At 64.1% G+C, this 56,290-nt stretch carries 52 protein-coding genes and 1 tRNA gene (1 of these 53 cut by a window edge); 27 read left to right on the top strand and 26 right to left on the bottom strand.

Annotated elements, in window-relative coordinates:
• Nucleotides 1-1,490, top strand: the 3' portion of a protein-coding gene (locus tag LB526_RS23515; protein ID WP_095767433.1) for a SpoVR family protein. 58 nt of this gene lie to the left of the window's left edge; 1,490 of the gene's 1,548 nt are visible here — the last part of the coding sequence; its start codon lies beyond the left edge, outside the window; it ends in the stop codon at nt 1,488-1,490.
• Between the two features lie 25 nt (nt 1,491-1,515).
• On the opposite strand, the gene LB526_RS23510 is transcribed toward LB526_RS23515, so the two are convergent.
• From LB526_RS23510 to LB526_RS23500, 3 genes are read right to left on the bottom strand one after another with little or no spacing between them, the layout of a single operon-like run.
• Nucleotides 1,516-2,409: an HlyC/CorC family transporter gene (locus LB526_RS23510; protein WP_224545652.1), complete on the bottom strand. Its 894-nt coding sequence runs from the start codon at nt 2,407-2,409 to the stop codon at nt 1,516-1,518.
• Complete coding sequence (gene aroB, locus LB526_RS23505) at nt 2,406-3,551, bottom strand: 3-dehydroquinate synthase (RefSeq protein WP_224629991.1); 1,146 nt, start codon at nt 3,549-3,551, stop codon at nt 2,406-2,408. The genes LB526_RS23510 and aroB overlap by 4 nt, the downstream gene beginning before the upstream one ends.
• Complete coding sequence (locus LB526_RS23500) at nt 3,548-4,177, bottom strand: shikimate kinase (RefSeq protein ID WP_224545650.1); 630 nt, start codon at nt 4,175-4,177, stop codon at nt 3,548-3,550. Before LB526_RS23500 ends, aroB begins: the two co-directional genes overlap by 4 nt.
• A gap of 190 nt (nt 4,178-4,367) precedes the next feature.
• On the opposite strand from LB526_RS23500, the gene LB526_RS23495 reads away from it, so the two are divergent.
• The 5 genes from LB526_RS23495 to LB526_RS23475 all read left to right on the top strand — a co-directional run bounded on the left by LB526_RS23495 (nt 4,368) and on the right by LB526_RS23475 (nt 8,307).
• A complete protein-coding gene (locus LB526_RS23495; RefSeq protein ID WP_042643428.1) occupies nt 4,368-4,520 on the top strand; it encodes a hypothetical protein in 153 nt (50 codons plus the stop codon).
• 35 nt (nt 4,521-4,555) lie between these two features.
• Nucleotides 4,556-5,470 carry a site-specific tyrosine recombinase XerD gene (locus LB526_RS23490; protein WP_224629990.1) on the top strand — a complete coding sequence of 305 codons (915 nt, stop codon included), beginning with the start codon at nt 4,556-4,558 and terminating at the stop codon, nt 5,468-5,470.
• 100 nt (nt 5,471-5,570) lie between these two features.
• The gene (locus tag LB526_RS23485; protein WP_140843171.1) at nt 5,571-6,521 is read left to right on the top strand and encodes an acetyl-CoA carboxylase carboxyltransferase subunit alpha; all 951 of its coding nucleotides are present in this window, start codon (nt 5,571-5,573) and stop codon (nt 6,519-6,521) included.
• A gap of 220 nt (nt 6,522-6,741) precedes the next feature.
• Entirely contained in the window at nt 6,742-8,040 is a 1,299-nt protein-coding gene (locus LB526_RS23480) for a murein L,D-transpeptidase family protein (RefSeq protein WP_224629989.1), read from the top strand.
• A gap of 9 nt (nt 8,041-8,049) precedes the next feature.
• A complete protein-coding gene (locus tag LB526_RS23475; RefSeq protein ID WP_095767426.1) occupies nt 8,050-8,307 on the top strand; it encodes a sulfurtransferase TusA family protein in 258 nt (85 codons plus the stop codon).
• Here the strand turns inward: LB526_RS23475 and LB526_RS23470 are convergent.
• The gene (locus tag LB526_RS23470) at nt 8,304-9,410 is read right to left on the bottom strand and encodes a CobW family GTP-binding protein (RefSeq protein WP_224629988.1); all 1,107 of its coding nucleotides are present in this window, start codon (nt 9,408-9,410) and stop codon (nt 8,304-8,306) included. The genes LB526_RS23475 and LB526_RS23470 overlap by 4 nt on opposite strands.
• An 8-nt stretch (nt 9,411-9,418) precedes the next feature.
• Nucleotides 9,419-10,585: a D-alanyl-D-alanine carboxypeptidase family protein gene (locus LB526_RS23465; protein WP_224629987.1), complete on the bottom strand. Its 1,167-nt coding sequence runs from the start codon at nt 10,583-10,585 to the stop codon at nt 9,419-9,421.
• Nucleotides 10,586-10,805: 220 nt separating this feature from the next.
• Between LB526_RS23465 and LB526_RS23460 the strand changes: the two genes are divergently transcribed.
• Complete coding sequence (locus LB526_RS23460) at nt 10,806-11,969, top strand: M20 aminoacylase family protein (protein WP_140692803.1); 1,164 nt, start codon at nt 10,806-10,808, stop codon at nt 11,967-11,969.
• Between the two features lie 133 nt (nt 11,970-12,102).
• Nucleotides 12,103-12,179 (top strand) — tRNA-Arg (locus tag LB526_RS23455).
• A gap of 29 nt (nt 12,180-12,208) precedes the next feature.
• Here the strand turns inward: LB526_RS23455 and LB526_RS23450 are convergent.
• The gene (locus LB526_RS23450; RefSeq protein WP_411968033.1) at nt 12,209-13,438 is read right to left on the bottom strand and encodes an NAD(P)-dependent oxidoreductase; all 1,230 of its coding nucleotides are present in this window, start codon (nt 13,436-13,438) and stop codon (nt 12,209-12,211) included.
• Between the two features lie 18 nt (nt 13,439-13,456).
• Here LB526_RS23450 and LB526_RS29845 point away from each other — a divergent pair, with 18 nt between their 5' ends.
• Nucleotides 13,457-13,615, top strand: coding sequence for a hypothetical protein (locus tag LB526_RS29845; protein ID WP_411968031.1), 159 nt, complete (start codon nt 13,457-13,459; stop codon nt 13,613-13,615).
• A gap of 139 nt (nt 13,616-13,754) precedes the next feature.
• Here LB526_RS29845 and LB526_RS23445 read toward each other — a convergent pair whose 3' ends face one another.
• From LB526_RS23445 to LB526_RS23420, 6 genes are all read right to left on the bottom strand, one after another.
• Nucleotides 13,755-14,645, bottom strand: a complete 891-nt coding sequence (locus tag LB526_RS23445; protein WP_224629986.1) for an adenylate/guanylate cyclase domain-containing protein — start codon at nt 14,643-14,645, stop codon at nt 13,755-13,757.
• 200 nt (nt 14,646-14,845) lie between these two features.
• Nucleotides 14,846-15,760, bottom strand: a complete 915-nt coding sequence (locus LB526_RS23440; protein ID WP_224629985.1) for an anti-sigma factor family protein — start codon at nt 15,758-15,760, stop codon at nt 14,846-14,848.
• Nucleotides 15,747-16,319, bottom strand: a complete 573-nt coding sequence (locus LB526_RS23435) for a sigma-70 family RNA polymerase sigma factor (protein ID WP_224629984.1) — start codon at nt 16,317-16,319, stop codon at nt 15,747-15,749. Before LB526_RS23435 ends, LB526_RS23440 begins: the two co-directional genes overlap by 14 nt.
• A 471-nt stretch (nt 16,320-16,790) precedes the next feature.
• Nucleotides 16,791-18,176: a chromate efflux transporter gene (chrA, locus tag LB526_RS23430; RefSeq protein ID WP_224629983.1), complete on the bottom strand. Its 1,386-nt coding sequence runs from the start codon at nt 18,174-18,176 to the stop codon at nt 16,791-16,793.
• Complete coding sequence (locus tag LB526_RS23425; protein ID WP_224629982.1) at nt 18,176-18,991, bottom strand: chromate resistance protein ChrB domain-containing protein; 816 nt, start codon at nt 18,989-18,991, stop codon at nt 18,176-18,178. The genes chrA and LB526_RS23425 overlap by 1 nt, the downstream gene beginning before the upstream one ends.
• 161 nt (nt 18,992-19,152) lie before the next feature.
• A complete protein-coding gene (locus LB526_RS23420; protein ID WP_224629981.1) occupies nt 19,153-19,941 on the bottom strand; it encodes a 3-hydroxybutyrate dehydrogenase in 789 nt (262 codons plus the stop codon).
• A 242-nt stretch (nt 19,942-20,183) separates the two neighbouring features.
• Here LB526_RS23420 and LB526_RS23415 point away from each other — a divergent pair, with 242 nt between their 5' ends.
• The 3 genes from LB526_RS23415 to LB526_RS23405 all read left to right on the top strand — a co-directional run bounded on the left by LB526_RS23415 (nt 20,184) and on the right by LB526_RS23405 (nt 23,152).
• Nucleotides 20,184-20,972, top strand: coding sequence for an acetoacetate decarboxylase (locus LB526_RS23415; RefSeq protein ID WP_224629980.1), 789 nt, complete (start codon nt 20,184-20,186; stop codon nt 20,970-20,972).
• Nucleotides 20,965-22,125, top strand: a complete 1,161-nt coding sequence (locus LB526_RS23410) for a patatin-like phospholipase family protein (RefSeq protein WP_224629979.1) — start codon at nt 20,965-20,967, stop codon at nt 22,123-22,125. Before LB526_RS23415 ends, LB526_RS23410 begins: the two co-directional genes overlap by 8 nt.
• 466 nt (nt 22,126-22,591) lie before the next feature.
• A complete protein-coding gene (locus LB526_RS23405; RefSeq protein WP_224629978.1) occupies nt 22,592-23,152 on the top strand; it encodes a hypothetical protein in 561 nt (186 codons plus the stop codon).
• 48 nt (nt 23,153-23,200) lie between these two features.
• Here LB526_RS23405 and LB526_RS23400 read toward each other — a convergent pair whose 3' ends face one another.
• Both LB526_RS23400 and LB526_RS23395 read right to left on the bottom strand, forming a co-directional pair.
• A complete protein-coding gene (locus LB526_RS23400) occupies nt 23,201-24,802 on the bottom strand; it encodes an inorganic phosphate transporter (RefSeq protein ID WP_224629977.1) in 1,602 nt (533 codons plus the stop codon).
• Nucleotides 24,803-24,937: 135 nt separating this feature from the next.
• Nucleotides 24,938-25,471: a TetR/AcrR family transcriptional regulator gene (locus tag LB526_RS23395; RefSeq protein ID WP_224602348.1), complete on the bottom strand. Its 534-nt coding sequence runs from the start codon at nt 25,469-25,471 to the stop codon at nt 24,938-24,940.
• 146 nt (nt 25,472-25,617) lie between these two features.
• On the opposite strand from LB526_RS23395, the gene LB526_RS23390 reads away from it, so the two are divergent.
• Both LB526_RS23390 and LB526_RS23385 read left to right on the top strand, forming a co-directional pair.
• Nucleotides 25,618-26,913 carry an efflux RND transporter periplasmic adaptor subunit gene (locus tag LB526_RS23390; protein ID WP_224629976.1) on the top strand — a complete coding sequence of 432 codons (1,296 nt, stop codon included), beginning with the start codon at nt 25,618-25,620 and terminating at the stop codon, nt 26,911-26,913.
• Nucleotides 26,910-29,993, top strand: coding sequence for an efflux RND transporter permease subunit (locus tag LB526_RS23385; protein ID WP_224545634.1), 3,084 nt, complete (start codon nt 26,910-26,912; stop codon nt 29,991-29,993). Before LB526_RS23390 ends, LB526_RS23385 begins: the two co-directional genes overlap by 4 nt.
• 137 nt (nt 29,994-30,130) lie before the next feature.
• On the opposite strand, the gene LB526_RS23380 is transcribed toward LB526_RS23385, so the two are convergent.
• Nucleotides 30,131-30,586, bottom strand: a complete 456-nt coding sequence (locus tag LB526_RS23380) for a L,D-transpeptidase (protein WP_095767557.1) — start codon at nt 30,584-30,586, stop codon at nt 30,131-30,133.
• 347 nt (nt 30,587-30,933) lie between these two features.
• On the opposite strand from LB526_RS23380, the gene LB526_RS23375 reads away from it, so the two are divergent.
• Both LB526_RS23375 and LB526_RS23370 read left to right on the top strand, forming a co-directional pair.
• A complete protein-coding gene (locus tag LB526_RS23375) occupies nt 30,934-31,266 on the top strand; it encodes a hypothetical protein (protein ID WP_140544285.1) in 333 nt (110 codons plus the stop codon).
• 30 nt (nt 31,267-31,296) lie between these two features.
• Nucleotides 31,297-31,461 (top strand): hypothetical protein, encoded by a 165-nt coding sequence (locus LB526_RS23370; protein ID WP_224545633.1) that lies wholly within the window; start codon nt 31,297-31,299, stop codon nt 31,459-31,461.
• Between the two features lie 75 nt (nt 31,462-31,536).
• Here the strand turns inward: LB526_RS23370 and LB526_RS23365 are convergent, their stop codons facing one another.
• Entirely contained in the window at nt 31,537-32,238 is a 702-nt protein-coding gene (locus LB526_RS23365; RefSeq protein WP_224545632.1) for a response regulator transcription factor, read from the bottom strand.
• Nucleotides 32,239-32,331: 93 nt separating this feature from the next.
• Between LB526_RS23365 and LB526_RS23360 the strand changes: the two genes are divergently transcribed.
• Nucleotides 32,332-33,060, top strand: coding sequence for a response regulator (locus LB526_RS23360; protein ID WP_224545631.1), 729 nt, complete (start codon nt 32,332-32,334; stop codon nt 33,058-33,060).
• 152 nt (nt 33,061-33,212) lie between these two features.
• Nucleotides 33,213-35,315 (top strand): ATP-binding protein, encoded by a 2,103-nt coding sequence (locus LB526_RS23355; RefSeq protein ID WP_224629975.1) that lies wholly within the window; start codon nt 33,213-33,215, stop codon nt 35,313-35,315.
• A gap of 273 nt (nt 35,316-35,588) precedes the next feature.
• Here LB526_RS23355 and LB526_RS23350 read toward each other — a convergent pair whose 3' ends face one another.
• The gene (locus LB526_RS23350; RefSeq protein WP_224602332.1) at nt 35,589-35,999 is read right to left on the bottom strand and encodes a hypothetical protein; all 411 of its coding nucleotides are present in this window, start codon (nt 35,997-35,999) and stop codon (nt 35,589-35,591) included.
• Nucleotides 36,000-36,476: 477 nt separating this feature from the next.
• Here LB526_RS23350 and LB526_RS23345 point away from each other — a divergent pair, with 477 nt between their 5' ends.
• The gene (locus LB526_RS23345; protein ID WP_224629974.1) at nt 36,477-37,679 is read left to right on the top strand and encodes an aromatic ring-hydroxylating oxygenase subunit alpha; all 1,203 of its coding nucleotides are present in this window, start codon (nt 36,477-36,479) and stop codon (nt 37,677-37,679) included.
• Between the two features lie 42 nt (nt 37,680-37,721).
• Here the strand turns inward: LB526_RS23345 and LB526_RS23340 are convergent, their stop codons facing one another.
• Nucleotides 37,722-39,140, bottom strand: a complete 1,419-nt coding sequence (locus LB526_RS23340; protein ID WP_224629973.1) for an aminotransferase — start codon at nt 39,138-39,140, stop codon at nt 37,722-37,724.
• Between the two features lie 290 nt (nt 39,141-39,430).
• Here LB526_RS23340 and LB526_RS23335 point away from each other — a divergent pair, with 290 nt between their 5' ends.
• From LB526_RS23335 to LB526_RS23325, 3 genes are read left to right on the top strand one after another with little or no spacing between them, the layout of a single operon-like run.
• On the top strand, nt 39,431-40,348 hold the full coding sequence (locus LB526_RS23335; RefSeq protein WP_224629972.1) for an ABC transporter permease: 918 nt from the start codon (nt 39,431-39,433) through the stop codon (nt 40,346-40,348).
• Nucleotides 40,345-41,166, top strand: a complete 822-nt coding sequence (locus tag LB526_RS23330) for an ABC transporter permease (RefSeq protein ID WP_224629971.1) — start codon at nt 40,345-40,347, stop codon at nt 41,164-41,166. The genes LB526_RS23335 and LB526_RS23330 overlap by 4 nt, the downstream gene beginning before the upstream one ends.
• Before the next feature lie 37 nt (nt 41,167-41,203).
• A complete protein-coding gene (locus LB526_RS23325; protein ID WP_224630024.1) occupies nt 41,204-42,277 on the top strand; it encodes an ABC transporter ATP-binding protein in 1,074 nt (357 codons plus the stop codon).
• Here the strand turns inward: LB526_RS23325 and LB526_RS23320 are convergent.
• From LB526_RS23320 to LB526_RS23305, 4 genes are all read right to left on the bottom strand, one after another.
• Nucleotides 42,241-43,539 carry a flavin monoamine oxidase family protein gene (locus LB526_RS23320; RefSeq protein ID WP_224629970.1) on the bottom strand — a complete coding sequence of 433 codons (1,299 nt, stop codon included), beginning with the start codon at nt 43,537-43,539 and terminating at the stop codon, nt 42,241-42,243. The two genes, LB526_RS23325 and LB526_RS23320, sit on opposite strands and share 37 nt — an antisense overlap.
• Nucleotides 43,536-44,618: an ABC transporter substrate-binding protein gene (locus LB526_RS23315; protein WP_140842942.1), complete on the bottom strand. Its 1,083-nt coding sequence runs from the start codon at nt 44,616-44,618 to the stop codon at nt 43,536-43,538. Before LB526_RS23315 ends, LB526_RS23320 begins: the two co-directional genes overlap by 4 nt.
• A gap of 73 nt (nt 44,619-44,691) precedes the next feature.
• Nucleotides 44,692-45,378 carry a transcriptional regulator BetI gene (gene betI, locus LB526_RS23310; RefSeq protein WP_140842940.1) on the bottom strand — a complete coding sequence of 229 codons (687 nt, stop codon included), beginning with the start codon at nt 45,376-45,378 and terminating at the stop codon, nt 44,692-44,694.
• 6 nt (nt 45,379-45,384) lie between these two features.
• On the bottom strand, nt 45,385-46,179 hold the full coding sequence (locus tag LB526_RS23305; protein ID WP_140842938.1) for a methyltransferase domain-containing protein: 795 nt from the start codon (nt 46,177-46,179) through the stop codon (nt 45,385-45,387).
• A gap of 200 nt (nt 46,180-46,379) precedes the next feature.
• On the opposite strand from LB526_RS23305, the gene LB526_RS23300 reads away from it, so the two are divergent.
• The 4 genes from LB526_RS23300 (at nt 46,380) to LB526_RS23285 (ending at nt 51,260) form a co-directional block, all read left to right on the top strand.
• Nucleotides 46,380-47,999: a phytoene desaturase family protein gene (locus LB526_RS23300; protein ID WP_140842936.1), complete on the top strand. Its 1,620-nt coding sequence runs from the start codon at nt 46,380-46,382 to the stop codon at nt 47,997-47,999.
• Nucleotides 47,986-49,560, top strand: coding sequence for a phytoene desaturase family protein (locus tag LB526_RS23295; RefSeq protein ID WP_224629969.1), 1,575 nt, complete (start codon nt 47,986-47,988; stop codon nt 49,558-49,560). The genes LB526_RS23300 and LB526_RS23295 overlap by 14 nt, the downstream gene beginning before the upstream one ends.
• A gap of 211 nt (nt 49,561-49,771) precedes the next feature.
• Entirely contained in the window at nt 49,772-51,001 is a 1,230-nt protein-coding gene (locus LB526_RS23290; protein ID WP_224629968.1) for an aminomethyltransferase family protein, read from the top strand.
• 1 nt (nt 51,002) lies between these two features.
• Complete coding sequence (locus tag LB526_RS23285) at nt 51,003-51,260, top strand: hypothetical protein (protein WP_224629967.1); 258 nt, start codon at nt 51,003-51,005, stop codon at nt 51,258-51,260.
• Between the two features lie 7 nt (nt 51,261-51,267).
• On the opposite strand, the gene LB526_RS23280 is transcribed toward LB526_RS23285, so the two are convergent.
• The 4 genes from LB526_RS23280 to LB526_RS23265 all read right to left on the bottom strand — a co-directional run bounded on the left by LB526_RS23280 (nt 51,268) and on the right by LB526_RS23265 (nt 54,457).
• Nucleotides 51,268-52,326 (bottom strand): dipeptidase, encoded by a 1,059-nt coding sequence (locus tag LB526_RS23280; protein WP_224629966.1) that lies wholly within the window; start codon nt 52,324-52,326, stop codon nt 51,268-51,270.
• A gap of 263 nt (nt 52,327-52,589) precedes the next feature.
• Nucleotides 52,590-52,889 (bottom strand): GNAT family N-acetyltransferase, encoded by a 300-nt coding sequence (locus LB526_RS23275; protein WP_095767389.1) that lies wholly within the window; start codon nt 52,887-52,889, stop codon nt 52,590-52,592.
• 1 nt (nt 52,890) lies between these two features.
• Entirely contained in the window at nt 52,891-53,520 is a 630-nt protein-coding gene (locus LB526_RS23270) for an alpha/beta hydrolase (RefSeq protein ID WP_224629965.1), read from the bottom strand.
• Between the two features lie 4 nt (nt 53,521-53,524).
• Nucleotides 53,525-54,457: a VOC family protein gene (locus LB526_RS23265; RefSeq protein WP_224629964.1), complete on the bottom strand. Its 933-nt coding sequence runs from the start codon at nt 54,455-54,457 to the stop codon at nt 53,525-53,527.
• Nucleotides 54,458-54,671: 214 nt separating this feature from the next.
• Here LB526_RS23265 and LB526_RS23260 point away from each other — a divergent pair, with 214 nt between their 5' ends.
• Nucleotides 54,672-56,225 (top strand): alkaline phosphatase family protein, encoded by a 1,554-nt coding sequence (locus LB526_RS23260; RefSeq protein ID WP_224629963.1) that lies wholly within the window; start codon nt 54,672-54,674, stop codon nt 56,223-56,225.
• The last annotated feature ends 65 nt before the right edge of the window (nt 56,226-56,290 follow it).

Raw genomic sequence — 56,290 nt, 5'->3', positions numbered from 1 at the left:
ACAAGCTGTCCCGGGTCTATGACGAGATCGAAGCGATCGGCCTCGAAGAGCTTCGCCTCGACATCTACCCGGTGCAGATGGAGATCATTTCTTCCGAGCAGATGCTCGACGCCTATTCGTCGGTGGGCATGCCGCTGATGTACCGGCATTGGTCATTCGGCAAGCACTTCCTCTATAACGAACTGCTCTACCGCAAGGGCGCACGCGGTCTGGCCTACGAACTGGTCATCAACTCCAATCCCTGCATCGTCTACCTCATGGAAGAAAACACCATGGCCCTGCAGGCTTTGGTGACGGCGCATGCCGCGCTGGGACACAACCATTTCTTCAAGAACAATCACCTTTTCCGGCAATGGACGGACGCCGGCGGCATCCTGAGCTATCTGGATTTTGCCAAGAGCTACATAGCCCGATGCGAGGAACGGCATGGCATGGCGGCCGTGGAGGCAATCCTGGATTCGGCCCACGCGCTGATGGAGCAGGGTGTGTTCCGCTATCATCGGCCGCCGAGACTGTCGTCCGAGCAGCAGCGCGAAGGGCTGCGCGAGCGCCTGGAATACGAGGAGCGTTCGTTCAACGATCTCTGGCGGACACTGCCGCCTTCGCAAGAGAGTGGCGATACCAAAACAGCCGGTGACGACGACGCGGCCGAGCGGAAGAAATCGCTCAATCTGCCAGAGGAGAATCTGCTCTATTTCCTCGAAAAGAACAGTCTCGTCCTCGAGCCCTGGCAGCGCGAGATCGTCAGGATCGTGCGCGTCATCGCGCAATATTTTTATCCGCAGCGGCAAACCCAGGTGATGAACGAAGGTTGCGCGACCTTCGTGCATTACACGCTCATGAACATGCTGTTCGACCGTGGCCGCATCAGCGAAGGCGCCATGCTCGAAATCCTGCGCAACCACTCGAACGTGGTCTTCCAGCCGGCCTATGACGACCCCCGCTTTTCCGGCATCAATCCTTATGCGCTGGGTCTCGACATGATGCAGGACATCCAGCGCATCTCGACCGCGCCGACCGCCGAGGACCGCGACTGGTTTCCCGACATCGCCGGCCGCGGCGACTGGCGCGACACCTTGCTCGACGCCTGGGCCAACCATCGCGACGAATCCTTCATCCGGCAGTATCTGAGCCCAAGGCTGATCCGCAAATGGCGGCTCTTCGTGCTGGCCGACGGTGCCGACGAGCCGCACTATGAGGTGGCCTCGATTCACAATGAGCGCGGCTATGGCAAGATAAGGTCGGCGTTGGCGCAAAGCTACGATATCGGCGCCAACCGTCCCGACATCCAGGTGGTTGACGTCGACCTGCTCGGCGACCGGCATCTGCGGCTCCAGCACACGGTCAAGGATGGCGTCATGCTCGAGGGCCAGAGCCGCGACGCGACGCTGCGCCATATCCGCAACCTCTGGGGCTATGATGTCAGCCTGGCGGCAATCGATGCCGGTACCGGCGCGATACTCAGCGAGCGTTGGACCAAGGAACTTTGAGGGCATCGCCGGACATCGGCACGCCTTAGCCCTCGCTGGCGGGACGTATCCTCAATCTGGCGATGCGGTTCTTCTCGCGCTTCATCACCACGAAACGCTTGCCGTGGAAGGTGAAGGCCTGCTTCTCCTCAGGGATCGACTGCGTCTCATGGATGACGAGGCCGGCGATCGTCGTGGCTTCCTCGTCGGGCAGGTCCCAGTCGAGCGCGCGGTTCAAATCGCGGATCGGCACCGTGCCGTCGACGACGACCGAGCCGTCGGCCTCTTTCTTGACACCCTGCATGTCGATGTCGTGCTCGTCGGCGATCTCGCCGACGATCTCCTCGATGATGTCTTCCAGCGTCACCAGCCCTTCGACCTCGCCATACTCGTCGACGACGATGGCGAAATGCGCCTTGCGCCGCAGGAAGGCGTTGAGCTGCTCCTGCAAGGTGGTGGTGTCCGGCACGAACCACGGCTTGGCCGCGATCTTCATGACGTCGATCCGCGAAAAATCGTTGCCGACCTCGTTGAGGGCCCTCAGCAGATCCTTCGCATGCAACACGCCGACGATGTTGTCGAGCGAGCCCTTCCACAGCGGCATGCGGGTGTGCGGGCTCTGCAGGATCTCGCGCACCACCGCTTCCGGCGCATTGTCGGCATTGACCGAGCGCATATTGGTGCGGTGGACCATGACATCCGACACTTCGAGCTCGTCGAGGTCGAACAGGCCCTCAAGCCGATTGCGCTCCTCGGCCGCCGTGCCCTCGCGCCGGGGTTCGTCGCCGTCTTCATCCTTGCCGTTGCGCTCGGACCGCTGCGGCGGCTCGATCGGCCGCAGCGCATAGCCGCAAGCGGCAAGCAACCGGGCGCGGAAGAAAATCGCCAAAAGCACGATGGCGGCAAGGACGGCGGCGACGATCCAGCCGGCGCCGTTCATCCGGGATGGCTCACCTCGAGCCACCCGGGATGGCTCGATTTGAGGAAGGAGAGCACTTCCGAGGACGGCACGTCCTTGGCGATGAAAGCCTGGCCGATGCCGCGCGTCAGGATGAAGGTCAGTGCGCCGCGCGAGACCTTCTTGTCCTGGGTAATGAAGCCGAGCAAGGCCTCGGCATCCGGCAGCTCGCCTGGAATGTCGGCCATTCGCCAGGGCAGGCCGACGGCGCGCAGATGCGCTTCGACGCGCTCCGCGTCGTCCGGGCTCGCCAGGTTGAGACGCGCCGAGAAGCGGTGCGCCAGCGCCATGCCGATGGCGACGCCCTCGCCATGGACGAGCCGGCTCCCGTCATACTGCGTGGCGGCTTCGAGCGCATGACCGAAAGTGTGGCCGAGATTGAGCAAGGCGCGGTCGCCGGTCTCGAACTCGTCGCGGGCAACGACGTCGGCCTTGGCGCGGCAGGCCTCGGCGATCGCCTCGACCCGCGCCGGACCGCCGGCAAAGACTTGCCCCCAGTTCTGTTCAAGCCAAGCGAAGAAGGCCGGGCGGTCGATCAGCCCGTATTTGGCAAGCTCGGCATAGCCGGCGCGGAACTCGCGGATCGGCAGCGTGTCGAGCACCTGGGTGTCGGCAAGCACCAGCCTGGGCTGGTGGAAGACGCCGACGAGGTTCTTGCCGCGCGCGCTATTGATGCCGGTCTTGCCGCCGACGGAAGAATCGACCTGCGCCAGCAGCGAGGTCGGTATCTGCACGAAATTCATACCGCGGCGCACAATGCCGGAAGCAAAGCCGGCAAGGTCGCCGATGACGCCGCCGCCGAGCGCGATCACCACGTCGCGGCGTTCGAGCCTTGCCGCGAGCACGCCGTCGACCACTTCCTCCAGATGGACGAAACTCTTGGTCTTCTCGCCCGCAGGCAGCGTGATGACGGCGGACTGGATGCCGCCTTTGTCCAACCCAGCCTTCAGCGTGTCGAGATGTGCGGCGGCGACATTTTCGTCGGTGACGATGGCCGCGCGGGTACCGGGAAGCCGGCGCGCGATCTCCTCGCCGGAGCGCGCCAGCAATCCTGAACCGATCAATATGTCATAGGCGCGGTCGCCGAGTCCGACCTCGACCTTCACCGGTTCGGCATTGCTCACGACTGAATCTCGCCAGTTGTGGCGCTTGTAGCGCCGGTTGCGATCGCGTCGATGCCAAGATGGGCGCAGAGCGCGGCGACGACTTCGCCGGCGATGATCTCCTTGCGGTCGTCGCGCGTCGGCACAGTCAGGTCGGCGATGGCATATACCGGATAGCGCTCGCCCATCAGCTTCTCCAGCACGCCACGCGGGTCGGGATTCTTCAAGAGCGGCCGGTTCTGCTTCTTCGAAACGCGCTCCATCAACAGGTCCAGATCGGCCTTCAGCCAGACCGATATGCCATGCGCGGAAATCGCCTCGCGCGTCTGCGCGTTCATGAAGGCGCCGCCGCCGGTCGACAGCACCTGCGGTCCGTTCTCCAGCAGACGCAGGATCACCCGCTGCTCCAGCGCGCGGAATTCCGGCTCGCCATAGCGCTCGAACAACTCCGGCACCGTCATGCGCGAGACGCTTTCGATCTCCTGGTCGCTGTCCATGAAGGGCAACGACAGCATCGCCGCCACCTTGCGGCCGATCGCGGTCTTGCCGGCGCCCATCAGTCCGACGAAGACGATCGACCGGCTTCCGAGCCGTTCGATCAGCGCGGCGCGGCCTTCGTCCGTCGGATTTGGTGGCAGAGCGTTCATCGGGGCCTCTTTGCGCCGTATCGACATCAAAAGCCTGTTTGCGTCAAGCACGGCCGGACAAACGGCCGCGAAGCTTCCCCGGCAAAACCTCCTGTTCACCAGAATCCTTCCTGCTTGAATTGGCCGGATCGGCGTCCCATAAGGGCACAGGGCTTTGGAAAAGCAGAACAACAAGACGGGCGAAAATTGAATGCCGACTTTGTTTCGCTTCGTCGTGACGCTGGCGGTTCTTGCTGGCATTGCCTATGGCGCGATGTTCGCGCTGGCGATGTTCGTGGAGCCGAAAAAGGCCGAAATGAGCATCCGCATTCCGGCTGAAAAGCTCAACCCGAAGAAAAACTGACCCACGAACACCGACAAAGAGCTGATCCCGGCCGAATGAACAGCGCCGCCCGCATCGAAGCCTTCCTCGAGATGATGAGCGCCGAGCGAGGCGCGGCCGAGAACACGCTCTCGTCCTATCGCCGCGACCTGGAGGATGCTTCCGAGGCGATCAAGGGCGGACTGGCGGGCGCGGGATCGGCCGACATCCGCGCCTATCTCGACGACATCGCCGCGCGCGGCTTCGCGCCGACCTCGCAGGCGCGCAAATTGTCGGCGATCCGCCAGTTCTTCAAATTCCTCTATGCCGAAGGGCTGCGCGGCGACGACCCGACCGGCACGCTGGACAGCCCGCGCAAGGGCCGGCCGCTGCCGAAGACGATGAGCGAAGCCGAGACCGGGCGCCTGCTCGACCGGGCAGCGCAGGAAGCCGGAGAATCCGGGCCGGACGGCGACAGGTTGGCCGCGTTGCGCCTGCACGCGCTGGTCGAAGTGCTCTACGCAACGGGCTTGCGCGTGTCGGAACTGGTCGGCCTGCCGGTCACGGTGGCGTTGCGCGACGATCGCTTCTTCATGGTGCACGGCAAGGGCGACAAGGAACGCATGGTGCCGCTCTCGACCAAGGCGCGCGCCGCCATGCGCGCCTGGCTCGCCGCAAGGGCCGAGCGGCCGGCCTTTGCCGAGAGCCCGTTCCTGTTTCCGGCCTCTTCCGACAGCGGCCATCTCTCCCGGCAGGTTTTCGCCCGCGATCTCAAGGGGTTGGCCGCTCGGTCCGGCATAGCGTCGGCGAAGATCTCGCCGCATGTGCTTCGCCATGCTTTTGCCAGCCATCTCCTGCAGAACGGCGCCGATCTCAGAGCCGTTCAGCAACTTCTTGGCCATGCCGACATCTCGACCACGCAGATCTACACCCATGTGCTGGAGGAGCGGCTGGTGCGGCTGGTCAACGATCATCACCCGCTTGCCGACTAGGCCTCATATCGCTATGTGAGGGCGACGTTCCACCGCCCGGAGCCGGCATTTCAGCGGTTCCGCCAGCCATTTGCCTTCCGACGGATCGGTCCGCTCAAGCATGTACAACTACCTCGACTTTGAAAAGCCGGTGCAGGATCTGGAGCTCAAGATCCTTGAGCTGAAGAAGCTTGCCGAGAACGGAGAGGCGGTCGATGTCGGCGAAGAGATCAGCAGGCTGGAAAAGCGCTCGCGCGACGCGTTGCGCGACCTCTACAAGGCGCTCACGCCCTGGCAGAAGGTGCAGGTAGCGCGCCATCCCGACCGTCCGCATTGTGTCGACTACATCAAAGGGCTGTTCACCGATTTCACGCCTTTAGCCGGCGACCGCAATTTCGGTGACGACCAGGCGATCGTCGGCGGCTTCGCGCGTTTTCGCGGCGAGCCGGTAGCGATCATCGGCCAGGAAAAGGGTTCGGACACCGCAAGCCGCATCAAGCACAATTTCGGCTCGGTCCGGCCGGAAGGCTATCGCAAGGCGGTGCGCCTGATGGAATTGGCCGACCGCTTCCAGATCCCGCTTTTGACGCTGGTAGACACCGCTGGCGCCTATCCCGGCGTCGGCGCCGAGGAGCGCGGCCAGGCCGAAGCGATCGCGCGTTCGACCTCGGCCTGTCTTTCGCTGAAGGTGCCGTCGATCTCGGTGGTCATCGGCGAAGGCGGCTCCGGCGGCGCCATCGCGATCGCCACCGCCAATCGCGTCTACATGCTGGAGCATGCCATCTACTCGGTGATCTCGCCCGAAGGCGCCGCCTCGATCCTGTGGCGCGACACCACGCGCTCGAAGGACGCGGCGACCAACATGAAGATCACCGCGCAGGATCTTCTCGAGATGAAGATCATCGACGCCATCATTCCCGAGCCGATGGGCGGCGCCCAGCGCGCGCCGGAAACGGTGATTGCCTCGACCGGCGACCTCATCGCCAGGACGATGAAGGATTTCGCCGGCGCCAACACCGATTTCCGCGAGCAGCGCCGCGAGAAATACCTGGCGATGGGCCGCAGCCTCTGACCTCTCAAGTCCGGCAAGATGTTCAACTGTGGCCGGAATAAGCAATTCCGCCACAAAAATGCCGCCGGATTCGGCTCAATGGAAATCGCCGTGAGGGGTTTGCCAAGGCTTGCGGTAAGGAATTTTCAAGGTTAACGGGCTTACGGTCCACTGGTGTTCAGCCTATGGGCCCGGCCATGCCGACGGCCGTTGGCCCGAGAGAAGAGACGTAGCCGTATCGATGTTTGCCAAGCTTGCCCGCACCGGAATCCTGATCGCCGCTATCGGCATCGCCGGCTGCAACGATTCGTCGATGAAGGACTTCGCGCCGGAGGCCAACAAGCCGTTGCCCGACAAGATCCTTGCCGACATGAAGGCCAAGGGCATGGTACGCACCTCCTCGGTGATGGCGCGCATCTTCAAGGAGGAGGGCAAGCTCGAGATCTGGAAGGCCAAGACCAATGGCCGTTACGATCTTGTCGCCACCTACGACATCTGCAAATGGTCGGGAAAGCTCGGCCCCAAATACACCGAGGGCGACCGCCAGGCGCCGGAAGGCTTCTACACGGTGCGTCCCTCGCAGATGAATCCGCGCTCGAACTACCATCTGTCCTTCAACATCGGCTTTCCCAACGCCTATGACCGCGCCAACGGCCGCACCGGCCAGAACCTGATGGTTCATGGCGCCTGCTCGTCGTCCGGCTGCTATTCGATGACCGATGCCCAGATCGAGCAGATCTATGCCTTCGGCCGCGACGCCTTCCAGGGCGGCCAGACCGAGTTCCAAATCCAGGCCTTTCCGTTCCGCATGACCGCCGCCAACATGGCGCGCTACCGCAACGACCCGAACTACGAGTTCTGGAAGATGCTGAAGGTCGGCTACGACAATTTCGAGATCACCAAGGTGCCGCCGAAGGTCGACGTCTGCGAGAAGCGCTACGTCTTCAACCAGGTGGCGCCGGAAGGCACGACCTTCGACCCGACCGGCCCCTGCCCCGCGACCATGCAGCCTGACTCGTTGAAAACGGCCTACGCCGACTACGAGAAGCGTTATGACGCGGCCTTCAAAGCAGCCGTCAATTCCAGCACGCCGCCGCCGAAGCCGACGATTGCCGGCATCAAGGAAGCGAGCATCGTTTCCGACTGGTCGAAGCGCCGCGCCCGCGGCGAGCGCGTGCCGATCGACCCGCCGTCGCTGAATTCCGACGGCTCGGTGACCGAAACGACCCGCATGGGCCGCATCGATTCCCCGCTCGGCCGCAAGATGGCGGCAGCCGACGCGGAAAAGGAAGCCAAGCGCAAGGCCGAAGAGCAGCGCCTGGCCGCGATCGAGGCGGCCAAGGCCGCCAAGGTAGAGGCAAGGGCGCAGGCGCTGGCCGAGAAGGAGGCCGCCAAGCAGGCGGCGCAGCAGCCGGTCGTCACCGCTGGCGTCGAGGCCGCGCCCGCCCAGCCAGCGCAGGAAACGCAGGCCGCCGCCGACGCCGACCAGGGCACCGTGTCGAAGCTGAAGAAGAAGCTTCTCGGCATGTTCGGCGGCTGAGACTTCCGCTTGGCAAAGCCGCCCGCCATCTACGATCTCAAGGGACTGAACTGTCCGTTGCCGGTGCTGAAGGCTCGCAAGCGGCTGGCTGCGATGCGACCCGGCGCCCGGCTGTGGCTCGAAACTACCGATCCGCTGGCGGTGATCGACATCCCGGCCTTCTGCGCCGATGCCGGCCATCAGCTGCTCGAGACGGCGGCCGTCACTGGCGGCCACCGCTTCCTGGTCGAACGCGGCAACGCGGCTGACCTGCTTGCTTCAGCTTAAAGCCCGGCAATCGCGAGCGGATTGGCTTCCAGCGCCGCGCGGTCCGGCGTGTCGATCGACGGCTTGTTGGTGAAGGCCGCGAACAGCCGCTGGATATAGTCATCCGGCATGTCGAGCGTGATCAGCACCAGCCTGGTTCCGCGCTGGCCGTCGGGCCAGGCCGGCAGTCTCGCCGGCGGATGCAGGATCTTCTGCACGCCGTGGATGACCAGCGGCCGCGAGGGATCCTCCGCGAGTTCGATGACGCCCTTCATGCGCAGGAGTTTCTCGCCATGCGTCGAGCGCAGGAGATCGAGGAACATCTCGATCGCCGAGAACGGCACCGGGCCGTCATGGACAAGCGAGTGCGAGCGCACGCGCGTGTCGTGGCGATGCTCATGATGGTGGTGGGGACCATGGTCGCCGTCATGGTGGTGATGGTCGTGATCATGGTCGTGCGCCGCCTCCTCGCCAAGCCAGCGCCGCACGTCGGCGGACTTGGACTGAGGGTCGTAGAGCCCGCAATTGAACAGCGCCGCGGCGCCGGCCTCCTCGACATCGAGCACGACGGCGCCCGGATTGATCTGCTTGAGCCTTGCCCGCAACGCCTCGACTGCGGCCGCGTCCACAAGATCGGTCTTGGTCAGCACGACGCGGTCGGCCACCGCGGCCTGTTTCACCGCCTCGACATGGGTGTCGAGCGTCGCCTCGCCGTTGACGGCGTCGACCAGCGTGATGACGCCGTCAAGCCGGAACGCCTGCACCAGCGCCGGATGCGCCATGATCGACTGCAGCACCGGTGCCGGATCGGCCAGGCCCGTCGTCTCGACGACGACACGGGCCAATTTCGCGATACGGCCGGTCTGCAGCCGGTCGACCAGATCGGCGAGCGTATCGACCAGGTCGCCGCGCACCGTGCAGCAGAGGCAGCCGTCGGAAAGCTGGATGATGCCGTCCGAAGCCTGCTCCACCAGCAGATGGTCGATCGCCACCTCGCCGAACTCGTTGATGATCACCGCCGTATCGGCAAGCGCCGGATCCTTGAGCAGCCGATTGAGCAGCGTCGTCTTGCCGGCGCCGAGAAAGCCGGTGAGCACCGAAACAGGGATGGGAAAGCCACTCATTGGTTTGCCTAGTTGGCAGCTTTGACGGGCTGGTCGCCCTGCGCTCCGGCAGCGGCGGTCGCCAGCGGCTCGGCGCCAGGCGGCGCCGGCCTGTCCGGCCGCCAGACCGGCAGCGGCACATCAGCATAGTTCTGGTCGGTCTGGTCGACGAACGCCTTGGGCGCAGGTCCCGTGGCGCCGCCGAGGCCGACTGCGATGAGCGTGGGATGGGCAAGCTTCACCTGATAGGGCGATTTCGGTTTATTCTTGGCGGCAACCTCGGGCACCGCCTCCGACTGCTCCGCCTTCGGCTTTTTCGCGCAGATCTCGTCATGCATGTCGTTGGGTGACAGCGTGTCGCCATAGGGCTTGAGAGCGGCCAGCGTGGTCGAACCCGCCGCCGGCTTCTCAAAACCCTGGTCGAGCAGCTTTGCCGCCGCTTCGGCGCGGCTGACCGCCGATTTTTCGCCCAGCACCACGGCGACCAGCGTGCGCCCGTTGCGCGTCGCCGAGCCGATCATGTTGAAGCCAGAAGAGCAGACGAAGCCTGTCTTCATGCCGTCGGCGCCGGGATAGCGGCCGATCAGGAGATTGTAGTTCGGGAGCGCCTTCTTGCCGACGGCAAGGCCTTCGATCGAGAACCACGGGGCATATTGCGGAAAATCATTGCGCAACGCCGTCACCAGCACGGCAAGGTCGCGCGCGGTCGTATACTGGTCCGGCGAATAGAGCCCGTTCGGATTGACGAAATGCGTGCCCACCATGCCGAGCCGGGCCGCCTCGGCGTTCATGCGATCGGCGAACGCGGCCTGCGACCCGCCGATATTCTCGCCGACTGCCATGGCTATGTCGTTGGCCGACTTGACCAGCATCATCTTCAGCGCATTGTCGAGCCGCATCACCGAACCCGGCTTGAAGCCCATCTTGCTCGGCGGCTCGCCGGCCGAATGCTTCGTCACCTTGATCGGCGAATCGAGCGCCACCTCGCCGGCCTGGATCGCGCGGAAGGCGACATAGGCGGTCATCAGCTTGCTGAGCGAGGCCGGATACCAGCGCTTGAACGCGTCCTGGTGCTCCAGCACAGTGCCGCTCTTCAAGTCGAAAAGCACGACCGGATTGGCGCGCGCCGTGCCGGCAAGCACCGGAAGCGCCAGCGCGCCTGCCAGCAACAGGTTGAGGAAATGCCTTTGCCGCATGATCAAATCCGAAATCGCCTCTTGCCGTGATCGCCGCTGGCTCCGTAAGATTTCGTTACCCATCGCCAGCATAATGCGACCCGACCCTCGATCCCGGGCCGCATTGTTGCGGTGCTATTTACCCTATGTGACGCCAAAATGGCAAAGTGCCATATATTCACAATTGCTGAGCAGTGGCCCTGAACCGACTGCCGCCAGTCAACCAAGAGATGGACCGACCATGCCGATTCTGAACCGCGCCGCGCAAATGCAGGAAGAAGTTGCCGGCTGGCGACGACATCTGCACCAGACACCGGAGTTGAATTTCGACGTCTTCCAGACCGCCGGTTTCGTCACCGAGAAGCTGACGGCCTTCGGCTGCGACGAGGTGGTGACGGGACTGGGCAAGACCGGCGTCGTCGGCATCATCCGCGGCCGCAAGGGCGATGGCCCGACCATCGGGCTGCGCGCCGATATGGACGCGCTGCCGATCGACGAGATCACCGGCAAGCCGTGGGCCTCGACCGTGCGCGGCAAGATGCATGCCTGCGGCCATGACGGCCACACCGCCATGCTCTTGGGCGCCGCCAAATATCTGGCCGAGACGCGCAATTTCGCTGGCACCGTGGCGGTGATCTTCCAGCCGGCCGAGGAAGGCGGCGGCGGCGGCAACGAAATGGTCAAGGACGGCATGATGGAGCGCTTCGACATCGAAAAGGTATTCGGCATGCACAATATGCCGGGCCTGCCGGTCGGCCAGTTCGCCATCAAGCCCGGCCCGATCATGGCCGCGACCGCCGAATTCACCATCACCGTCAAGGGCCGCGGCGGCCATGCCGCGATGCCGCACGGCACGATCGACCCGATCGTCATCGCCAGCCAGTTGGTCGGCGCGCTGCAAACCATTGCCTCGCGCAGCACCGATCCGGTCGAATCCGTGGTGGTGTCGGTGACGAAGTTCCACGCCGGCGACGCCTATAACGTCATCCCCGAAAGCGCCGAGATCGCCGGCACCGTGCGCACGCTGAAGAAAGAAGTGGCCAAGAAATCGGAAGAGCGCATTCGCGCACTCTGCGCCGGCCTCGCCTCCGCCTTCGGCGCCACCATCGAGGTCGATTACGACGCCAACTACCCTGTCACCTTCAACCATGCGGAGGAAACCGTGTTTGCGGGCGATATCGCCGCCGACATCGCCGGCGACAGCCATGTCCACCGCGCCATCCAGCCGGTGATGGGCGGCGAGGATTTCTCCTATATGCTGGAAGCGCGCCCCGGCGCCTTCATCTTCATCGGCAACGGCGACTCGGCCGGCCTGCATCACCCGGCCTACGACTTCAACGACGAGGTCATCCCGCACGGCATGAGCTATTGGGTGAAGCTGGCCGAGACCGCGCTCGCCGCCTGAGCGCACGCAGGCGAAGGCGACGTTCCGCCATACGGCTTGGCTGGCGCGGCCCACCGAGATGAGTTACAGCCAAAGGGGAGGTCTCCATGCCCCTTGGCGAACCGGCCCGAAGCGTTTATGTGTCGGGCCGCGTGGTCCCGTAGCTCAGTAGGATAGAGCGGCAGATTCCTAATCTGTAGGTCACAGGTTCGATTCCTGTCGGGATCACCAAGTTTTTCAATGGCTTGGCGAGCAGGTCGCTACATCGTGGGCGTCAGGACGATCCTGAAGTGAACGGCCCCGAAAGATGGTGCCTGCGCAAAAGCGTGGAGAGGTGGTTCGCGGCCTCGGCGAATGCTTCGCCTCCAGAAGCGATCAGCGCCGGTCGTTCCTGCTCGGGCGCTGCCAGAACGCGTTCCCAGAATGCGGCTATGAGTGCGCTCGACCGCGCGAGGTCGGCGGCCATGGCCTGATCGGCGGCCAGCGCCGCCAAATGCCGAGATGTAATGCCGCCGATGCCGGGCGGCACTTTCGCTCCCATGTCGAGAAAGCCCGGAGGCAGCGATCCTTTCAGATTGTGGACGCGATGCTCGACGATGGCGGCGTAGATCTGGTCGACGGCCTGCTTGGCGCCGGCGACACGGGAGGGTGTCGGCCGCGGCGTGAGGGAGGAGTTCCAGACGCTGGCCATAGGCCTCGACCAGTCTGAGATAGGGCAGCATTGGTCCCGAAAGCCTGCTGCCGTCCTTGAACAGGTCCGCATCGATCGCCGCATGGGAAACGCGCCCTGACGCCAGCGCGCGCTCCAGTGCTGCCACATCGACCAGCTCGCCGCGATCGTAGTTGATGAGCACCGCGCCGTGGTTGAGGAGGGAGAGGACTTCATCTCCGATCAGTCCGGCATTGGCGTATCGCTGCTGGCCGGCATCGAAGGGACCGAGGCCTAGGTGGACCGAAAGCGCGTCGGCGCCGCGCGCGGCGTCTTCCATGGTCTCGGCATAGTCGAAGCCTTCCGCCTCGATCCATTTATGGTGACGGGACCGCGCATGGATGGTGACCCGCATGCCGAAGGCCTGGCCGAGCCTGGCGAATTCCCGGCCGATATTGCCGTAGCCGATCACCGCCAGCCTTTTGCCTTCGAGCTTCTCGGTCGGATAATGCCGCAGATCTTTTCCGGTATCGAACTGCCCGCCGGCGACCAGGATGTTGAGCTTGTCCACGGGGAGATCCGGCCTGACTTTCAGCAGCGCCTTCATGGCCATTTGCGCGGTGGCGCGGCTGTTGATGCCGGGCGTGTTCATCAACGGCGCTTCGCCGCCTTCCCCGCTGCCTCCGCCCCAGGATGCCGAGCCCATATTGCCGGTGCCGGCGCCGATACGCACGCCGCCAAGGCGGAACCTGGTCTCCGCCGGAATGAAGGTCGCGGCGGCGATGACGGCGTCGTAGCGGCCGTCACCGGCCTCTGCCAGCAATTCGTCACGCGTGCTCAATTGCGGCAGGTAGAAGAAATGCAGCCTGTCGGGGTCAAGGGCGCCGGCCTTGGCGATGCCTGTCTGGTGGAACACGCCGCCCTTGGCTTCGATATAGGCCTTGACCTCGCTGTGGTCGGGATTGCCGTCCGCGCCAAAGCGCAGCCCGACAAAATCGCAAATCAGAATATTGGCTGATGTCATGGAGCGTGGTTTCCCTGCAGCTCCCTCCAGCTACTCCAATCCGTCATCCGATAGACCGACGCGAAGCGGCATATCCGGGTCGCAACCGAGAAATCTGCCTTCAGGAAGCTAGAACCTGTCGGCGCCGGCCGGGTCAGCCTGAGATAATTTCGTAGTGAAGGATCTGGGCGTCGCCGAGGGACGATCTGCGTCCGGGCGAGATGACGCCGGAGCCGAAGAGAAGAATATCTTCGCGGCGTATGAACACTTCATGGCCGGGTCCCATCGACACAAATGTGCCCGACGAGCTTCGCTCGACAAGGCGCGCTTTACCGTTCGAAATGGTGAAGGTCGCGTGGTGCCTTGAAACCCAGGGCCGCTGGACGACGATATCGCATTCCGGAGATCGGCCGATCGTCACCAGTTCGTTGTTTCGGCAGGATCGCGACTGATCTCCATAATGGATGATCAGATTGACCTGCGGCGGCGGGGCAGAGCGCCTATCGACAAAGGTACCTCGGTTGGCGATGTGCGTGCTGAGGGCCTCATTGTCGCTTCGCAGCGTATAGACATCGAAGAGTTCTTGCTTGCCCTTGAAGGCCATCTTGTCGAGGAGCCGCAAGGTACTGCGGCTGCCCGCGGAAAGGGCTTCGAAGAAGCTCTGGCTGATCAGGACCTCCCCGGGGTTGGCCGTGGAGGACAACCTTGCGGTGACATTGACAACGTCGCCGAATACCGCGTCCCGCGCACGAATGACCGCCCCGAAATGCAATCCGATCCGGGCGATCAAGGGCTTTTTCGACAGTTGATGGCTGATTTGGCAGACCGCCATCAGCGCCGCCTCCGAGCTCTCGAACAGGCTGAGCACATCATCACCCTTCGAGTAAATGAAGTCGCCGCCGTGTTGGGCGACGATCTCGCGTATCGCGTCGAGGCAATCCGAGACCTGCCGCAAAGCGGCATCGTCGCCGATGCGCTCATAGAGCGGCGTGCTGCCCACGACATCAGCCAAGAGGACCGCGGCTAGAAGTCTTTCCTGATCCATCGACTCGTATCCGCCCGAGAATGCAGCGTGTATAACATACCAAAGTCGACTTTGATTTATCTACGTGCGCGCCAAAGGGCCGGCGCAACTGGGCAAGTGCTTTGGCGCGATTATCTCGCACGGACAGGCATCTGCCTTCGCTCATCCCGCCAAACGGGTTATCGGCCTCAAAAAAATAGCGGCGAAAGAAGTTTGGTTCACTAACCCGGGCTACCGGCCGCCGGATTGGCGATGATCGCCGCCCGGAAGCGGGCGACGAAATCGTCCAGCGCCGGGCGTTCGGCATCCGAGATCGCCCAGTAGGAGAAGGCATCGTCGGTCCAGTGGACCAGAAGGAAGCCACCTGCCGACAGATCGTCCGCCACCGGCACCGATTTGGCCTCGTTCTGCCGGGGTTCGGCCACCAGCGTGATCAGATGCTCGTGGTGACGGTAGACCAGCGCCGGCATCGGCCTGTCGCCGATCACCTCGACGCGTCCGCCGAGCAGGGCGTAGCCGTCCTTGGCCATATCGGGCGCCGGCGGCGACACGCCGATGCGGCCGTCGAGCCACGGCTTCACCGTATGGCGGTCGGACGAGACGATGTCGACTGGAGTCGCCGCAAGCAGGCTGCGTCGATGGCCGTTGGCGACGGCCACGGCGAAGCTGTCGGACCCATTGCCCGCCGTCGCCAGCCACTGCGTCGCGCCGCTGGCCAGAAACGCCGTCAGCACGATCGAGGCCGCCATCTGGCGCCAGTCGAAGGAATTGAACCAGCGTGCCGCGCGCGGCCGCAACTCGACGACATTGCCTTGCTGCTGTTGCGGCTGTGACTGCGCCTTCACGGCCGTGGATTGGACGACTTCGCCGGCCCCCCTCACCTCGGCGATGGCCGCAATGCGGGCCAGGAAATCGTCGCTGACGGTCGGACGCGGCACATTGGCGACAGCGCCGCGCAGCGCCACCAGGCGCGCATGTTCGGCGGCAAGCTCCGGATCGGCGGCCATCCGCCGCTCGACCGCCAAAGCGGCTGCGGCATCGAGCTCGCCATCGACAAGGGCGTGGATCATCAGCTTCATGTCCTGCGGGTCTTGCGGCAATCCGTCCTCACGCGGGCGATTTTCATGCGGGCTCATGGTGGCGCCCTCCAAGTTCCGTCATCAAGAGGCCGCGGGCTCTCGCCAGCCGCGACATCACCGTGCCCTGCGGCACGCCCAGCATGGCGGCGATCTCGCGGTAGCTGAGACCGTTGATGTCGCGCAGCACAAGTGTTTCGCGGAAGGCTTGCGGCAGCCTGGCGATCGCCGCTTCCACCGCCGCCGAATTGGCCTTGGCGATCAGCGCCGCCTCCGGGCTGTCGGTGTCAGTGTCGGGCGGCGGCGACACGTCGGCGAGATCGGCGAGGTCGCCGACGGCGACCACGCTGCGCGGGCGGTTGCGCGCCATCCATGTGTAGGAAGCGTTGCGCACGATGGTGAGCAGCCATGCGCGGGGGTTTCCCCCAGCGAACCCGGCAATGCCCGCATGCGCCTTGAGGCAGGCCTCCTGCACCACATCCTCGGCGTCGGCTTGATTGCCGGTCAGCCAGCGGGCAAGCGACAGCGCATCGCTAAGATGCGGCAGCACCACTTCGGCAAAACGCGCTGCCAGCATCTTTTCGCTCAACACCGTTCCGCCGTCGGGCGCTCCCGCCATGGGTTTGCCGCCCTCAGCGGGAGGCGACGATCTGTCCCTGCTCGTGTGGGTGAAGATCGCGACCGCAGGCGATGGCGCCTGCTTCGAGGGAGGAGAAGGCATTGGTGTCACCGGAGTCAAGTGTCTCGGAAGCAAGGCGTGCCTCGGAAGAGGACGGCGCATCGCTGGCTGCAACGGGGCGGTCGCCGTCATGGTCGTGGATCTCGATGGTTGCGATCGGCAGGGATCACGGCCGGCGTCGGGGCGGTATCGCCCGGACCGGATGCGCCCGGCTCATCCGCTCCAGGGGACGCCGGCGGCTGACGCCTTCGCCCTCTTCAGCCCGTGCGTATTGGTCTTCTCGCCGCTTCATGATGGTCTCCTGCTGTTGCGCACAAATGGCGCATGCTCTGGAGACCCGCAGACCGGGCGGTTTATTCCCGGCCGGTCGGCTTTTTCGTTAACGCCAACTTGATCGAACGGCGTGCGGGCCTACAGCGCCTGCAGCGCAAGCCCCGCCAGCGCCGATCCCGCCAGCGTCGGCAGCATGCCGAGTTTCAGCCTGAACATGGCGACCATCGCCGCCGCCGACAGCAGCGCGGCGCGCCAGTCGAGCGAGGACAGGACCGGCACCTCCACACCCCAGCCGACGCTTGCGACCTTGCCGAAGACGACATGCAGCGCGAACCACAATGCAAGGTTCATGATCACGCCGACGACTGCCGCTGTGATCGCGCCCAGCGCCGCTGCCAGCGCCTTGTTCTGCCTGAGCTGCTCGATGTAGGGCGCGCCCAAAAATATCCAGAAGAAGCACGGGACGAAAGTAGCCCAGAGCGTCAGCGCCGACCCGAGCGATCCGGCAAGCAAAGGATTGATTGCACCGGCATGGCGATAGGCGGCGGCGAAGCCGACGAATTGCAGCACCAGGATCAGCGGCCCGGGCGTCGTTTCGGCAAGCCCCAGCCCGTCGACCATCTGTCCAGGCGAAAGCCAGCCGAACGAGGTCACCGCCGCCTGTGCCACATAGGCGAGAACCGCATAGGCGCCGCCGAAGGTGACCACGGCCATCAGGCTGAAGAAGCCGCCGACCTGCGTCCACACGCTGCCCGGCCCCGCCAGCAAGGCGACCAGTGCTACAGGCCCCAGCCAGAGCGGCAGCCAGATGGCGATGGTGCGGGCCGCATGCCATCTGGTCGGCACGGTATGGCCGAGCTCACCGCGCTCGAACATCAGGTCGACCACGCCTTTGATGTCGGCGACGCTGCCCTTGCCATGTGCCGAGCCGGAAAACAGCCGTGGCGCAAACCGATTGCCGATCCAGCCGATGAGGCCTGCCGCAAGCACGATCAGCGGGAACGGCACTCTGGCGACATAGATGGCGAGGAAGGCCGCCACCGCGATCACGATCATGGCCCGGTTCTTCAGCGCCCGCTTGCCAATGCGGATCACGGCTTCGACGACGACGGCAAGCACCGCCGCCTTGACGCCGAAGAACAGCGCCTCGACGACCGGTGTATCGTTGTAGATCATGTAGAAGCTGCTCAAGCCCAGCATGACCAGCGCGCCCGGCAGCACGAACAGGCTGCCGGCGACGAGGCCGCCTGCCGTCCGATGCAGCAGCCAGCCGATATAGACGGCAAGCTGCTGGGCCTCGGGCCCAGGCAGGAGCATGCAGTAGTTGAGCGCGTGCAGGAAACGCTCCTCGCCGATCCAGCGGCGCTCCTCGACCAGTTCCTTGTGCATCAGCGCGATCTGCCCGGCCGGCCCGCCAAAGGACAGCAGGCCGATCTTTGCCCACAGCCGTGTCGCCTCGCGAAAACTCGGCACGGTCGGGACATCGACCAACGGTGCGGCGTCGTTCTTGGCGAGCGCTGTCACTACGCCTTGCCTCCTGTCGGCCAGTTGTGCGTCTCGTCCGCGGCATCGCGGCACCAGCGAAAGAAGGCGTCATAGAGGAGCATGCCGGCTTCGAGCTGCTCGAGGTCGTCGCGGAACATGCGCGACAGGCCGAGCGAGGCGGCGAGGAACCCGGCCGCCTGCGGCACGAGGTCGAGGCGCGCCGTATCGGCGCCGCGCACGATCAGCGCCAGGCGATCGAGAGCTTCGACGCGCAGGCCGAATTCCTCGATCATCGTGTCGAAAGTGCAGCGATCGCCACGATGGCTCCAGAACACGCCTTCTATGTCGAAGGGAACCGCTGCGAAGCGGTCCGCCACAAGAGGCACCTCGGCTGGATCGACGAACAGGAAAACCGCCTTGGGATCGATGAAGCGGCGGATCAGCCAGGGGCAGGCGATGCGGTCGACCTTCGGCCGCGAACGCGTGACCCATACGGTGCGGCCCTTCTCGTCACGGAGCGGGATCGCGCCGGCGCTGACCAACGGCGCCCTGGCGGCGACCCAGGCCTCGAAGCCGCCTTCCAGCGATTCCGCCGGAATATCTTCGTGGCGCAGCCACGCGGCAACGCCTTGCGAGAGTTTCTGCCCCCTCTGGCAGATCACGACGACTTTGCGTCCCGAAAATTCCGACGCCCAGCTTGAGACAGTCCTGAAATCGCGCCGGCATGAAGCCGGCAACAGGCGCGGATCGGCTTCATAGTCCTCGTCGATGCGCACATCGACCAGGCAAGGCGCATCGGGCAAGCCGACGAGACGGGAAAGCTGCGGAACGGTGATTGCGGTTGTTGACGGCATAGCGTCCACCTCCTGAGCAAAGAGAGTTTGGACGCGATCGTTGGGCTGACGCCTCACGGGGTCGTCGCGGAGAACCCCTTGCCGGAATGCTGGAACGATCGCCGCCGATTGTCAAGGAAGGTGTTGCCTCCGACCGCCTCGTTTTGCGATCGCCGTTGCGCTTACTGCGCCGTCCAGCCGCCATCCATCGGCAGGGTCGTGCCGGTCATCTGCCTGGCGGCGTCCGAGCACAGGAACAAAGTCAGCGCCGCCAGCTCCTCGACGGTGACGAATTCCTTGGTCGGCTGCGCCGCAAGCAGCACGTCGTGCTTGACCTGCTCCTCGGTCATGCCGCGCGCCTTCATCGTGTCGGGAATCTGCTTCTCGACCAGCGGCGTCCAGACATAGCCAGGCGCGATCGCATTTACGGTGATGCCGTCCTGCGCCACTTCCAGCGCCACCGTCTTGGTCAGGCCGGCGATGCCGTGCTTGGCCGAGACATAGGCCGACTTGAACGGCGAGGCGACCAGCGCATGGGCCGAAGCCGTGTTGATGATGCGGCCCCATTTGCGGCTCTTCATGCCGGGCACCGCCGCCTTGATGGCGTAGAAGGCGGCCAGAAGGTTGATGCGGATGATGGCTTCCCACTTGTCGTCGGGAAATTCCTCGATCGGCGCGACATGCTGGATGCCGGCATTGTTGACCAGGATGTCGAGGCTGCCGAACGCCGCCTCGGCCTCGTGGATCATGGCGGTGACGGCGGCGCCGTCCATCATGTTGGCGTCCGAATAGCGGCACTTGACGCCGAAATCCTTTTCGATGCCGGCCCGCTCCTGCTCGATCGCCGCCGCGTCGCCCAAGCCGTTGATGGTGATGTTGGCGCCCTCTGCGGCGAAGGCACGGGCGATTGCAAGGCCGATGCCGCTGGTCGAGCCGGTGACGAGCGCATTCTTCGAAGACAGGGAACCCATGGGAGATCTCGCAAGAGGTGGGAGGGACTTATCAATGCAACGAGTCAGGAGAGCAGATAGTTGGTGCAGTGCAGCACGACAATGGCACGGCCATGTGTCGGCTCGATTACAGCGCGGCAGCGCCATTTTGCCGGCTCCGTGGCGGCGTGTCGCCGGGCTGACACGGCACTGTCATGCTGCCATGCAACATATTTGCCAGCGCATTCGCGCGGGTCATTTCAAACCTTACTGGGGCACCAGCCATGGAAATCGCCGATGTTGTGAAGCGCGCCTATGCCATGCCGCTCACCAACCCGTCCTTCCCGCCCGGCCCTTATCGTTTCTTCGACCGCGAATACATCATCATCACCTACCGCACGACGCGCGAGGCGCTGGAAGCCGTCGTGCCGGCGCCGCTCGAGATCGACGAGCCGCTGGTCAAATACGAATTCATCCGCATGCCGGACTCGACCGGTTTCGGCGACTACACCGAGACCGGCCAGGTCATCCCGGTGCGCTACAAGGGCCAGCACGGCGGCTACGTGCATTCCATGTACCTCGACGACGACGCGCCGATCGCCGGCGGCCGCGAGCTCTGGGGTTTTCCGAAAAAGCTCGCCAATCCCAAGATCGTGCATGAGGGCGAGGTGGTGGTCGGCACGCTGCATTATGGCACCGTTCTGTGCGCCACCGGAACCATGGGCTACAAGCACCGCGAAGCCGACCACGACCAGGTGCTCGCCTCGCTCGCCGCGCCCAACTTCCTTATCAAGATCATCCCGCATGTCGACGGCAGCCCACGCATCTGCGAGCTGGTCCGTTACTACCTCACCGACATCACGCTGAAGGAAGCCTGGACGGCGCCCGCCGCGCTCGACCTTCGGCCACATGTCATGGCCGATGTCGCCAAGTTGCCGGTGCTCGACATCGTCTCGGCCGTTCACTTCACCGCCGATCTGACGCTGGGTCTCGGCGAAGTCGTGCATGATTATCTCGCGGACCGCGGCCGATCGGCTGCCGGCGCGAAGGAACTGGAGAAAGCCGGTGCTTGAGCGTGCCCGCAACAAGGCGGCCGCCGCCACCATCCAGGAAATCACTGCGCAATATGACCGCATCGCCCTGGTCTTCCAGGGCGGCGGTGCGCTCGGCGCCTATCAGGCAGGGGTCTATCAGGCGCTTGCCGATGCCGGCTGCGAGCCGACCTGGCTTTCCGGCGTCTCGATCGGCGCCATCAACGCCTCGATCATCGCCGGCAACGAGCCGAGCCGCCGCCTGCAGCGGCTGGAGCAGTTCTGGCAGACGATCTCGGGTCGTAAGATCTGGGCCTATACGCCGGAAGGCGACATCTATCGGGACATCCGCAACCAGACCTCGTCATTGATGACCATGACGATGGGCCAGCCCGGCTTCTTCAAGCCGCGCAATCCCAACCCCTGGTTCCAACTGGCGGGAGCGGAAGGCGCCACAAGCTTCTACGACACCGCCGAGCTCAAGGACACGCTGGAAAGCCTGATCGACTTCGACGTGCTGAACGACGGCAGGAAGCGCTTGAGCGTCGGCGCGGTCAATGTCAGGACCGGCAACTTCGTCTATTTCGACACCGACAAGGTGCGCATCGGGCCGGAGCACATCATGGCGAGCGGCGCGCTGCCGCCGGCCTTCCCCTCGATCCGCATCGAAGGCGAGTATTACTGGGACGGCGGCATCGTTTCCAACACGCCGCTGCAATATCTGCTCGACCAGGAGGAGGACCGCTCCTCGCTGGTGTTCCAGGTCGATCTGTTCAGCGCCCGCGGCGTGCTGCCGCGCGGCTTGGCCGACGTCCTGTCGCGCCACAAGGACATCATGTATTCCAGCCGCACGCGCCAGAATACGGACAACTTCCAGCGCATCCATGCGCTCAAGATGAAGCTGCTCGACGCGCTGAAGCGCGTGCCGCCGGACCAGCTCAAAGACGGCGAGAAGGAACTGATGGCCGACTATTCCGACGCCGGCGTGGTCAACATCGTCCACCTGATCTATCAGCACAAAGGCTATGAAGGCCACGCCAAGGACTACGAGTTTTCCGGTACCTCGATGCGCGAGCATTGGGAGATGGGCCTGGAAGACACCGAGCGCACGTTGCGGCACAAGAAGTGGCTGATGCTGCCCGACAATGCCGACGGCGTCACCATCCACGACCTGCATCGCGAAGACCCGACCTGATATTTGCATCCGCCACAAGCGGAGCAATCTCGGGAAAAAGTCACGACGGTCGCTCGCCTGGGAGCCCGTAAAACTGTGAAGCACTGCTTCATAGCCCATCAACATTGTCGCGGATAGCCGCTTGCGGAGAGCGGGCTTACATCTGGGCGTCAGCAAAATGCGCTGGGCTCAATGGAGTACCGCCGATGACCGCAGAAGCTGTTCCCCCTGCCGTCGTTCCATTGCGTGACGCCTGGCGAGGCCTGCTGTGGTTTGTGCCGCTCACAACGCTCTGGCTACTCTTGATCTATCGTTGGCCGGCGATCCCGGAGAGCGGCGTTCCGACCACGTTCCACCAGCTCGCGGCCCATGGGCTCATCGCCCTGGGATTGTGGCTCGGCCTCGAACATACGAGCCTGACACCGGGTCAACGTCGCGCGACTTGGTTGGCGATCATGATCCCGGATACGCTGTGGTTCGCCGTCGCTTGGAGCGCCGCGATCAATGGCATCTTCCATCCGGATGCCACGGCTTTACCGGCGTTGCCATCGGCTATCTTCCTGCCGGTGTCATCGGTGCGCCGCTGTTGCTGTTCTCCAGGCGGGTCGGGCAGGTGCTCGATGCAATGCCGGCGAGCTGGCTCGTCGCGGTTCAGCTCTACCGCGTATTCGGCAGTTGGGCGCTCGCGGCGTGGCTGCATGGTGCGCTGCCCGGCGTATTCGCGGTGCCGGCAGGCGTCGGCGACGTGCTGACAGGGCTGTTCGCATTGCCTGCGGCGATCGCGGTGGCTACCGGCACAGCCGGGGGCTGGAGGGCAGCAATTCTCTGGAATATCCTCGGCCTTGCCGATTTCGCTGTCGCGATCACCATGGGCATAATCACCTCGCCCGGCCCGTGGCAGTTGATCGTTCCGGATGTGCTGAGCATCGGCGCTGGCGATTATCCGGGTGTGCTGACCCCTGCTTTCGTGGTGCCAAGCTCAATCCTGCTGCATGTTTTGTCGCTGCGCCAGTTGCGCCGCCGCAGCAGGGAAATTGCGCGACGATAGAAAGAAACGGCGCCGCCAGCCGCGCCGTTTCTTTGAGGGCCTTCCCGCTCAGAAAACGTGGCGGAGGATCACGAACAGCGCGAAGGCCAGCGCGATCGAGCAGGGCAGCGTGAGCACCCAGGCCAGCAGCAGGTTGCGCACGGTCGACCACTGCAGGCCGGAGCCGTTGGCTGCCATGGTGCCGGCGACGCCGGACGACAGCACGTGCGTCGTCGACACCGGCAGGCCGAAACGGTCGGCCATGCCGATGGTGATCATCGCGACCAGCTCGGCGGCGGCGCCCTGGCCATAAGTCAGGTGGCTCTTGCCGATCTTCTCGCCGACGGTGACGACGATGCGCTTCCAGCCGACCATGGTGCCGAGGCCGAGCGCCAGCGCCACGGCGATCTTCACCCAGAGCGGAATGAACTTCGTCGCGTTATCGACCGCCTTGTGATAATCGGTCACCGCCTTGAGATCGGCGTCCTGCATCGGCAGCAGCTTCTTCTTGTCGATCAGCTTCAGCGCTTCGCCGATCAGGTAGATGTCGTTGCGCGCGTTGCCGACAAGGTCGGTCGGCACGTTATCGACCGAGGCGTAAGGCTGCAGCCCGGCGGTGGTGTTGTGGATATAGGTCTGCAGCGCGATCGTGGTCTGATCGTTCCAGCTCTTGCTGCGCACGGCCTCCTGCACGGCAGCATTGGCATCGGCGACAGCAACGCCAGGCTTGACGTACTTGCCCAGAGCCTGCTCGACAGACACCGAGGCCGCCTTGTAGGCGTCGAGATAGTTGATGTCGGGCGTGCGGTTGAGCGCGTAAGCCGTCGGCACCACACCGATCAGGATCAGCATGATCAGTCCCATGCCCTTCTGGCCGTCATTGGAGCCATGCGCGAAGCTGACGCCGGTGCAGGTGAAGATCAGCAGCGCGCGGATCCACCATGGCGGCGGCGCATTGCCCTTCGGCGCTTCGTAGAGCGCCGGATTGCGCACCAGGAGCTTCATGGCATAGAGCAGGATGGCGGCGGCGAAGAAGCCGACGATCGGCGAAACCAGCAAGGTGATGCCGACATTGGTCGCCTGCCCCCAGTCGACACCGCTGGTGGCGCTTCCGGCCGGGGCCATGAACTGGTTGGCGAGGCCGACGCCGATGATCGAGCCGACCATCGTGTGCGAGCTCGAAGCCGGCAGGCCGAGGAACCAGGTGCCGAGGTTCCACAGGATGGCGGCGACCAGAAGGGCGAACACCATGGCGAAGCCGGATGACGAGCCGACCTGCAGGATGAGCTCGACCGGCAGCAGCGACAGGATGCCGAAGGCCACCGCGCCGCTCGAGGTCAGCACCCCGAGGAAATTGAAGACGCCCGACCACATGACGGCGAATTCGGCCGGCAGCGAGCGCGTGTAGATGACGGTGGCGACCGCGTTGGCGGTATCGTGGAAGCCGTTGACGAATTCGAAGCCCAGCGCGATCAGAAGCGCGATGCCAAGCAGGATCCAGGGCACCGTCTTGGCGATGGCCAGATCCTGGCTGAGCGCATAGCCGACATAGACGATGCCGACGAGCACCAGCACGCCGAAGGTCGGCAGGAACCATTTGGCACCGCCCGATTGTTCCAGGGGATGATCCGGTCTCGGGATCCCCGCCTCACTCGAAACTACGTCCACCATTGTCCCACTCCTTCTGCATTGCAGCAAAGAACCGGGAAGGACGCTATGTCCCTAGAATGAAGCTGGTGTGACGCTCTTAACCGTTTGGTCACCACCACTACCAAGCCGTTTGGTCACCACCAAACCGTTGGTGACCTATCCGGCTATCTTCAGGAGCGAGGACACCAGAAGCTTGCGCTCGTCTTCTGAGAGCACGTCTGAATCAAACAGATTCATGCTGCGCATCCCTTCGATGGCGAGAAAGCAGACCAGCAGCGAGCCGAGGTCGTCCGTCTCCCCCTTCAGCCTTTCGAACAGCTGGCGCTTGAAGGCCTTGATCGGTGTCAGAAAATCGGGATCCTCCGCAATCGCGGAGAACATCCAGGACGCCGACGGTTTCGGCCGCTCGCAGTCGTCGGCCGACAGCTTGATATAGGCTGAGAGGACGCTCTCGTGGCCGGCCTCGGTGGCTCGTGTTTCCAGCGCCTTCTGGAAGTCGCTGAGATAGCTTTCGACCAGGCCCTGCATCAGCTTGGCCTTGGTTGGGAAATTGTAGAGCAGGCCGCCTTTCGACACTCCGGCGCGGCTGGCGACCGCCTCGAGCGACAGGCTTCCCGGACCAGCCTCGCGCGCCACGTCGGCGGCGGCGGCAAGTATCTTTTCGCGTGAGTTCGCCCTAGGTACTCTCATCGCGCTCCCCGTACATTAGCTTAGGCGGAATTGACAAGACCGTCCAGCCGGTACAGTAAAGCGCGCCGATTTGAAATCGGGACTTATCGTCGATATGTGTCCCGGCATCGATTGTTTTGCCGGTTGCCGGCTCGAGGGGACTGTCCGTGAAGCGCTTTTTCATCATCGCCGGATTCTTGCTGCTGCTTGCCCTGGTATGCGTCGGCATTGTTGGCTTCAACTTCATGCGCGATGCCGGCATCAAGCAGTATTTCGCCACCATGAAGCCGCCGGCCGCGACGGTCTCGACAGTGATGGTCAAGCCTTCGGTATGGACCCCCGGCATCGAGGCCATCGGCACCGTCAACGCCGTGCGCGGCGTCGATCTCACCCTTGAGACGAGCGGCATCGTCAGGGACATCCTTTTCCACGCCAACCAGAAGGTTGCCGCCGACGCGGTGCTGGTGCAGCTCGACGATGCCGTCGAGAAAGCCGATCTGGTGGCGCAGAAGGCGCAGGCCGCCTCGGACCAGGCGGCGCTGACCCGCGCGATCGAATTGCAGCGGCGCGGCGTCGGCACCGACGCGACGCTGGACGCCGCGCGTGCCGCGGCGGACGCCTCGGCCGCGCAGGTCAACAAGCTGCAGGCGGTGCTCGACCAGAAGCAATTATCCGCGCCATTCGGCGGCACGGTCGGTATCCCGAAGATCGACATCGGCCAGTATCTGGCGCCCGGCAACGCGGTGGTGACGATCCAGGACCTGGACACGATGCGGGTCGACTTCACGGTACCCGAACAGCAGCTGCCGCTGCTCAAGATCGGCCAGACCATCAAGCTCGGCACCAATCTCGCCGATATGTCCTTTGCCGGCTCCATTCGCGGCATCGACCCCAAGATCGATCCCGCCAGCCGGCTGGTCTCGATTCGCGGCGAGGTCGCCAATCCGGAAGGCAAGCTGACGCCTGGCCAGTTCGTCCAGATCCGTGTCGAGCTGCCGCAGGAAAACAATGTCATTTCCGTGCCGCAGACGGCGGTGACGACCAGCCTCTATGGCGATTATGTCTTCGTGGTCGAGCCGGCGAAGCCCGCTGCCGCGCCGGCGAAGCCGGATGAGCAGAAGGCCAGCGCCGATAAGGCGGCCGGCGATGCCGCCAAGCCGCAGGCGGACGCCACCAAGCCAGCCGACAAGGCCGCAAAGCCGGCGGACGCGAAGCCGGCCGACAAAGCGGCCGGCGACGCCGCCAAGCCGGCCGAGGCCGCGCAGCAGCCTGCGCTCACCATCTCGCAGGTCTTCGTCAAGCTCGGCCGCCGCAACAACGGCATGGTTGAGATCGTCGAGGGCCTCAAGGACGGCGACCAGGTCGTCACGGCCGGCCAGAACCGGCTCTTCAACGGCATGTCGGTTGCCGTCGACAACACCATCGATCCCAGCAAATCGGCGAACAAACAGGTTCAGCAATGAGCTTTTCCGACCTTTTCATCCGCCGGCCCGTGCTGTCGACGGTGCTGGCCTGCCTGATCCTGCTGCTCGGTTTCCAGGGCATCTTCGGCCTGTCGATCCGTCAATATCCTAAGGTTGACGAGACGGCGATCACCATCACCACGGCCTATCCCGGCGCCAGTGCCGACCTGATCCAGGGCTTCATATCGGCCCCGATCGCGCGCGCCGTCGCCTCGACCGAAAACATCGATTACGTCACCTCGTCCAGCCGTCCGTCCTCGAGCACGGTCACGGTGCAGATGAAGCTCGGCTCCAATCCGGACGTCGCGCTGGCAGAGGTGCTGTCCAAGGTCCAGGGCGTGCGCGGCACCTTGCCGGACGCCTCCAAGGATCCGGTCATCGTCAAGGGCACCGGCCAGCAGTTCGCGATGATGTACATCTCGATGCAGAACCCGAACATGACGAAGGAGCAGCTCACCGAATATATCGAGCGCGTCATCCGGCCTCGCATCTCGACCGTGGAAGGTGTCGCCGACGTCCAGATCTTCGGCGCCCAGGAATATTCCATGCGCGTCTGGATCGACCCGATCAGGCTTGCCGCCCGCGGCGCCACCGCCGTGGACGTGCTGACCGCGATCAACAACTCGAACTTCCTGTCGGCGCCCGGCAACACCGAGAACGAATATGTGGTCTCCTCGATCACCGTGCATTCGACCCTGCAGACGCCTGAGGCCTTCGCCCAGCTCCCGATACGCTCGACGGATGGCCAGGTGGTGCGCCTGCGCGACGTCGCGCATGTCGAGCTCGGCGCGAAAAACACCGACACCAGGGTGAGCTTCAACGGCAAGCCGGGAACCTTCCTGGCCATATTCCCGACGCCTGCGGCCAACCCGCTGACGACCGCCGCCGCGGTCACCCGGCTCGTGCCGCAGATCCAGGAGACGCTGCCGAAAGGCATGACGATCGAGGTCGTCTACGACGCCACTGGCCAGATCAGCGCCTCGATCGAGGAAGTGTTCAAGACCATCGGCGAAGCCGTCGCCATCGTCATCGTGGTCATCCTCCTGTTCCTGGGCTCGTTCCGCTCGGTGATGATGCCGATCGTGACGATCCCGCTATCGCTGATCGGCGTCTGCTTCATCCTGTTTGCGGTCGGCTATTCGATCAACCTTCTGTCGCTGCTGGCCATGGTGCTGGCGATCGGCCTTGTCGTCGACGACGCCATCGTGGTGGTGGAGAACATCCACCGCCACATGGAGGAAGACGGCATGTCGCCGATGCAGGCGGCCTTCAACGGCATGCGCGAGATCGCGACGGCCATCGTGGCGATGACCATCACGCTGGCCGCCGTGTTCGCCCCGCTTGCCTTCACCGGCGGCCTGACCGGCGCGCTGTTCCGCGAATTCGCGGTGACACTGGCCGGCTCGGTGGTGTTGTCGGGCGTGATCGCCATGACCATCACGCCGATGATGTCCGCTCGCCTGCTGAAGCCGGGCCAGCACGGCCGCTTCCAGCGGATCGTCGACGGAACCTTCAGCCGCGTCGAGCGTGTCTACGAACGGGCGGTCACCGCTTCGCTCAGGAACCGCCCGGTGACGCTGATCATTGTCGTCGCTCTAGTGGCGCTGACCGGCTTCATGTTCACCAAGACCTCGACGGAGCTGGCGCCGGAAGAAGATCAGGGCTTCCTGCTCTCGATCGTCACCGCGCCGCGCTATGCGACATCGGATTACACCGAGGCCTACGTCAACCAGATGCTTGGCCTGGTGAAGGACATTCCCGAGACCAGGGCGCAATTCTCCGCCGTCGCCTTCGGCGGCGCGACCAACGGCGCCTTCGTCGGCTTCGCCTTCAAGGACTGGGCAGAGCGCAAGCGCAGTTCGAAGGAGCTCCAGGCCGACATTCAGGGCCGCCTCGCCAAGGTCGCCGGCGTCGAAGCCTTCGTCTTCGCGCCGCCGACGCTGCCCGGCTCCGGCGGCGGCCTGCCGATTTCCATGGTGGTGCGCTCCACCGGAGCTCCCTCGGAGGTCTTCGAGCAGGCGGAGAAGATCAAGAGCAAGGCGCAGGGTTCCGGCCGCTTCATCGTCGTGCAGAACTCGATGTCTTACGACGCGCCGCAGGTGACCGTGACCATCGACCGCGAGCGCGCAGCAGCATTGAACCTGCCGATCGCCGATATCGGCAATACGCTGACGCTGCTTGTGGGCGGCTCCGAAGTGGCGCAGTTCGACCGCGACTCCAACAGCTACGACATCATCCCGCAGGTGCCGCAGGAATTCCGCGACAATCCCGACAAGCTCGGCGAGTATTTCGTGCGCAGTGTCGACGGCAAGATGGTGCCGCTGTCGGCGGTCGTGAAGATCTCGACCAATGCCTCGCCGGCGGCCATCGAGCAGTTCAACCAGCTGAACTCCTCGACGATCTCGGCCTTGCCTCTGCCTGGCGTGACCACCGGCGACGGACTGAAGGTGCTGGAGGATCTCGCTAAGGAGACCCTGCCCGACACCTTCTTCGTCGACTATTCCGGCCAGTCGCGGCAGGAGAAGGAGCAGGGCAACACCATCCTGATCGCCTTCGCGGCGGCGGTGATCGTCATCTACCTGGTGCTGGCGGCCCAGTTCGAGAGCTTCCGCGATCCGCTTATCATCATGATGGCGGTGCCGCTGTCGATCTTCGGCGCGATCGTGCCGCTCAACATCGGCCTGGGGACGCTGAACATCTACACCCAGGTCGGCCTGATCACGCTCATCGGCCTGATTACCAAGCACGGCATTCTGCTGGTGGAATTCGCCAACCAGCAGCGTGAAATACATGGCATGCGGCGCCGCGACGCCATCATCGCTTCGGCCAAGGTGCGCCTGCGGCCGATCCTGATGACCACGGCGGCCATGGCGCTCGGCGTCGTGCCGCTGATCGTCTCCAGCGGCGCCGGTGCAGCCGCGCGCTATTCAATGGGCCTGGTCATCTTCACCGGCATCCTGGTCGGCACCATGTTCACGCTCTTCGTCGTGCCGATGTTCTACACCTTCATCGCCAGCAAGGACCTGCCGCATCTCGCCGAGAAGCCCGATCCGAATCTGATGCCGGCGCTGCCGAGCTGAGACGACAACCGAAGCGAAAAACAAAAGAGGCCGGAATTTTCCGGCCTCTTTTTTTGGCGGCTGCCTCACAGCTTCGCGATCGGTGGAAGGCGGCAACCTGCCTGCTACTCTTACCCAGCCGGTTACTTGGCCAAGCCTTATTTGACAATGACGATGCTGGTGTTGCCGGGGCCGAAGGCCTCGACCAACTGATAGAAATCGGCCGCAGCATCGGGATGCAGCCGCACGCAGCCATGCGAAGCGGGGCGGCCGAGACGGCTGACGGCATAGGTGGCGTGGACCGCGTAGCCGCCGCTGAAAAACACCGAATGCGGCATCGGCGCGTTGTCGTATTTTTTCGAATACCACATCTCATGCAGGCGGGTCGGCTTGAACGAGCCGGTCGGCGTGATGTGCCTTTTGTCGCCGGTCGACACCTTCCAGATATAGGTCGGGCGGCCATCGACCGTGACTTCCATGATCTGCTGCGACAGCGAAACCTTGGCGACGATCTGGTTGGCATGGGCGGCGTTGCCGGCGCCGAAGAGCAGCGCCGCGCCGGTGAGCGCGGCGGCGGTGATGTTGATGAGCTTGGCGGAATTGGCGGAGTGCATGACGATCCCTCTGTTTTTTGCCGTTGTGTCCGGCTTCAATTTCGATGGGGCCTTATCGTGCTCGTCCGTTTCAGACCTATTTCGCTTGATGCTCGTTTCTGTTTCGAAATCGTTTCTGCAAATTAACAACCAGGCCAGTAGAGCAATACTGCGGACTTATTCGAGAGGTGGCGGTCCGGCGTCGCACAATCAGCTTATGCCAGAAACGAAAGTTCATTTTATCCGTATATGAAAGACCAGGGCCCATTTTCGAAACCGATTTGCAACAAAGTGCGTCTCCGGCGGCATGATCTGGATACAGGCCGGCATCAAATTTGACGCAACGGGAACAGACATCCACAAACGAAATGGGCAGGAAATCGAAACTCCGCTCCTGGCTTCCCAGGATCAGCGTCGCGGCGATCGTGCTCGGCGGCGCCGGCTCGGTAGCCGGCAAGCCGGCGACGACGCTGGCGGCGATGACTTCCGGCGAGGTTTCGACGCTGCACATGGCTCTGTTCATCGCCACGGTCTGGATTTTGTCCAGCCTGCGCGTCCACCGGCTGAAGGCCTTCTGGCGGGTCGGCCTCCGGTTGATGAGGACGCGCGGCCCCTCCGGCTACTTGCTGCCGAGAGGACCGAAGGCCCGCGCCGCAGCGGGGGGCTCCGTCAGCGGCGCGGGCGCTTCGGGAGTTTCCTGAGCCCGATTTCGAGATCGAGGATTTGAAGAGATGAAGACGAAACTTGCCGCCTCGGTGCTTTCAGCGCTGCTTTACGCGCAGGGTTTGCTGGGCTTTGCCGCTCTTGCGACGGTGTTGCTAAAGGAGCGCGCCCAGGCCGGGATAACCGTCAGCGCGAACGTTCCAACTGGACCCTCTGTCATCGTCGTGCGCTGAACGCCAGGCGTTGTCGGACCCAAAATGACCACCGCTTTGGGAAATCCGATGCTCAAAAGCCTCGCTGATCAAAGCTTACTCGTTGCGTGGAACCGGCGGATCGAAACGATAGCCGGCACCCCTGATGGTGGTGATGGTCTCGGTGTCGAGCTTGCGGCGCAGCCGCACGATGCGCGAATCGATCGAACGGTCGAAAGCATCTGCATTCTCCGCCGGCGCCGCGGCAATGATATCGTCGCGCGTCAGCACCTTGCGCGGGCTGGCCAGGAACAGCTTGAGCAGCGCCACCTGGCCCGGGGAGAGCTGCTCCTCCGCGCCCGAGCGATGCATCACCATGGCCGACCGCAGGTCGACGGTGGCGTTTTCCAGTACGACCAGCTCGCCGCCGGCCCTGCCGCGTCTCATCAGCAGGCCGCCGATGCGCGCGGCAAGCTCGCGCACGTTGAGCGGGCTTTCGATGACGTCGGCGGCACCCAGCTCGAGCGCCAGCACCTTGTCGACGAGGTCGCGCGGCCGGCAGATCAGGATGAAGTCGGGACCGCCCTTGCCACCCCCGCCCTGACTGCTGTAACGCCTGAGCAGTTCGCGGCCTTCGGCCTGGGTGACGTCGTCGCCGACGACCACGACATCGATGCCGCCGGCCGAAAGCAGCGTCTCCGCCTCCCAGGGCTGGCGCGCCTGACGCACATCGTGCCCGCGCCGTTCGAGATGATCGGCGAGATTTTTGGCGACCACCTCGGCGACGGACACAAGCGCAATGACGGATCGTGCGGCCATTTTCTTCACCCCGCCACAGACAACTCGAGATGAGTGCTGGACATCATGTTTATACCCAATCTACTTTCCGCTGAAAGCGGGAGCGAGCTCGTCGTGAAGGCACGCATCATCGTCGTCGAGGACGAACCGGATCTGAGGGAGGCTGTGGCCGAATATCTCGGCGCCAGCGGCTATGACGTCGTGACGGCCGAGAATGCGGCCGCCGCGCGCGCGCTGTTCGAGGCGCAGTCCTTCCACCTCGCCATCCTCGACATCGCCATGCCCGGCGAGGACGGGCTGTCGCTCGGCCGCTGGCTGCGCTCGAAAACACAGATCGGCGTCATCTACGCCACGGCCGCCGGCACCGCGCTCGACCGCATCGTCGGGCTGGAGCTCGGCGCCGACGATTATATCGTCAAGCCGTACGAATTGCGCGAGGTGCTGGCGCGGGTGCGCAGCGTGCTGCGCCGCGTGCCGCAGCCGGCCGAGCCGCAGCCGGCGAAGGCCGAAACCGCAAATCGCCGTTTCGTGAATTTCGGCGGCTTCCAGGCCGATTTCGACGGCCGTCTGGTCATCGGCGCCAATGGCGCGGTGATCGAGATGGCCAAAAGCGAGTTCGACGTGCTCGAGGTTTTTCTCACCCGCGCCAACCGGCTTCTGACGCGAGCGGCGATTTCGGAGGCGATCGGCTTCGTCGAGGATCCGGAATCCTCGCGCGCGGTCGACATCCGCATCATGCGGTTGCGAAAGAAGATCGAGGCCGACCCCGCCAATCCGAAATTCCTGCGCACGGTGCGCGGCGAAGGCTATATCTTCTCGCTGCCGAGCGGCGACGCCAACTAGAGCATTCCGGGAATGGCATGAAACGGCTAGGCTCAGCGCCTTGGCCGTAGCCTTCCGTCCGGAATTGCGCCAAAACAAAGCGGTAGAGCGGTTCGCCGTTTCCGTGGAACGGAGGGGCGCTCTGAACGACCGACGTCCGGGCCTGGATGACCATGACTGCTGATGCAGCACGCACCGATACGAATGGCTCGCGTCCCGGCGGCGCCGCGATGGCGGCTGTCCATGTCGTGCGCCGCCTGCGCGAGGCAGGCGACTGGCAGCGCGAGATGGACGACATATTGGCGACGATGTGCCGCAAGATGGATTGCCAGCGCGGCATCCTTTTCCGCCTGCGTGAATTGCCGGGCGAAGGCTTCGCCCAGTCCGTCGCCGCTTATTGGATCGACCCTGACTTCGGCGGCGAGCTGGCCTCGCCTACGGTGATCATGCAGTCGATCATCAACTCGGACTCGCTGCTGGAGCAGTTGCAGGAGGACGAGCGGCAAGGCAAGATTTTCTCCGGCCACACGCGCGACCTCGAGGGTTTCCTGCGGGCCGATTTCGAGAAGCAGAACATCAAGTCGTTCCTGTCCGTCTCCGTGTTCGCGCATGGCCACCTTTGGGGCACGCTGGCCATCAATGACTGCATCGCTGAGCGCGAATGGACGGATGAGGAAGAGGCGACGCTGCACATCATCGCTTTGGCGATCGGCGACGCCATCGAGCGCTCGCCATCGGAAGCGCATGCCAGTGAAGTGATCCGCCGCACCATGCTGCAGGCCTCACTGGACGCCATCATCGTCATCGACGAGACGGGTTCGATCATCGAATTCAATCCGGCCGCCGAGAAGATGTTCGGCTTCCAGCGCAGCGCAATCCTCGGCAAGGACCTGCTCGATACCATCGTTCCGCTATACTACCGCAAAGGCTATGCCTCTGGCGCCGAATACATGGCCGGCCGCGGCGCGCCGATGGTCGGCCAGCGGCTGGAGACCGTCACGCAGAACGCTGCCGGCGAGATTTTCCCGATCGAGCTGACGGCGACCGAGATGCGGGTTGCCGACCGCCGCCTGATCTTCGGCTCGATCCGCGACCTGCGCGAAAAGCTGCAGGCCGAGGAAGAGATCAATCGTCAGCGCGAGAAGCTGCACCAGAACGAGAAGATGGCGGCGATGGGCTCGCTGCTTGCCGGCGTCTCGCATGAGCTCAACAACCCGCTTGCGGTGGTTGTGGCGCAGTCGACGCTGCTGCATGAATTCGCCGGCGATCCGCAGACAAAGGTCCGCGCCGAGAAAGTGCGCGCCGCCGCCGAGCGTTGCGGCCGCATCGTCAAGAGCTTCCTGTCGATGGTGCGCCTGCACCCGACCGAGCAGGCCGAGACCGATCTCAACCAGGTGGTGCGCTCGGCGCTCGAAGTCACCGCCTATGGCGCGCGCTCCAGCGGCATCATCATCGACACCGATTTCACCGGCGGGCCGCTGCTTGCCATGGCCGACGCCGACCACATCACGCAGGTCGCGGCAAACTTCCTCATCAACAGCCAGCATGCGCTTGCCGGCATCGCCGGCGAACGGCGCATCAAGGTGCGGACGTTCCGCAACGAGCACGGCAATCCGGGCTTCTCCGTCGAGGACAACGGCCCGGGCATCCCCGCGGCGATCCGCTCGCGCATCTTCGAATCCTATTTCACCACCAAGCCGGTCGGCGTCGGCACCGGCATCGGCCTGTCGATCTCGAAATCGATCGTCGAGCGCCACAAAGGCAACATCTGGTTCGAGGAGGTCGAGCCGCAAGGTGCGCGCTTCGTCGTGCAATTGCCGGCGATCGCGGGCGGCAGCGCCGCGCCCGGCGAAGGTCCGGCGCGTTCAAGCGGGCTGCGCCACGCGCTGGTGATCGACGACGAGCCGGACGTCGCCGGCTCGTTGTCCGACATACTCGAACTGATGGGCGTGAAGTCGCGCGTCGTGGCAAGCTGGACATCGGCGGCGGACGTGTTGAACGGCTACATGCCGCCGGACATCGTTTTTTCCGATCTGCGCATGCCGGGCATCAGCGGCATTGCGATCTACCGCGAACTGCTTGCTCAGCGGCCCGCGCTGGCGCAGCGCTTCGTGCTGGTCACTGGCGATCTGATCGGTGCCAAGGCGGAAATCGAAGCGCTGCCGCCGCAGCAGCGCCCGCACATCCTGGAAAAGCCATTCTCGACGCTCGACGTCCGCGGCATCCTCTCGGCCATTGCCGACGAAGCCGCCGCCGACAACGGCGCCCATATCTGAGCAGGTTAGCCTGGGACCACCAGGTAGGCGGAATCTAAACCTAAACTCGCCGTCGCCGGCTTCGTCGAGATTCAGGTCAGGCTGAGTCGAAAATGGTGACTTCCGAGAACCGGAGCGGAGCGTACTTCAGTACGTGAGCACCGGAAGCGCAGGAAGCTGCCCTTCGCAGGTCGGCCTCACCTGAATATCGACAGGCCCCAAAAAAGAGGCTCCCGACCGATTTCCACGGCGGGAGCCTGACTGGAGCGCAGGAGGGCGCGCTCAGGGGAGGTCTTAAAAAACGTTCGGCGTGTTGGTGAGCGGCGCGGCGTTGGCGATCATGCGCACCGCGCGCTCCCTGTGCTGGCCGGATTGCTCGGCGATGGCGCGCAGGCACTCAAGGCTCTCGGCGCCCCAGTTCTGACCCTTGCAGGCAAAGTCGATCGTGGATTCCGGCAGGCGGGCGGTCTTGAGCGTGGTCTGCGCGCCCTCGACGACATTGGCCGGCGGATTGATCGAGGCGAAAGCCGGCCCTGAGGCAGGCGCGGCCAGCATGGCGACAAAGGCGCAGGCGCCGATCAGCATGAACATCGCCATCGGATGGTCGCTGGCGCGCTGCCGCAGCGCAAGCTTCGGCCGGCGGTCATTGCGTTGCGGTCCATGCAGGCGGCGATTGGCATCGGTGGTGCGAACTTTCGCAAACATCGGTTGCTCCCTTCGTTGTCTTTCTTTTTTGCTATGAAACGAACATAATCGCACCAGGTAACTGCCGGATGGTCGGCGATGATTGCCTGTGTAACAGGATTGAAACAGATGCCGGACGCGCCAGCCTTCCCAATCCGAGGCAACCATTCGAGCGGCCATCGAAATGGTCGGCGCAGATATGCGCCTGCCGTGCCGGCCCGACTGTAAACAGCCTCACACAGCAACGCCTGAATCGAGCGCTCCGCCGCTGTCTACGCACGCCCGTGACCGTCAAAACAGGCCTTCTCCGAGACGGGCATCCGCCTTCTGAATTGCCGTCCCGCTTCCTCAATTAAGACCCGGATTTTCCGGGATTTTTCCAGCCCGGGCGGGGCCGGATTTGCCGCCATGGAATTTTCATATTTACGCAAGCCATTGCATTTCAATGCAAAATGTGCTTATATTGAATGAGTATTCAACAAAAAGCAAAATATATCCATGAACCCGCACCTTCGTGACGTGGCGATCCCCAACGATTGGGACCGGCGGGGTTTGCCGGGGTGGAGCTACCATTCCAACGCCCTTCTCGAGCTTGAGAAGGAGTACGTCTTCCGCAACCACTGGCAGATCGCCGGCCACGTCTCCGACGTGCCGAATCCGGGCGACTATCTGACCATGGATGTCGTCGGCGAGCGCGCGCTGATCGTGCGCGGCAAGGACGGCGTAGTGCGCGCCTTCAACAACATGTGCCGCCACCGCGGCAGCCGCGTCGTCGCCGACAGCCAGGGCACCTGCAAGAACGCGCTGGTGTGCCCGTTCCATGGCTGGGTCTACAATCTCGATGGCACACTGCGCGGCGCTGCCCGTCCGGGCTCGTTCCCCGAGCTCGACAAGACCGAGTTCGGCCTGATGCCGCTCGACCTCGAAATCTGGATGGGCTTTATTTTCATCCGCTTCCGCAAGGGCGGCCCGCAGCCTTCGGTGGCCGAGCTGCTGAAGCCGATCGAGGCCGAGATGGCGCATTACAATGTCGCCGACATGGTCCCTTCCTGGGGCATCTGGACCCAGAAATCGCCGGTCAACTGGAAGTCGGTGCGCGACGTCGACAATGAAGGCTACCACGTCGCCATGGCCCATCCGGCGCTGCAGGACCTCTATGGCGCGACCTATTTCGACGAGCCCTTCATCAACGGCGTCTCGCGGTCCTTCGCCACCTACAACCCGCATGCCGGGCGGCGCTGGAGCGTTCGCGAGTACATCAAGCTCGGGCCCGAGGCTACACATCTGCCCGAACATCTGCGCAAGGCCTGGATCTATTACGGCATCTTCCCCAACAACGCGCTGTCGATCATGCCGGAATCCGTCCAGTTCTATCAGGAGTTCCCGCTATCGACCGGCGAGACGCTGCTGCGCGGCGCCATCTACCGCTACAAGGACGAGACGCGCCAACAGGCGGCGGCACGCTACCTCGCCTATCGCATCGACCGCGACACGATGAGCGAGGACGTGCAGCTCTCGGTGTGGTCGAACGAATCCATGCTGTCGGAAGCCTTCGAGGGCTTTTACCTCTCCGACCTCGAATACGGCGTGCGCACCCACCACGACCATCTGCGCAGGCAGATCCCGGTTCTGAACCTGGAGACGGCACCCGAGGAAAAGGACATGTGGGGATTGAACGACGCGCTGAGGTCGAGGGGATGAGCTCTCACCTTCTCCCCGTAAACGGGGAGAAGGAAGAGCCAATCACCCCCGCCAGACCCCTTCCTTCCTTAAATCATCCATGGTCCGCGAAATGCCTTCGCGCAGGATCGCCACCATGTCATCGACCTGCTCGCGGCTGATGATCAGCGGCGGCGACATCACGCACATGTTGATCAGCGGCCGCACCAGAAGGCCGAGCTCGTGGCAATGCGCATCGATGCGTTTGCCCACATTCTTGTCGAGCTGCAGCGGATCCTTGCTGTCGCGGTCGGCGACGCATTCGACGCAAGCCATCAGCCCGACGCCACGCACCTCGCCGACCAGCGGCAACTCTTCCAGCGTCTTCAGTCGCGCCTGGAAATAGGGCGCGATCTCGCGCGTGTGGGCGAGCACGCCCTCTTCCAGAAGATCGAGATTCTTCAGCGCGACGGCGCAGCCGATCGGATGGCTGGTGTAGGTGAGCCCATGGCCGAACAGCGCATCCCGGTGGTTGGAGCGGCGCAGCTCTTCGAGCAGCCGCTCCGAGATGATGACGCCGCCGAGCGGGAAATAGCCCGATGTGACGCCCTTGGCGAAGGTGATCATGTCCGGGTCGATGCCGAACACGTCGCCTGAGGCAAAGATATGGCCGAGCCGTCCGAAGCCGGTCACCACCTCGTCCGAGACATAGAGGATGTCGTTCTCGCGGCAGATCTCGCGGATACGCTTCAGGTACCCGTCCGGCGGCACGATGACGCCTCCGGAAGCCTGCACCGGTTCGCCGACAAAGGCGCCGATGCGCTCCGCGCCGACGCGCGCGACGGTGTCGCGGAACTGGTCGACCAGGAAATCGGTGAAGGCGGCGATGCTCGTCTCCTTCGGCCGCCGGAACGGGTCGGGCGAGGACAATTTGACCACCAGATCGTCGGCGCCGTCCATCCAGTCGCGGTCACGCGGCCGGCCGTTGAGCGAGGCCGACAGATAGGTCGAGCCGTGATAGGCGCCGCCACGGCTGAGGATCAGCTTCTTCTCCGGCCGTCCGCGCACATTGTTGTAGAACTGCATGAAGCGCAGCGCCGTCTCCACCGCCGAAGAGCCGCCGGTGGTGAAGAAGGTGTGGCTGAGATCGCCGGGTGCCGCATCGGCGATGCGCCGGGCAAGCTCGGCCGAGGGCGCATTCATCGTATACCAAGGCGTGTTGTAGGAGAGCGCCATCGCCTGGTCGTACATGACCTTGGCCAGCTCCTCGCGGCGATGGCCGACATTGATGCACCACATGCCGGCCGGGCCGTCGATGAGGCGCTTGCCGGAAGCGTCGGTGATGTAGATGCCGTCGCCCTCGCCGATCAGCGCGCGCGCCTCGTTGCCGACCGAGCCGGCATAGGGCCAGGGCTGCAAGAGATGGCGCTTGGCGAGCTCGACCGCGTCGTCATCGCCGGCATCGATGAGTTCGCTTGCCTTGATCTTGCTTTGAGCCGCCATTTTCGCCTCGCATTGTCAGGTTTTTGAATTTCCACCGGATATCAAATTGCGCGGAAAACCATGGAAACTCAGCTTTTCATCACTTCATTTTGAATATCCGTTCAATCAATATCGCAGAAATAGCGCTTGATTTCAATCGGCGGATGCGCTCATGATGAAAGAAAGCCGGCAAGCCAGGGAGCGATCGCGCTCCAAGCATAATTCGGGAACAGGCAGCCGGCGCCACGAATGGGAAGGCGCATGGCGGGACAGTCCGAGCCAGCTACCGAAATCACGCCCGGAGCGCTGCAATGACGGTTGCCGCGGAAGGGTCGCCCCCGTTGCGCATGGCGGGATCGAGACGACGTCCCCTTCTGCAATCGGAAGCCATCCAGGGCTTTGCCCTGATCAGTCCCACCTTCGTCTACGCTCTCATTCTCCTCGTCCTGCCGATCCTGGTCGTCATCGCCCATTCCTTCTGGACGCAGAACTATCTCACCATCGATCACACATTCACGCTGGAGAATTACCGGATCGCGCTGACCGAGCCGATCTACCGCGACCTGCTCTGGCGCTCGCTCTACATCTCGCTGACCGTCAGCCTGCTCACCGTGGCACTGGCCTATCCGATCGCCTATTTCATTTCCTTTCATGGCGGCCGCCACAAGAGCCTGTGGCTGTTCCTCATCACCATCCCGTTCTGGACCAGCTACCTGCTGCGCGTGATGTCGTGGAAGGTGATCCTCGGCTATAACGGCGTGCTCAACTCCGGCCTGATGGGCCTCGGCATCATCGACGAGCCGTCGACGGCGCTGCTCTATAATTCCACCGCCGTCATCATCACGCTGACCCATGCCTGGGCGACTTTCGCCATCCTGCCGATCTTCGTTTCGCTGGAGAAGGTCGATCGGACCCTGGTCGAAGCGGCGACCGACCTCGGCGACGGCCCGCTGCGCTCCTTCCTGCGCGTCACCCTGCCGCTGTCGGCGCCCGGCGTCATCTCGGCGGCGCTGATCGTCATGATCCCGACCGTCGGCGACTACGTCACGCCGAAGCTCGTCGGCGGCAAGGACGGCGTCATGATCGCCAACGCAATCCAGGCGCAATTCGGCAAGGCGTCGAACTGGCCGCTGGGTGCAGCACTTTCCGTAACCACGATGATCATCGTCTCGCTGATGGCCGGCGGCACCGTGCTGGTCTTCCGTGCCCTGCAGAGGCTGGCACGATGATGGCGATCAGACGTTACCTGCCCGGCTGGCTGTCGAGCTATGCCGTCCTCTATCTGCTGTTTCTTTACCTGCCGGTGATCTTCCTGCCGATCTTCTCGATCAACGCGGCAGCGACGCCCAAATTCCCGCTCTCGGGCGTCACCCTGCACTGGTACGAGGATCTGCCGCGCACGCCGGCGCTGATCGACGCCACCTGGAACAGCCTCATCGCCGGCATCTCCGCCTCGATCCTGTCGACGGTGCTGGGCATCCTCGCCGCCCGCTCGATCACCCGCTACCGTTACCCGGGCCGCCGCGCCATCAACGGGCTGATCATGGCGCCGCTGGTGCTGCCGGAGGTGATCGTCGCCATCTCGATGCTGCTGGTCATGCTGCAGTTGGGCTTGAGCCTGTCGCTGTTCACGGTGGTGCTTGGCCATGTGCTGGTCTGCATTCCCTATTCGATGACCGTGCTGACCTCCGGTTTCGAGGGTTTCGATCGCAGCCTCGAGGAGGCCTCGGCCGATCTCGGCGAGAGCGCGTTCGGCACCTTCCGGCGCGTGACGTTGCCGATGGTCGCGCCGGCGATCATCTCCAGCCTGCTCGTCTGCTTCACCATCTCGCTCGACGAATTCATCATCGCCTTCTTCCTCACCGGCACCGAGGCGACGCTGCCGATCTACATCTGGGGCCAGTTGCGGTTTGCGGCCAAGCTTCCCGGCGTGCTGGCGCTCGGCACCTTGCTGCTCTTCGCGTCCTTCCTGTTGATGACGATTGCCGAAATCCTGCGCCGCCGCGCGGCGAGACGCACCCAGAACGAGGGAGGCCTCTATGCTTGAGCGGGTCCAGTCCGAGCGCACCCAAACCGATCGCACCATGATCGAGATCCGCGACGTTACCCGCAGCTACGGATCGTTCAAGGCGCTGGACAATGCCTCGCTGGCGATCAGGGAGGGCGAGTTCTTCTCCCTGCTCGGGCCCTCGGGCTGCGGCAAGACCACGCTCTTGCGCATGATCGCCGGTTTCGACACGCCGACCAGCGGCTCCATCGCCGTCGACGGCCAGCCGATGGACGGCATTCCCGCCAACCGCCGGCCGACCAACATGGTCTTCCAGAGCTATGCGATCTTCCCGCATCTCAATGTCGAGCAGAATGTCGCCTACGGCCTGAAGCGGCTGAAGCTCGACGCCGGCGCGGAGAAGCGCCGCGTCGAGGAAGCGCTGGCGCAGGTCTCGCTTACCGGTCTCGGCAAGCGCCGCGCCACCGAGCTTTCCGGCGGCCAGCGCCAGCGCGTCGCTTTGGCCCGCGCGCTGGTCATGCGGCCCAAGGTGCTGCTGCTCGATGAGCCGCTCTCGGCGTTGGACAAGAAGCTGCGCGAGCAGATGCAGGTCGAACTGCGCCGCTTGCAGCAGGCGGTCGGCATCACCTTCGTGCTGGTCACGCACGATCAGTACGAGGCCCTGGCGATGTCGGACCGCATCGCGGTGATGTTCGGCGGCAAGATCGCGCAGGTCGCTTCGCCGAAGGAAATCTACCAGCGCCCGGTCAATCGCCAGGTCGCCGACTTCCTCGGCGGCATGAATTTCGTAAAAGCCGAGATCGTCGAGGAAAACGGCGCTTCGCTGGTGCTCGACACGCTGGGCTTCGGCCGCGTCAGGACAGACAAGCCAAGGGCTTTCGTGCGCAATGGCGGCGCGGCGACGCTTGGCATCCGGCCCGAACGCCTGCGTGTTTTGTGGGACAACGCGTCAGCAAAATTCGAGGTCGCCGGCAAGGTCGTCGAGCGCCACTATTTCGGTGAGATCACGCATCTGATCGTCGAGATCCCCGGACTGGAAAAGCCGCTTTCGGTGACCGAGACCAACGATTTCGGCGCCGACGACATTCCGGTCGGCGCGCCAATCCGTCTCGCCTACGACCCCGAGGCGCTGGTGGCGATGGCGGACTGAATCTTTGCAGCAGCGACGCGCCCCGCCACGATCGCGCCTTCGACATAGCCCGGGAAAGACGGCGACACTTCCGAGGCGGCGAAATAGATGGGCGGCGCGCCGGCAAGGATGACGCGCTCGGCATGTCGCGCGGTGACGTCGACGATGAGGTCGCTATAGGCGCCGCCGCTCCAGCGGTCATGCGTCCAGTCGCGCGAGCTGAAATCGATGACGTCGGCGGCCCGCGGGCCGAGCGCCTGGACAAGCCTCGCGATGATTTCCGCACTCAAGGCCGCCTCGCCGAGGGGGTGCCAGCGCAGCGCCAGCGGCCCGCCAACGAAGACGACAAGCGCGGCATGGTCGGCATCCGTGCTGGCGTCGCAGGCAAACAGCCCCGGCTGGTCGCGCCACATGACCATGCCGCACAGATCGCGCTCGCGCCAAAAAGGCTTTGCGTAACGCACCAGGATCTTGATCACCGCGCCGCTTTCCCAGACGCCGAGCGCGCTTGCGAGCTCCGCCGGCAAAGCCGGCGTGAAATCGAGCTTCGCGGCCGTCGCCGGCGGCAGCGCGATCAGGACCTCGCGCGCTTCGATCGTGGCCGCGCCGGTGCTGATGCGAACGCCTTGCGGGGCGCGCTCGACACGGGCCACTGCTTGGTTCAGGCGCAGCCGGTCGCCGAGCTCGGCGGCGAGATCCTCGGCCAGCGATTGCATGGTGTTGCCCAGAAAATACTGCAGCTCGAACACCTCGTTGGTGATGCGGCGATCATTGTCGATCAGGTACCAGAGCGGCACCTTGTCCGCTGCCAGGCACCACAGGCCCTCGACCAACGAGCGGAAAGCGGCCTTGGCATCGGCCTCATCGTGCTGGCGTTCCAGCCAATCGGCGACGGTCAGCCCGGCAATCGCTGGATCGTCCGGATCGATTCTGTTCATGCGCTCGCGGATCGCCATCGCGACACGATAGGTCCGCTCCGCCCGCGCTGGCTTCATCGACGGATGGGTGATGAATTCGCCCTCGATATAGGTCTCGACGAAGGTCTTGCCGTAGGTCCTGGCCAGCTTCATCACTTCGGGCATGTCCACGCACAGGAACTGGCCGCCGCTGTCGATCAGTTCGCCGAGGCCATTGCGGACAGCCTCTACCCTGCCGCCGACGCGGTCGCGCGCCTCCAGCACAAGGAAATCGATGCCGGCGCGCTTCAATTCGAGTGCGGCGGACAGGCCGGTGAAGCCGGCGCCGACAATGACGACGTCGGTCCTTTCGATGATGCTGCTCAATAGCCGGCCTTGATCTTCTCGAATTCGGCGATCATCTTGAGCTTGAGCTCCGAGGGCAGCGGCTGCTGGAACAGCGTCTTGTCGACCCATTTTTCGACGTTGTCGTAGCCCTTCTCCTTCAGGACCGCCGGATCGACGCCGGCCATGCCCTTGGCATTGGCCTGGCCGTAGCCCCAATCCTTGACCAGCACCTTGGCGACTTCCGGATCGTTGACGGCGTTGAGGTAGTCATAGGCTTTGTCGATGTTGCCGGGCGCGTCCTTGAACAGCACGTAGCCGCAGACCCAGGTCGAGATGCCTTCGTTGGTGTCCTTCTTGGATTTGATCGGCACGCCGGCCTTGACCGACTGCACGGTCGCGTCGTTCCAGGCCCAGGCGAGATCGACCTCGCCGCCGGAAAGCAGTTGCACGATGTCGGTGGTGTCGGCCCAGTAGGAGCGCACATTCTTGTGCACCTGGCGCAGAAAGTCCGACGCCTGCTTGAACTGGTCGTCCGTCATCTTGGTCCAGTCCTTGAGCCCGATGGCGAGGCTGGCCAACGCGTAGGCGTCGTCGACATTGTCGCCGATCGAAACCCTGCCCTTGTATTTCGGATCGGCGAACGCCTTCAGCGACTGCACGTCCTTTTCGGCGATCTTGTCGGAGTTGTAGGTGAGCTGGGTATTGCCCCAGTCCCACGGCATGAACCAGGCCTTGCCGTCGGACGTCGTGGCAAGGTCCTTCATCGCCATGATGCCGGGGTTGAGATCCTTCCAGCCTGCGATCTTGGACGTGTCGAGCGGCTGCAGCAGCCCCGCTTCGCGCCATTTCACCACGCTCTGCGAGCAGGGATGGCCGAGATCGGACTTGAAGCCGGAGCGGATTTTTTCGAAGGCCTCGTCCTCGTCGCCGAAGAAGGCGAAGGTCGGCGAATCGCCGTTCTTCTCGACATACTTGCCGTGGAAGCTCGGATCCTCATAGCCTGACCAGTCGAAGACGATCAGATCCTTGTCGGCGGCGACCGCGAACGCCGCCGCCGAAGCGGCGAGCACGCTCCCAAGCGCCAGGGTCAATGTCAGGCGTCGGCTGAGTTTCTTCATGCTGTTCCATCCTCTTTTGCCGGTCTTGTTGGCCGGCTGTTGCTAACCCGGCTTTCGCTAGCTCCAGTTCTCGCTAGCCAAAGTGTTTCGGGAAGGCGGCGGCCAAAAACGCATTCGCCGCCTGCAATGCGGTCTCTCGCGTGGTGTCCTCAGTCCCCATCATCAGCCGCAGCCACAAGCCCTCGAGCATGGCGCTGAGCGCCAGCGCGATGACCTGGGGGTCATAGGTGTAGTTGCCGCTCGCTTTTAGCGTCGTGCAGAGGTCGATGAAGACCTGCTGGTAATAGGCGTCGCGCGAACTGCTCAGCGCCTGGTAGGTCGGCCGCGACTTGGCTTCGCCCCAGAAGGCGAGCCATGCGGCAAGCTTGCGCTTGTTGCAGATCGAGCGGTCGAAATCGGCCCATACCAGATGCTGCAGCTGTCTCGCCGGATCGTCGCCCGCCTTCTGCAGGGAAGTGCGCCAATGCGCCGAATATTCGTCATACATGTGCTGCAGCGTGGCGATCAGCAGCTTTTCCTTGCTCTCGAAATGGAAGTTGACGATGCCGCGCGACAGGCCCGCGCCGTCGGCCACGTCCGCCATCGTCGTTTCGGCATAGCCGCGCTTGGCCAGGGAATCGATCGTCGCCTCGATCAGCTGCAGCCGCCGGACCTCTTTCGAGGCCTTGCGGCCACGCTTTTCGGCATCGCCTTTCCGCGCCGTTTCGGGGAGAGCATCGCTCGCCTCTGCAGTCTTCATGGGTGTGACGGTCTCCAGCATTGCCGGCTATCCGACCGGCTTCCAACCGCGCAGATGAGTGGGGCGGTGCTCGCCACTGTCAAGCACCTTCTGCATCGCCTCCCAGGTCTTGATGTTCTTGTCGACATAGGCCGCGCCGACCGCTGCCGCGGCCCGCGCGTAGAGCGGTCCCTTGAGCCGCGAAAGCTCTTCGCGCGCGACCTCGCGGTACCATGGATTGCGGTCGCGGACCGTAATGTCGGTAAAGCCGGCGCGCCGCATCGCCTCGGCATAGCGCGCCGGTGAGGCCATGGCGAAGGAGAGCCCTTCGGCTGCGATATAGGCCTTCATCTGAGGCGACGGCTCGCCGTCATGCGAAATCATCCAGTTCGACGCCGCAAACACCCCGCCGGGCTTCAGCACGCGAAAGATCTCGGCGAACAGCGCGTACTTGTCCGGCACATGCAAAAGCGCATCCTTGGAGAAGACGACGTCGAAGGAAGCGTCCGTGAAAGGCAGCGGCCCCGGCGGCGCCTGGACGAAGCTGACACAGTCTTCGAGGCCCTGACTGATCGCGCCTCGCCTCGCCGTCTCGATCACCGGCTTTTCGACGTCGAAGCCGGTGGCTCGAGCGGTGCCGTGCGTTGCCGCCAGATGCAGCGTGATGCCGCCGGCGCCGCAACCGATATCGAGGATCGTTTTGCCCTTGAGGGAGAGGCCTTCGACGACGCGGTCGACCTCGTCCGGACCGCCCGGCGACAAGTAACCTTCGCCCCACAGCACTTCGAGGAAGCGGATGGCGGTTTCGTCGTATTCCGGCTCGGCGTCGGCCGTCTCGATCATCGGATCCTCAACCTCAAATGCCGATGCGTATCAATCCAGAGATCAAGGCAAAGCCTAGCGCATCAATGGGAAAACGCAACACCATTTGTTGAACATTCATTCAATATGGCTGGACAAAAAACTGTGGTCCGTGCCAAATTCGGGCAATCGGGAACAAGACGCACCGAAAAGAAGGGCAACCGGCTGGAGGTTCGGCGCGCATGAAGGCATGGGACGCGATCGTCATCGGCGGCGGCCATAACGGGCTGGTCACCGCCTGCTATCTGCAGCGCGCCGGGCTGGACGTGCTGGTGGTCGAGAAGAACGATTGGGTCGGCGGCGCGGCCACCAGCCGCGAGCTGACGCCGGGCTTCCTCTATTCCAACTGTTCCTATGTCTGCTCGCTGTTTCGGCCCGAGATCATGCGCGACCTGGAGCTGCCGCGCTTCGGCCTGCAGGTGATCTCCTATGAAGGCGGCGCGGTGTTCACGCGCGACGGCGACTACCTCGCCAACTACCGCGATCATGACGCGCATCGCCGTGAGTTCGCCCGCTTTTCGAAGCGCGACGCCGAGGCCTATGACCGCTATTCGCGCGACGTCACGAGGCAGTGCCGCTTCATCCAGCCGCTCTTGATGCGCACCGCGCCCGACCCGACGAGCTTCAGGCCGCGCGACCTGGGCGAGCTGCTTTATCTCGGCAAGAAATTCGCCGGCCTCTCGGCCGAGGAGATGGCGCTGACCTTGCGCTTCTGGACGATGTCGATCTCGGACTTCCTCGACGAGTATTTCGAGACCGACGTCATCAAGGCGAACTTCGCGCTGTCCGGCATCATCGGCACGGCGCTGGGCCCGATGTCGCCCGGCACGGCTTATGTGCTGCTTCATCATTATATGGGCGAGGTCGACGGCTCGGTCGGCGCCTGGGGCTACGCGCGCGGCGGCATGGGCGCCGTCACCAGGGCGCTGGCCGCCTCCTTCAAGGCCAGTGGCGGCACCATCCGCACCGGCGCCGAGGTCGACCAGGTGCTGATCAGGAACGGCAAGGCCAAGGGCGTGGTGCTTGCCGGCGGCGAGGAGATCGACGGCAAGCTCGTCATCTCCAATGCCGACGTCAAGCGCACCTTCCTGAAGCTGGTCGAGGAGAAGGAGCTGCCCGACATCTTCCTGCGCCGCGTCAGGAACTTCAAGATCCGCGGCTCGTCGGGCAAGGTCAACATCGCGCTCGATTCCCTGCCCGAATTCCCGGCTTTGCCCAAGGACTCGCCGGTCTACCGCGCCGACATGCATTTCATCGATTCCATCGAGCGCATGGAGCGCGCCTATGACGACTGGAAGGCCGGACGCTGGTCGGCCGATCCCTTCCTCGACATGATGATCCCGACCACGCTCGATCCGACCATGGCGCCGCCGGGCAAGCATTTCATGAGCTGCTTCGTGCAATACACACCGCCGAAGATAAAAGGGGCGGACTGGACCGACGCCGACCGCGACGGCTTCGCCGAAAGCGTGATTGCGCAGATCGCTGAATATTCGCCCGCCTTCCGCGACCGCATCGTCCACATGGAGGTGCGCACGCCGCGCGAGATCGAGGCCGAGGTCGGCCTCACCGAAGGCAATATTTTTCAGGGCGAGCTCACCTTCGACCAGCTGCTCTTCAACCGCCCGGTGCCGGGCTACGCACAATACCGCTCGCCGCTCAGTGGGCTCTATATGTGCGGCTCTTCCACCCATCCGGGCGGCGGCGTCATGGGCGCGCCCGGACGCAATGCCGCCGCCGAAATCCTGCGTGATCTGGCCAAGCCAACCCTGCATATGAGCCCGGCCCATGACGTCATCTGATTTGAACTGGGACGTTATCGTCATCGGCGGCGGTCACAATGGCCTCGTCGCCGCCGCCACGCTGGCCAAGTCGGGCCGCAAGGTGCTGCTGCTCGAGGCCGGCAACGAGGTCGGCGGCGCCGCGCGCACCGAGGAATTCGCGCCGGGCTTTCGCGTCTCCACGGTCGCGCATCTGCTCAATCGCCTGCATCCCGATGTCGTGAAGACGCTGGAGCTGGAACGCCACGGGCTGACGGTAGAGCGCGGCGACTTCGTGCTGTCGGTTGCGCTGTCGAAGGACGGCCCGCTGGTGCTCCACGGCGCCTATGGCGAGGTGCTGACGGGCGCCAGCGCTTCGGAACAGTCCGCCTGGAAAGATTTGCGCGCGCAACTGCTGCGCTATGCCGGCGTGCTGAAGCCTTTCCTGTCGCGCCGACCGCCTGATCTTGGCGGCATGTCGCTCGCCGATGTGACCGGGCTCGGCCAGACCGCGCTGGCGCTGAAGCGACTCGGCAAGAAAGACATGCGCGATTTCCTGCGCGTGCTTCTGATGAATGTCTACGATCTGCTCGACGAGCAGCTGTCGGATGACCGGTTGAAGGGCCTGCTTGCTTTCGACGCGACGCTGGGGTCGCATCTTGGGCCGCGCTCGCCGACTTCGCTGCTCGGCCTCTACTACAGGCTGGCCGGCGAAATTGGCGGCCTTGCCGGCGCGCAGATCCAGCCGAAAGGCGGCATGGGCGCCGTCGTCGCCGCCATCTGCGCGGCGGCGGAAAAAGCCGGCGTTTCCATCCGCCACGCTTCGCCGGTCGCCAAGGTGATCGTCGAGAAGGGCCGCGCCGTCGGCGTCGTCACGCAGGGCGACGCGACGCTGCAGGCCAAGATCGTCGTCTCCGCGATCAACCCGGCGACGACGATCCTCGATCTTGTCGGCCCGCGCGAGGTTGACTCCGGCTTCGTGCGCAAGGTGAAGAACATCCGCATGAAGGGCGATGCGGCCAAGCTGCATCTGGCGCTGGACCGCCCGCCGCAATTTTCGGGCGTCGACGCCGCCGGCCACAAGGGCCGCCTCGTCGTCGCGCCTTCGCCCGACCATGTCGAGCGCGCCTTCAATCCGTCGAAATATGGCGACTTCTCGCCAGAGCCGGTGATGGAGATCACGTTGCCCAGCCTGGCCGACCCATCGCTCGCCCCATTCGGCGCCTGCGTGCTTTCGGCCGTGGTGCAGTACGCGCCTTATGCGTTGAGAGAGGGCTGGGGCGCCGGCAAGCCGCGCTTCCTCAAGGCGATCATGGCGCAGCTCGAGACCTATGCGCCCGGCATCGGGGCAACGGTCAGCCACGCCGAGCTTTTGACGCCCGCCGACATCGAGGCGCGCTATCGCATGCCTGGCGGCCACTGGCACCATGGCGAGTTGCAGGCCGACCAGATGCTGATGTCGCGGCCGGTCTCCGGCTGGTCGGGCTACGACACGCCGCTCGAAGGCCTGTTCCTTGCCGGCGCCGGCTCGCATCCGGGCGGCGGCATCTCCGGCGCGCCCGGCCTCAACGCCGCGCGCCGCATCATCGCGATGAGGGGGTGAATATGTTTTTGCAAATCGCTGAAGTCGCGCTCCATGGCGCCCCCCTCTGGCCTGCCGGCCATCTCCCCCACGAAGGGGGAGATCAGCAGCTCGATCTGTCGGCGCTTTTCTTGCGACGTCGGAGACTGGCGAAAGTCAGCGTGACGTCCAATCTCCCCCCTTGTGGGGGAGATGTCCGGCAGGACAGAGGGGGGCGCGAAGGAACGCCGTCATGAATCGTCATGTGAAAACCGACGCCGCCCGCACCCTCGCCCAATCCCACTTCCGCACTTTGCGCATGGGCACCCCCTTCCAGCCGCGCATCGACGCGCTGGCGCTGACGAACGACTGGTACAACTGGGCCGGCTACCGCGCGCCGCATTCGCTGTGGGACGAGGAGCTCGAATATTTCGCCATCCGCAGCCAGGCGGCGCTCTTCGACATCTCGCCAATGACCAAATACCGAATCGAGGGACCGGATGCCGAAGCCTATCTCGACCGCGTCACCCTGCGCGACGTGACCAAGCTGAAACCCGGCCGCGTCCACTACACCGCCTGGTGCGATGACGATGGTTTCGTGCTCGACGACGGCACGTTGTTCCGGCTTTCGCCGACACGCTTCCGTCTCTGCTCGCAGGAGCGGCATCTGCCCTGGCTGCTCGACAGTGCGATCAGCTATGAGGTCAGTGTCGAGGAGGAGACGGAGGCCATCGCCGGACTTGCGCTGCAGGGCCCGACCTCCTTCGCCATCCTGCGCGAAGCGGGCTTTGCCGGCGTCGAGCGGCTGAAAATCTTCGACCTCGCCGAGTTCGCGCATGACAGCGCTGCGGTGACCATCTCGCGCACCGGCTTCACCGGCGATCTCGGCTACGAATTGTTCGTGCCGGCCGACAAGGCGCTGAGCCTGTGGGACCGGCTGATGGCGGCGGGCGAGCTGCGCGGCATCCGCGCCATCGGCTATACGGCGCTGAACCGCGCTCGGCTGGAGGCGGGACTGATCGTCGCCAATGCCGATTTCACGGCTGCCGAGCACGCCATCCGCGCCGACCGCCTTCGCATGCCGGACGAGATCGGCCTCGGCTTCATGATCGATCCGGACAAAGGCCATTTCAACGGCCGCCGCGCCATCCTCGAAGCCCGGACGAAGAAGAAGCTGCGCCATGTGCTGGTCGGCCTGGAGATCGAAGGCAACATCCCGGCCGAGCATGCGATCGTCTACTACAAGAAAAGCCAGGAGGTTGGGCTGGTCAGCGCGGCGATATGGTCGCCCATGGCCAAGCGCAACATCGCGCTCGCCTCGCTGCGGCGGCCCTATGGCGAAACAATCGTCGACGACCTCTGGGTCGAGATTTACGTCATGCGCGAGTTGCAGTACCAGAAGCTGATGAAGAAGGCGAAGGTGGTGCCGAGGCCCTTCATCAAGCTCGACCGCCGCACCGCAAACCCGCCCGCGGACTTTTGACATGGCAAGCGAAGCGGAAGACCTGGAAGCGGAAGCCGCCGAGCAGTGGCAACTGGTCAACACGCCACTCGGCGAGATGTGGTCCGGCCGTACTCGCTACGCGGCGGCGATGTATTTCTTCAAGCGCGGCGAAATGAACGCCGAGACGCTCGAGGTCTACCGCATTTGCGCCCGGCTCGACGCGGAAAACCCCTTGGCGATCATCCGCGACCGTGGCGTCGGCAAGGAATGGCTGAGGCGTATCGGCTACGACGGATAGACCCGCCTTAGCCTATGGTGCGCTCCAGCACGTTCAACCAGTTCCGATAAGAGATCTTCTCGATCAGCGCGCGCCCGAAACCGCGTGCCGCCAGCGCATCGATGAGCTTCGGCAGACCGGCGACGTCGCCGATGGGGGCCGGGATCATGGCGCCGTCGAAATCCGAGCCCAGCCCGACCCCGTCTTCACCCAGCGCCTGCAACAGCGAATCGATGTGGCGCACCATGATATCAATGCTGGTGTCGGCGTTCATGCGGCCGTCCTCGCGCAGGAAGCCGGTGGCGAAGTTCAGGCCCACCATGCCGCCGGATTCGCGGATCGCGCCGAGCTGCCAGTCGGTCAGGTTGCGCGAATGGCCGCAGATCGCATGCACATTGGAATGGGTCGCGACCAACGGCGCATCGCTAAGCTCGGCCACGTCGCGAAAACCCTTCTCGTTGAGATGCGAGAGGTCGATCATGATCCTGAGCTGGTTGCACGCCTTGACCAGCGCCTTGCCGGCATCGGTAAGACCTGGCCCGGTGTCGGGCGAGGACGGAAAGCGGAACGGCACGCCGTTGCCGAAGGCGTTGGGGCGGCTCCAGACGATGCCCAGCGAGCGCAGCCCTGCGGCGTGCAGCACATCGAGCATGGCAAGCCCGGGATCGATCGCCTCGACGCCTTCGATGTGGAACACCGCCGCGATCGAGCCCTTGGCCATCGCGTCCCGCACATCGCCGGCGCTGCGGCAGACGGTCAATGCGCCGGCGCGCTCCAGCCGGAACAGGATCGAAGCCATGCCGATGGTCGAGGTGATCGCCTCGGCCTGCGGCAGTTCCGGCGGCAGCGGTTCATTGTCGCTCGGCGCCGGCGGCACGGCGCTGCGTTTCGACTTTTCGACCGGAGGCGGAAAGATCGCGAACATGCCGCCGGCAAAGCCGCCCTTCCTGGCGCGCGGCAGGTCGATATGCCCGCCCGGCGTCCCCTCGATGAACAGCTTTTCGACGTCGGCTTCCTTCGACTGGTAGAGCCGAAGCAGCGTGTCGTTATGTCCGTCGAAAACGGGGATCAGGTCGGTATCGGTCATCAGGGAAGCCATTCAAATCGGAGATGGGCGGGACGACAGGTTTCGTCCGGGCGAACCGTCAACTTAGGCAAGATGACCGGGCGGTGCAAATGCTGGGCTGGCTCTTTTCCTTCTCCCCCTGTGGGAGAAGGTGGATCGGCGCGCAGCGCCGAGACGGATGAGGGGTGTTCCAACGGAGTGAGACGCCGGCTTTCTCTGGAGCACCCCTCATCCGGCCGCTGCGCGGCCACCTTCTCCCGCAGGGGGAGAAGGGAAAGACGGTGCTACCGCTTCAGCACATCCGCCCATTCCGGGTGGCGACGGAACTGGGCGTTGGCGAAGGGGCAGAGCGGGATGATCTTCTTGCCGGCGGCACGCGCATCCTCGACCGCGCGGGTGACGAGCCGAAGCCCGGCGCCCTGGCCGCGAAAGACGTCCGGCACTTCGGTGTGGTCGATGATGAGCTGGTGCTCGCCGATCTTGGTGAACGTCATCTCGGCCTCGGCGCCGCCCGGGCCGCGCAGCACGTAACGCCCCTTGGAGCCGCGGTCTTCCAGTTCGATCTCGGGCAGTTGGTCGGCCATGTCACTTGCCTCCTTCGGCAACGGGCGCCGGCGCGAAAAACCGCCGCGCCGCTTCGATTTCATTCGGCCGAACCTCATGCCCGCCGTCGTGCCATTCCACTGTGACATCGGCGCCGTCGGCGCGCAAATAGGCCTCGAGCCGCGACGTCAACTTGGGCGGACAGATCGGGTCGCGCCTGCCGGCCGTGATCAAGATGCGGCGGCCGGCAAGCCTGCCCTGGACGCGGGGTTCGAACGGGATCAGCGGATGCATCAGCGTCGCGCCATCGAACAGGCCCGGCTCGGCGAACACCACCGAGGCCAGGATGTTGGCGCCGTTGGAGTAGCCGAGGCCGAACACCGCCGAGGGTTTTGCGGTCCCGACATGCGCCTTGACGAAGCCCGCCATCTTCGAGGTCGCGCGCGCCAGGTCGTCCATGTCGTAGACACCCTCGCCGGTGCGGCGGAAGAAACGGGGAGCACCGTGCTCCGACACATCGCCGCGCGGCGAGACGATCGTCGCCGAAGGCATAAGCTCGCGGCCGAAGCCGAGAAGCTGGTTCTCGTCGGCGCCCGTGCCGTGGAGGACGAAGAGCAGCGGACTGCCCGGCGTACCGGGCAGCACCTTATAGATGTAAGCGTCCTTGCTCATGGCTTCAGTCTTCCAGCTTCTGCAGATGCTGTTCCAGATAGGGCCGCAGATGCTGGTGCTGCGCCGGCAGCCTCAGCGCCTCGCCCAGATGCGCGGTGTCCTCGTCGCGGTTGAAGCCCGGCTCGTTGGTCGACACCTCGAACAGCACGCCGCCCGGCGTTCGGAAATAGATCGCCCAGAAATAGTCGCGATCGATGACCGGCGTCACGCCATAGCCCGTGTCGACCAGCGCCTTGCGCACTTCCAGCTGCTTGGCACGATCCTCGACCGCGAAGGCGACATGGTGCACCGACCCGGCGCCGAGATTGGCAAAGCCGGCACCCGGCAGCGATTCGATGTCGACGACATCGGCGCCGTTGCCGTTCTTGATCGCCAGCCGGCGGATATTGCCGGACTTGTCGACCTCCTCATAGCCCATGAATTTCAAAAGCTCCTCGGTGGCGCCTCCGTCCTTCAGCCGCAGCGAGACCGAGTGGAAGCCGCGGATCGCCTCGTCGCCGGGAACGCCGCCTTTGACCCACGGCGCGCGTTTGTCGGCCTTGTCCTCGACAAGCGCGAAACTGTCGCCGTCGGGACCGGTGAAGGTAAGCCGCTTCTCGCCAAAAGCTTCCGTGCGGGCGACGTTGCCCACGCCTTCATCGGCAAAGCGCTTTTCCCAATAGGCCAGCGTGCCTTCCGGCACCGAGAACACTGTCGAGCCCACCTCGCCGACGCCGTGCCGGCCCTTGGCGATATCGGGGAACGGGAAATAGGTCATCACCGAACCCGGCGTGCCGACCTCGTCGGCATAGTAGAGATGGTAGACATCCGGCGCGTCGAAATTGACGGTCTTCTTCACCCGGCGCAGGCCAAGCTTTTTCGTAAAGAACTCATTGTTGTGGCGTGCATCGCTCGCCATCGAGGTGACGTGATGCAGCCCCTGTATCTGATTGAGCATGATCCTGCTCCTTCCCTTTGTCCTTGTGCGGCCCTTGCCGCTGTCCACGCCAATATGAGGATGAGCGGGCCGGCGGCAAAGCGGCAAACACAGAATGGACTGTATCACAAAAGTGAACGACAGTTCGAAACATGTCCACCAATCCGTCACCAAAGCTTGGCTTGCAACGCGGGTGATTTCCGTTCCATCTGAACGCTTCCACAAGGAGACGATCTTGGACAATCGCAAGCACCGCCCGAACGTCCTGCTCATCACCTGCGACCAGTGGCGTGGCGATTGCCTGTCGGCGGCTGGCCATCCGGTGGTGAAGACGCCGAACGTGGATGCGCTCGCCGCGGAAGGCGTGCTTTTCCGCCGCCACTACGGCGGGGCAGCACCCTGCTCGCCTGCCCGCGCGTGCCTCTACACCGGGCTCTACCAGATGAACAATCGCGTCTGCCGCAATGGCACGCCGCTTGACGCGCGCCATGGCAACATCGCGCTTTCGGCGCGCGCGGCGGGCTATGATCCCACCCTGTTCGGCTACACCGATGTCTCGCTCGATCCGCGCCCGCTGGCGGCCGGGGATCCGCGCCTGCGCAGCTATGAAGGCGTGCTGCCGGGATTCACCGTGCGCCAGGCCCTGCCCGAGCATCAGAAGCAATGGCAGTCATGGCTGCGGACCCAAGGCATCGACACCGGCGCAGGAAGCCCCGACATCCACCGTCCGGCCCGCGGCCAGGCGAAACAGGACGTGAGCAACGCGCCGCCGATCTATTCGAAAGACCAAACGCCGACCGCGTTCCTGGCCGGCGAGTTCATCCGCTGGCTTGGCGAGCAGGAGAAGCGCGCGCCGTGGTTCGCGCATATCTCCTTCATCAGCCCGCACCCGCCCTTCATCGTGCCGGAGCCCTACAACAGCATGTACGATCCGGCCGAAGGTCCCGCTTTCAAACGCGCTGCAAATTGGCAGGCCGAGGCCAGGAGTCATCCCTATCTCGCCTACGATCTGGCCGGGCAGAAGCGGACAAAATTCGTCCCCGGCATCGAGGGCAACGTGCCCGACTGGAGCGAGGAGAACTTTCGCCGCATCCGCGCGATCTATTACGGCATGATCTCCGAGGTCGACGCGCAGCTCGGCCGCATCTGGCGGGCCATCAAATCAGCGGGCGCCTGGGACGACACCGTGATCGTGCTCACCTCCGACCATGCCGAGATGATGGGCGATCACTTCATGCTCGGCAAAGGCGGCTTCTTCGACGCCAGCTACCACATTCCGTTGATCATCCGCGATCCGCGCCGGGAAGCCACGGCCGGTTCGTCCGTGGATCGCTTCACTGAAGCCGTCGATATCTTCCCGACTATGCTCGACCTGATCGGCGCCGCGCCGCAGTGCCACCTCGACGGTCGTTCGCTCGCGCCTTGGCTGGACAGAACGGAACCGGAAGCCTGGCGCGACGCTGCGCATTGGGAGTTTGATTTCCGCACGGTCGCCCAAGGCGAAGCCGAACGCCATTTCGGTGTCGGATCGAACGCCTGCAACCTCGCCGTTATCCGCGCGGCGGACTTCAAATATGTCCACTTCGGCGGCGGCCTGCCGGCGCTTCTGTTCGACCTATCGAGGGACCCAGGCGAGCTGAACAATGTGGCGAACGACCCGGCCTATCTCCCGGTACGGCTCGAGTTCGCCGAGAAGATGCTTGCCTGGCGCGCCGCTCACCTCGATCAGTCCCTTGCCTTGGCGGAACTGACGGAAGGTGGAGTGGTGGGGTACGCGAGTAGGCAGTAGGCAGTAGGCAGTAGGCAGTAGGCAGTAGGCAGTAGGCAGTAGGCAGTAGGCAGTAGGCAGTAGGC

The sequence above is a fragment of the Mesorhizobium sp. CA6 genome, assembly GCF_020165035.1.
Taxonomy (GTDB): Bacteria; Pseudomonadota; Alphaproteobacteria; order Rhizobiales; family Rhizobiaceae; genus Mesorhizobium.
Note: the sequence above shows the minus strand (reverse complement) of the source record. Positions and strands in the feature narration are given on the sequence as shown.

Excerpts from the sequence above, each read along its gene's own strand:
- LB526_RS23445 (WP_224629986.1), bottom strand. The coding sequence starts at position 14,645 with ATGGATCAGGAAAGACTTCTAGCCGCGGTCCTCTTGGCTGATGTCGTG.
- LB526_RS23490 (WP_224629990.1), top strand. The coding sequence starts at position 4,556 with ATGAACAGCGCCGCCCGCATCGAAGCCTTCCTCGAGATGATGAGCGCC.
- LB526_RS23470 (WP_224629988.1), bottom strand. The coding sequence starts at position 9,410 with ATGAGTGGCTTTCCCATCCCTGTTTCGGTGCTCACCGGCTTTCTCGGC.
- LB526_RS23315 (WP_140842942.1), bottom strand. The coding sequence starts at position 44,618 with ATGAAGAAACTCAGCCGACGCCTGACATTGACCCTGGCGCTTGGGAGC.
- LB526_RS23340 (WP_224629973.1), bottom strand. The coding sequence starts at position 39,140 with ATGGCGGCTCAAAGCAAGATCAAGGCAAGCGAACTCATCGATGCCGGC.
- LB526_RS23345 (WP_224629974.1), top strand. The coding sequence starts at position 36,477 with ATGAACCCGCACCTTCGTGACGTGGCGATCCCCAACGATTGGGACCGG.
- LB526_RS23465 (WP_224629987.1), bottom strand. The coding sequence starts at position 10,585 with ATGCGGCAAAGGCATTTCCTCAACCTGTTGCTGGCAGGCGCGCTGGCG.
- LB526_RS23370 (WP_224545633.1), top strand. The coding sequence starts at position 31,297 with ATGAAGACGAAACTTGCCGCCTCGGTGCTTTCAGCGCTGCTTTACGCG.
- LB526_RS23330 (WP_224629971.1), top strand. The coding sequence starts at position 40,345 with ATGATGGCGATCAGACGTTACCTGCCCGGCTGGCTGTCGAGCTATGCC.
- LB526_RS23265 (WP_224629964.1), bottom strand. The coding sequence starts at position 54,457 with ATGCTCAATCAGATACAGGGGCTGCATCACGTCACCTCGATGGCGAGC.
- LB526_RS23355 (WP_224629975.1), top strand. The coding sequence starts at position 33,213 with ATGACTGCTGATGCAGCACGCACCGATACGAATGGCTCGCGTCCCGGC.
- LB526_RS23350 (WP_224602332.1), bottom strand. The coding sequence starts at position 35,999 with ATGTTTGCGAAAGTTCGCACCACCGATGCCAATCGCCGCCTGCATGGA.
- LB526_RS23480 (WP_224629989.1), top strand. The coding sequence starts at position 6,742 with ATGTTTGCCAAGCTTGCCCGCACCGGAATCCTGATCGCCGCTATCGGC.
- LB526_RS23420 (WP_224629981.1), bottom strand. The coding sequence starts at position 19,941 with ATGGGTTCCCTGTCTTCGAAGAATGCGCTCGTCACCGGCTCGACCAGC.
- LB526_RS23305 (WP_140842938.1), bottom strand. The coding sequence starts at position 46,179 with ATGATCGAGACGGCCGACGCCGAGCCGGAATACGACGAAACCGCCATC.
- LB526_RS23290 (WP_224629968.1), top strand. The coding sequence starts at position 49,772 with ATGAATCGTCATGTGAAAACCGACGCCGCCCGCACCCTCGCCCAATCC.
- LB526_RS23285 (WP_224629967.1), top strand. The coding sequence starts at position 51,003 with ATGGCAAGCGAAGCGGAAGACCTGGAAGCGGAAGCCGCCGAGCAGTGG.
- LB526_RS23440 (WP_224629985.1), bottom strand. The coding sequence starts at position 15,760 with ATGAGCCCGCATGAAAATCGCCCGCGTGAGGACGGATTGCCGCAAGAC.
- LB526_RS23395 (WP_224602348.1), bottom strand. The coding sequence starts at position 25,471 with ATGAGAGTACCTAGGGCGAACTCACGCGAAAAGATACTTGCCGCCGCC.
- LB526_RS23425 (WP_224629982.1), bottom strand. The coding sequence starts at position 18,991 with ATGCCGTCAACAACCGCAATCACCGTTCCGCAGCTTTCCCGTCTCGTC.
- LB526_RS23485 (WP_140843171.1), top strand. The coding sequence starts at position 5,571 with ATGTACAACTACCTCGACTTTGAAAAGCCGGTGCAGGATCTGGAGCTC.
- LB526_RS23270 (WP_224629965.1), bottom strand. The coding sequence starts at position 53,520 with ATGAGCAAGGACGCTTACATCTATAAGGTGCTGCCCGGTACGCCGGGC.
- LB526_RS23295 (WP_224629969.1), top strand. The coding sequence starts at position 47,986 with ATGACGTCATCTGATTTGAACTGGGACGTTATCGTCATCGGCGGCGGT.
- LB526_RS23500 (WP_224545650.1), bottom strand. The coding sequence starts at position 4,177 with ATGAACGCTCTGCCACCAAATCCGACGGACGAAGGCCGCGCCGCGCTG.
- LB526_RS23335 (WP_224629972.1), top strand. The coding sequence starts at position 39,431 with ATGACGGTTGCCGCGGAAGGGTCGCCCCCGTTGCGCATGGCGGGATCG.
- LB526_RS23495 (WP_042643428.1), top strand. The coding sequence starts at position 4,368 with ATGCCGACTTTGTTTCGCTTCGTCGTGACGCTGGCGGTTCTTGCTGGC.
- LB526_RS23510 (WP_224545652.1), bottom strand. The coding sequence starts at position 2,409 with ATGAACGGCGCCGGCTGGATCGTCGCCGCCGTCCTTGCCGCCATCGTG.
- betI (WP_140842940.1), bottom strand. The coding sequence starts at position 45,378 with ATGCTGGAGACCGTCACACCCATGAAGACTGCAGAGGCGAGCGATGCT.
- LB526_RS23300 (WP_140842936.1), top strand. The coding sequence starts at position 46,380 with ATGAAGGCATGGGACGCGATCGTCATCGGCGGCGGCCATAACGGGCTG.
- LB526_RS23435 (WP_224629984.1), bottom strand. The coding sequence starts at position 16,319 with ATGGCGGGAGCGCCCGACGGCGGAACGGTGTTGAGCGAAAAGATGCTG.
- LB526_RS23275 (WP_095767389.1), bottom strand. The coding sequence starts at position 52,889 with ATGGCCGACCAACTGCCCGAGATCGAACTGGAAGACCGCGGCTCCAAG.
- LB526_RS29845 (WP_411968031.1), top strand. The coding sequence starts at position 13,457 with ATGCAGCCTGTCGGGGTCAAGGGCGCCGGCCTTGGCGATGCCTGTCTG.
- LB526_RS23415 (WP_224629980.1), top strand. The coding sequence starts at position 20,184 with ATGGAAATCGCCGATGTTGTGAAGCGCGCCTATGCCATGCCGCTCACC.
- LB526_RS23380 (WP_095767557.1), bottom strand. The coding sequence starts at position 30,586 with ATGCACTCCGCCAATTCCGCCAAGCTCATCAACATCACCGCCGCCGCG.
- LB526_RS23400 (WP_224629977.1), bottom strand. The coding sequence starts at position 24,802 with ATGGTGGACGTAGTTTCGAGTGAGGCGGGGATCCCGAGACCGGATCAT.
- LB526_RS23280 (WP_224629966.1), bottom strand. The coding sequence starts at position 52,326 with ATGACCGATACCGACCTGATCCCCGTTTTCGACGGACATAACGACACG.
- LB526_RS23375 (WP_140544285.1), top strand. The coding sequence starts at position 30,934 with ATGGGCAGGAAATCGAAACTCCGCTCCTGGCTTCCCAGGATCAGCGTC.
- LB526_RS23365 (WP_224545632.1), bottom strand. The coding sequence starts at position 32,238 with ATGGCCGCACGATCCGTCATTGCGCTTGTGTCCGTCGCCGAGGTGGTC.
- LB526_RS23460 (WP_140692803.1), top strand. The coding sequence starts at position 10,806 with ATGCCGATTCTGAACCGCGCCGCGCAAATGCAGGAAGAAGTTGCCGGC.
- LB526_RS23385 (WP_224545634.1), top strand. The coding sequence starts at position 26,910 with ATGAGCTTTTCCGACCTTTTCATCCGCCGGCCCGTGCTGTCGACGGTG.
- LB526_RS23325 (WP_224630024.1), top strand. The coding sequence starts at position 41,204 with ATGATCGAGATCCGCGACGTTACCCGCAGCTACGGATCGTTCAAGGCG.